44 protein-coding genes and 1 pseudogene (1 of these 45 running past the window's edge) are annotated in these 50,058 nt (G+C 57.2%); 24 read left to right on the top strand and 21 right to left on the bottom strand.

The window, feature by feature from the left end; all coding sequences use genetic code 11:
* A partial coding sequence (locus tag M5B96_RS24915) for an amino acid permease (protein WP_248799640.1) occupies positions 1-551 on the top strand: 551 nt, incomplete at its 5' end.
* A 121-nt stretch (positions 552-672) separates the two neighbouring features.
* Entirely contained in the window at positions 673-840 is a 168-nt protein-coding gene (locus M5B96_RS24910; protein ID WP_248799639.1) for a DUF2897 family protein, read from the top strand.
* Positions 841-857: 17 nt separating this feature from the next.
* Here the strand turns inward: M5B96_RS24910 and M5B96_RS24905 are convergent, their stop codons facing one another.
* A complete protein-coding gene (locus M5B96_RS24905) occupies positions 858-1,709 on the bottom strand; it encodes an urea carboxylase-associated family protein (RefSeq protein ID WP_248799638.1) in 852 nt (283 codons plus the stop codon).
* Positions 1,710-1,724: 15 nt separating this feature from the next.
* Positions 1,725-2,378, bottom strand: a complete 654-nt coding sequence (locus tag M5B96_RS24900) for a GntR family transcriptional regulator (RefSeq protein ID WP_248799637.1) — start codon at positions 2,376-2,378, stop codon at positions 1,725-1,727.
* A 164-nt stretch (positions 2,379-2,542) separates the two neighbouring features.
* Between M5B96_RS24900 and M5B96_RS24895 the strand changes: the two genes are divergently transcribed.
* The gene (locus M5B96_RS24895) at positions 2,543-3,103 is read left to right on the top strand and encodes a TetR/AcrR family transcriptional regulator (protein ID WP_248799636.1); all 561 of its coding nucleotides are present in this window, start codon (positions 2,543-2,545) and stop codon (positions 3,101-3,103) included.
* 65 nt (positions 3,104-3,168) lie between these two features.
* On the opposite strand, the gene M5B96_RS24890 is transcribed toward M5B96_RS24895, so the two are convergent.
* The 5 genes from M5B96_RS24890 to M5B96_RS24870 all read right to left on the bottom strand — a co-directional run bounded on the left by M5B96_RS24890 (position 3,169) and on the right by M5B96_RS24870 (position 8,745).
* Positions 3,169-3,507, bottom strand: coding sequence for a ComEA family DNA-binding protein (locus tag M5B96_RS24890; RefSeq protein WP_248799635.1), 339 nt, complete (start codon positions 3,505-3,507; stop codon positions 3,169-3,171).
* Between the two features lie 113 nt (positions 3,508-3,620).
* The gene (locus M5B96_RS24885) at positions 3,621-5,615 is read right to left on the bottom strand and encodes a polysaccharide biosynthesis protein (protein ID WP_248799648.1); all 1,995 of its coding nucleotides are present in this window, start codon (positions 5,613-5,615) and stop codon (positions 3,621-3,623) included.
* A 78-nt stretch (positions 5,616-5,693) separates the two neighbouring features.
* Positions 5,694-6,713 carry an MraY family glycosyltransferase gene (locus M5B96_RS24880; protein WP_248799634.1) on the bottom strand — a complete coding sequence of 340 codons (1,020 nt, stop codon included), beginning with the start codon at positions 6,711-6,713 and terminating at the stop codon, positions 5,694-5,696.
* 213 nt (positions 6,714-6,926) lie between these two features.
* A complete protein-coding gene (locus tag M5B96_RS24875) occupies positions 6,927-7,805 on the bottom strand; it encodes an NAD-dependent epimerase/dehydratase family protein (protein WP_248799633.1) in 879 nt (292 codons plus the stop codon).
* Positions 7,774-8,745, bottom strand: a complete 972-nt coding sequence (locus tag M5B96_RS24870) for a glycosyltransferase family 2 protein (RefSeq protein ID WP_248799632.1) — start codon at positions 8,743-8,745, stop codon at positions 7,774-7,776. The genes M5B96_RS24875 and M5B96_RS24870 overlap by 32 nt, the downstream gene beginning before the upstream one ends.
* Positions 8,746-9,037: 292 nt before the next feature.
* On the opposite strand from M5B96_RS24870, the gene M5B96_RS24865 reads away from it, so the two are divergent.
* The 15 genes from M5B96_RS24865 (at position 9,038) to M5B96_RS24795 (ending at position 27,125) form a co-directional block, all read left to right on the top strand.
* Entirely contained in the window at positions 9,038-9,856 is an 819-nt protein-coding gene (locus M5B96_RS24865) for an ABC transporter permease (protein WP_248799647.1), read from the top strand.
* Positions 9,846-11,129: an ABC transporter ATP-binding protein gene (locus tag M5B96_RS24860; protein WP_248799631.1), complete on the top strand. Its 1,284-nt coding sequence runs from the start codon at positions 9,846-9,848 to the stop codon at positions 11,127-11,129. Before M5B96_RS24865 ends, M5B96_RS24860 begins: the two co-directional genes overlap by 11 nt.
* 93 nt (positions 11,130-11,222) lie before the next feature.
* Complete coding sequence (locus M5B96_RS24855; protein ID WP_248799630.1) at positions 11,223-11,573, top strand: hypothetical protein; 351 nt, start codon at positions 11,223-11,225, stop codon at positions 11,571-11,573.
* 23 nt (positions 11,574-11,596) lie between these two features.
* Positions 11,597-13,681, top strand: a complete 2,085-nt coding sequence (locus M5B96_RS24850; RefSeq protein WP_248799629.1) for a glycosyltransferase — start codon at positions 11,597-11,599, stop codon at positions 13,679-13,681.
* Positions 13,682-13,732: 51 nt separating this feature from the next.
* On the top strand, positions 13,733-16,150 hold the full coding sequence (locus tag M5B96_RS24845) for an ArnT family glycosyltransferase (protein ID WP_248799628.1): 2,418 nt from the start codon (positions 13,733-13,735) through the stop codon (positions 16,148-16,150).
* A gap of 3 nt (positions 16,151-16,153) precedes the next feature.
* Entirely contained in the window at positions 16,154-17,176 is a 1,023-nt protein-coding gene (locus tag M5B96_RS24840) for a glycosyltransferase family 2 protein (RefSeq protein WP_248799627.1), read from the top strand.
* Entirely contained in the window at positions 17,173-17,964 is a 792-nt protein-coding gene (locus M5B96_RS24835) for a class I SAM-dependent methyltransferase (RefSeq protein ID WP_248799626.1), read from the top strand. Before M5B96_RS24840 ends, M5B96_RS24835 begins: the two co-directional genes overlap by 4 nt.
* On the top strand, positions 17,961-18,368 hold the full coding sequence (locus M5B96_RS24830; protein ID WP_248799625.1) for a GtrA family protein: 408 nt from the start codon (positions 17,961-17,963) through the stop codon (positions 18,366-18,368). Before M5B96_RS24835 ends, M5B96_RS24830 begins: the two co-directional genes overlap by 4 nt.
* Complete coding sequence (locus M5B96_RS24825) at positions 18,365-19,654, top strand: NAD-dependent epimerase/dehydratase family protein (RefSeq protein WP_248799624.1); 1,290 nt, start codon at positions 18,365-18,367, stop codon at positions 19,652-19,654. The genes M5B96_RS24830 and M5B96_RS24825 overlap by 4 nt, the downstream gene beginning before the upstream one ends.
* On the top strand, positions 19,644-21,218 hold the full coding sequence (locus M5B96_RS24820; protein WP_248799623.1) for an FAD-dependent oxidoreductase: 1,575 nt from the start codon (positions 19,644-19,646) through the stop codon (positions 21,216-21,218). Before M5B96_RS24825 ends, M5B96_RS24820 begins: the two co-directional genes overlap by 11 nt.
* A gap of 161 nt (positions 21,219-21,379) precedes the next feature.
* Entirely contained in the window at positions 21,380-22,981 is a 1,602-nt protein-coding gene (locus M5B96_RS24815) for a class I SAM-dependent methyltransferase (protein ID WP_248799622.1), read from the top strand.
* Between the two features lie 2 nt (positions 22,982-22,983).
* Entirely contained in the window at positions 22,984-24,093 is a 1,110-nt protein-coding gene (gene wecB, locus M5B96_RS24810; RefSeq protein ID WP_248799621.1) for a non-hydrolyzing UDP-N-acetylglucosamine 2-epimerase, read from the top strand.
* Positions 24,084-25,223 (top strand): glycosyl transferase, encoded by a 1,140-nt coding sequence (locus tag M5B96_RS24805; RefSeq protein WP_248799620.1) that lies wholly within the window; start codon positions 24,084-24,086, stop codon positions 25,221-25,223. Before wecB ends, M5B96_RS24805 begins: the two co-directional genes overlap by 10 nt.
* 90 nt (positions 25,224-25,313) lie before the next feature.
* Positions 25,314-25,886, top strand: a complete 573-nt coding sequence (cysC, locus tag M5B96_RS24800; RefSeq protein ID WP_412548648.1) for an adenylyl-sulfate kinase — start codon at positions 25,314-25,316, stop codon at positions 25,884-25,886.
* Between the two features lie 123 nt (positions 25,887-26,009).
* Entirely contained in the window at positions 26,010-27,125 is a 1,116-nt protein-coding gene (locus M5B96_RS24795; RefSeq protein ID WP_248799618.1) for a DUF4915 domain-containing protein, read from the top strand.
* Positions 27,126-27,149: 24 nt separating this feature from the next.
* On the opposite strand, the gene M5B96_RS24790 is transcribed toward M5B96_RS24795, so the two are convergent.
* Positions 27,150-28,241, bottom strand: a complete 1,092-nt coding sequence (locus tag M5B96_RS24790; RefSeq protein WP_248799617.1) for a hypothetical protein — start codon at positions 28,239-28,241, stop codon at positions 27,150-27,152.
* On the bottom strand, positions 28,207-29,793 hold the full coding sequence (locus M5B96_RS24785) for an MBOAT family O-acyltransferase (protein ID WP_248799616.1): 1,587 nt from the start codon (positions 29,791-29,793) through the stop codon (positions 28,207-28,209). The genes M5B96_RS24790 and M5B96_RS24785 overlap by 35 nt, the downstream gene beginning before the upstream one ends.
* Before the next feature lie 220 nt (positions 29,794-30,013).
* On the opposite strand from M5B96_RS24785, the gene M5B96_RS24780 reads away from it, so the two are divergent.
* A complete protein-coding gene (locus tag M5B96_RS24780; RefSeq protein ID WP_248799615.1) occupies positions 30,014-31,159 on the top strand; it encodes a hypothetical protein in 1,146 nt (381 codons plus the stop codon).
* Between the two features lie 50 nt (positions 31,160-31,209).
* Here M5B96_RS24780 and ihfB read toward each other — a convergent pair whose 3' ends face one another.
* From ihfB to mtnA, 10 genes and pseudogenes are all read right to left on the bottom strand, one after another.
* Positions 31,210-31,503 (bottom strand): integration host factor subunit beta, encoded by a 294-nt coding sequence (gene ihfB / locus M5B96_RS24775; protein ID WP_248799614.1) that lies wholly within the window; start codon positions 31,501-31,503, stop codon positions 31,210-31,212.
* 122 nt (positions 31,504-31,625) lie between these two features.
* Positions 31,626-31,907 carry a hypothetical protein gene (locus M5B96_RS24770; protein ID WP_248799613.1) on the bottom strand — a complete coding sequence of 94 codons (282 nt, stop codon included), beginning with the start codon at positions 31,905-31,907 and terminating at the stop codon, positions 31,626-31,628.
* Between the two features lie 184 nt (positions 31,908-32,091).
* On the bottom strand, positions 32,092-33,783 hold the full coding sequence (gene rpsA, locus M5B96_RS24765) for a 30S ribosomal protein S1 (RefSeq protein WP_248799612.1): 1,692 nt from the start codon (positions 33,781-33,783) through the stop codon (positions 32,092-32,094).
* Between the two features lie 120 nt (positions 33,784-33,903).
* Positions 33,904-34,593: a (d)CMP kinase gene (gene cmk, locus M5B96_RS24760; RefSeq protein WP_248799611.1), complete on the bottom strand. Its 690-nt coding sequence runs from the start codon at positions 34,591-34,593 to the stop codon at positions 33,904-33,906.
* 20 nt (positions 34,594-34,613) lie between these two features.
* A pseudogene (locus tag M5B96_RS24755) lies at positions 34,614-35,549 on the bottom strand (prephenate dehydrogenase/arogenate dehydrogenase family protein); the annotation flags it as partial.
* Positions 35,542-36,654 carry a histidinol-phosphate transaminase gene (hisC, locus tag M5B96_RS24750; RefSeq protein WP_248799610.1) on the bottom strand — a complete coding sequence of 371 codons (1,113 nt, stop codon included), beginning with the start codon at positions 36,652-36,654 and terminating at the stop codon, positions 35,542-35,544. The gene hisC and the pseudogene M5B96_RS24755, both read right to left, overlap by 8 nt.
* Before the next feature lie 11 nt (positions 36,655-36,665).
* Positions 36,666-37,760, bottom strand: coding sequence for a prephenate dehydratase (gene pheA / locus M5B96_RS24745; protein ID WP_017129662.1), 1,095 nt, complete (start codon positions 37,758-37,760; stop codon positions 36,666-36,668).
* Positions 37,760-38,845, bottom strand: a complete 1,086-nt coding sequence (gene serC, locus M5B96_RS24740) for a 3-phosphoserine/phosphohydroxythreonine transaminase (RefSeq protein WP_248799609.1) — start codon at positions 38,843-38,845, stop codon at positions 37,760-37,762. Before serC ends, pheA begins: the two co-directional genes overlap by 1 nt.
* Before the next feature lie 94 nt (positions 38,846-38,939).
* Complete coding sequence (gene gyrA / locus M5B96_RS24735; RefSeq protein WP_248799608.1) at positions 38,940-41,591, bottom strand: DNA gyrase subunit A; 2,652 nt, start codon at positions 41,589-41,591, stop codon at positions 38,940-38,942.
* Between the two features lie 327 nt (positions 41,592-41,918).
* Complete coding sequence (gene mtnA / locus M5B96_RS24730; RefSeq protein ID WP_248799607.1) at positions 41,919-42,995, bottom strand: S-methyl-5-thioribose-1-phosphate isomerase; 1,077 nt, start codon at positions 42,993-42,995, stop codon at positions 41,919-41,921.
* Positions 42,996-43,104: 109 nt separating this feature from the next.
* Here mtnA and M5B96_RS24725 point away from each other — a divergent pair, with 109 nt between their 5' ends.
* The 5 genes from M5B96_RS24725 to M5B96_RS24705 all read left to right on the top strand — a co-directional run bounded on the left by M5B96_RS24725 (position 43,105) and on the right by M5B96_RS24705 (position 47,884).
* Positions 43,105-44,436 carry a TRZ/ATZ family hydrolase gene (locus M5B96_RS24725; protein ID WP_248799606.1) on the top strand — a complete coding sequence of 444 codons (1,332 nt, stop codon included), beginning with the start codon at positions 43,105-43,107 and terminating at the stop codon, positions 44,434-44,436.
* 88 nt (positions 44,437-44,524) lie between these two features.
* Positions 44,525-45,223, top strand: coding sequence for a bifunctional 2-polyprenyl-6-hydroxyphenol methylase/3-demethylubiquinol 3-O-methyltransferase UbiG (ubiG, locus tag M5B96_RS24720; protein ID WP_248799605.1), 699 nt, complete (start codon positions 44,525-44,527; stop codon positions 45,221-45,223).
* A gap of 3 nt (positions 45,224-45,226) precedes the next feature.
* Positions 45,227-45,898 (top strand): N-acetylmuramic acid 6-phosphate phosphatase MupP, encoded by a 672-nt coding sequence (gene mupP, locus M5B96_RS24715; RefSeq protein WP_248799604.1) that lies wholly within the window; start codon positions 45,227-45,229, stop codon positions 45,896-45,898.
* Between the two features lie 36 nt (positions 45,899-45,934).
* Positions 45,935-46,675 carry a YciK family oxidoreductase gene (locus tag M5B96_RS24710; RefSeq protein ID WP_248799603.1) on the top strand — a complete coding sequence of 247 codons (741 nt, stop codon included), beginning with the start codon at positions 45,935-45,937 and terminating at the stop codon, positions 46,673-46,675.
* A 282-nt stretch (positions 46,676-46,957) separates the two neighbouring features.
* Positions 46,958-47,884: a GGDEF domain-containing protein gene (locus tag M5B96_RS24705; protein WP_248799602.1), complete on the top strand. Its 927-nt coding sequence runs from the start codon at positions 46,958-46,960 to the stop codon at positions 47,882-47,884.
* Between the two features lie 180 nt (positions 47,885-48,064).
* On the opposite strand, the gene M5B96_RS24700 is transcribed toward M5B96_RS24705, so the two are convergent.
* Positions 48,065-48,829 carry an iron-containing redox enzyme family protein gene (locus M5B96_RS24700; protein WP_263859685.1) on the bottom strand — a complete coding sequence of 255 codons (765 nt, stop codon included), beginning with the start codon at positions 48,827-48,829 and terminating at the stop codon, positions 48,065-48,067.
* Positions 48,830-48,908: 79 nt separating this feature from the next.
* Positions 48,909-50,058, bottom strand: the end of a protein-coding gene (locus tag M5B96_RS24695; protein WP_248799600.1) for an EAL domain-containing protein. Its footprint extends 1,310 nt past the window's final position; 1,150 of the gene's 2,460 nt are visible here — the last part of the coding sequence; its start codon lies beyond the right edge, outside the window; it ends in the stop codon at positions 48,909-48,911.

Below are 50,058 nucleotides of genomic sequence, written 5' to 3'. Positions count from 1 at the left end.
GCAACTCCGGCTGGATGCACATGCTGGTGTGGATCGGCCTGTTCGGCCTGGTGGCGAGCTTTCACGGCATCATCCTCGGCTACTCGCGGCAGTTCTTCGCCCTGGCCCGGGCCGGTTACCTGCCCGCCTACCTGGCCAAGCTGTCACGTTTCCAGACCCCGCACCGAGCCATCATTGCCGGCGGCCTGATCGGCATCGCGGCGATCTACAGCGACGGCCTGGTCAACCTGCAAGGCATGAGCCTGACGGCGGCGATGATCACCATGTCGGTGTTCGGCGCCATCGTGATGTACATCATCAGCATGCTGAGCCTGTTCAAACTGCGTAAAACCGAGCCGAACCTGGAACGCAGCTTCCGCGCGCCGGGCTACCCGATCGTCCCGGGGATCGCCCTGGTCCTGGCGGTGGTCTGCCTGATCGCGATGGCCTGGTTCAACACCCTGATCGGCCTGATCTTCCTCGGCTTCATGGCCGCGGGCTTCCTCTACTTCCTGTTGACCGGGCAGCTGCGTGCCGCGGCACCGGCCGATGCAATGCTGACCGGGCTTTAAGGGCTATTCGGATAGATCGGGCTTACAATGGAACCACTGAGAAATCTTCTGACTCAAAGTGGTAAGGGCCAACTTTGCGGATGAAATGCTCATCCGCAAACGGCCCCTCAAGGAGAATCCTATGCCCTGGTATGCCTGGCTGATCATGGTTGTCGCCATCGGTTCGATCGTCGGCGGTCTGATGATGTTGCGCGACACCGCGAACAAAGTGGAACTGACCGACGAACAGCGTCGGCGCGTCCAGCAACGTAATGCCGAGATGGACGCCCAGGACGCGAAGGATCGCTGATCGTCCATTCCCGCCGGTTATTTCTCCCAACCCGCCTTGGCGATATGCAAACCATGCAGGCCTTTATAGGCCGCTCGCTCGGGTGAACTCCAGCCTTCGAGCAATGCCGGCTCCAGCCGATAGACCTCCACTCCCAACGGACGACAGACGCTGAGCGGGTCCTGTGCCTCCGGGCCCCACATCGGCAGCGAGAGGTCACCGCCCGGGCAGGTCGAGAGCGCACACAACAGATCGATCTCGGCGAAAAACTCCAGGTAATCGCCCCGCTGCGCCGGGCAGGCCTTCATGAAATACATGTCGTCGTGATTGAGCCCCGTGCACTGGAAGATATTCAACACGTCGTGGACATCGAACTCGGTCAAGCCGTGGGGCAGGACGGCACGGGTCAGGTTGGAGTGGCAGTGATGGTGGAAATCCTCACCTGTCAGCATCCGATTCACATAGGGATCACAACGTGTTCCCAGGAGATCGTGGAGACGCCCGCCATGCTCGTCGATCCCGTAGCCGGCAAGGCTGTCGTCGGTGATGGTCACCAGTGGCCGAAGGAACGGCAGGTTCGACCAGAGCCGGTCATGGGTGCTGACATGAGCCCCTTGCAACTGGCGGGTGCGCGCCGCCCAGAGGCGCTCGCGCGGATCGTTGGCATTCCAGACGTTGAAGTCGCCGACCTGCGGGCCGACCGGTGTGGTCACCCGGAACACATGGCCGGCCGGCACTTTCCAGGCGCGCCCGGTACGAATCGGTACCTCGAACTGCTCGACCAGCGTACGAGCGGCCTTTTCCTCGCGAATACGCTCATAAAACGCGGTATCCACCTGCAAGGCCGAGCCTTTGCTGACCTGATAGGCGGCGGGATAGTCTTTATACATGCTCAGGTTCCTCGATCAGTGATGGGAAGGACGGCTTGAAAAGTCGAGCAGCATCTGCTCGGAATCGTCGAGGTAGAGGCTCATCGCCTCCCCGGCGGCGTGCTTGTCACCCTCGACGAGCAGGTCGTGGATATAGCGGTCCCGCGCCAGCCAGGGCGCTTGAAAACGCTGCTCGTCGGGGGCCGCGCAAAACACCAGGCGCAACTGCGCGACGATATTGGTAAAGAACTCATCGAACAGCGGACTGCGCATCAAGCCGACGATATGCTGGTGAAACGCCAGGCTATGGGTGCCCAATGCTCGCCAGTCCTCGCGCTCGCGGGCCAACTCGGCAGCCTCGATGGCTTCGAGCATACGGTCGGACTGATATTCACGCAGGGGCTTGCTGAGACTGATCGCCTGCAACTCCAGGGTGCGACGCACGTGGAACAGATCGCGCACCTCATCGACGCCCAGGCGGCGCACCATCACCCCCTTGTTCCGGACATAACGCGCCAGGCCTTCCTGGCCGAGCCGATGGAGCGCCTCGCGAATCGTGTTGCGCGAAGCGTTGTAGGTATTGACCAGATCATTCTCGACCAGTGGCATGCCCGGCAACAGGCGACCGCCGATGATGTCGGCGCGCAACTCCAGGGTAATCTGGTCGGCCAGGGACAGCTGTGTACTCATGATCATCGCCTCTGATTGTTCAACAATCGTAGAGCAATGGGTAATCACTATTCGTGCCATATCCTCACTCAGCCACCCTTCCCGTTCGCGCATCCCCCTGAAAAAACATGACGAATCGCCTATAAGTCACGGTTATGATGGCTTAACGATTTGGAGAGCCCGCCATGCGGTATTCGCAAGACCACAAAGCCCAGACTCACGAACGCATCATCAAGGAGGCCGCCGCACGCTTCCGACGTGATGGTATTGGCGCGACCGGCCTGCAACCACTGATGAAGGCGCTGGGACTGACCCATGGCGGCTTCTACGCACACTTCAAATCCAAGGATGAGCTGGTGGAAAAAGCGCTGCAGGAAGCCGCAGCCGAGCTGGATGTACACTGCGATACGCTGTTCAGCCAGGACAAACCGCTGCAGGCCTTTATCGACAGCTATCTGTCCGAGTGGCACCTGAGCACCCCCGATCACGGCTGCCCACTACCGACAATGTGCCTGGAGCTGGGGCAGCGAGGCGTGCCGAGCCCGACGACGGATAGCGTGATCGAGTCGCGGCTCAAGCAGGTGGAGGATGCACTGGGCTCGGGGCCGGACGCGCAGGACCAGAGCATTGTCATGCTCGCGACGCTGGTGGGGGCGCTGGTGCTGTCCAGAAGCGCCGAGGACGAGACATTGGCGCAGAAGATATTGGCGGTGACGAAGGCGCATCTGAAGGATCAGGCGGAGTAAGCCGCTGCCTTGCGCCTGGAGAAGAGACCGATCACGGGAAAGGCCTCCTCTGCCGATAAGCGTATTCAGTTGATATCAAGCTTGTCGCGATTCTTGTCGAGCAGCGACTTGCCGATGCCTTTTACTTCGAGCAACTCGTCCACCGAGGAGAAAGGCCCGTTCGCTTCACGATAGGCCACGATGGCCTGGGCTTTTGCCTCACCTATACCCGAGAGCTGGTGCTGGATGGCCTGGGCATCGGCGGTGTTGAGGTTGAGCTTGCCAGGATTGGTCGTTGCCGCCGCCGGGCTTGACGCGAGAGCCACAGGGTCAGCCTTGGCGGTCGCGGCCGGTGCCGCATTGACCACGCCAGCGATACCCAGCAGCAGAGTGAAAGCGAGGGACGAGAGAAAGCTTGTACGCATAAGTGACACTCCATGACATCGTGAGAGGAAAGCAGCTTTTCCGAAGCTGCTTTCCAAACCTAGATGATGGGCCTCTCCTGTCAAAAATCACGTCATTACCAAGTGTGTAGCGATCAGGGGTCCATACGACGCTGCTGGTAAATCCAGTCGACGATCTCACCATCAGGAGCGTAACCGCTTACGGTATCGCGCAGCACTTGCCGAACGCGCACGTAATCATCGCTTTCAACGGCAGCCATCAATTCATACAACCTGGACTTGAGCGCATCCCATGAAAGCATATCTTCACGGGCACTCATGATCATCGGATGCCGGGTCGCTTCGACGTTGTCACCGATCAGCAGTTCTTCGTAAAGCTTTTCACCCGGTCGCAACCCGGTGAACTCGATCGCGATATCGCCATGCGGGCTCTTGTCCGTGCGCACACTCAAGCCGGAGAGATGAATCATCTTTTCCGCCAGCTCGACAATCCTGACGGGCTCGCCCATATCCAGGACAAAGACATCACCGCCCTGCCCCATCGAGCCGGCCTGGATGACCAGTTGGGCCGCCTCCGGAATAGTCATGAAGTAACGCGTGATCTTCGGGTGGGTAACGGTCAGCGGCCCGCCCATTTTTATCTGCTTGTGGAACAGGGGAATGACAGAACCCGAGGAGCCGAGCACATTGCCAAAGCGGACCATGGTGAAGCGGGTCTTGTTCACACGCGATACATTGGCCTGATCGCCAAACAACACAGGAGCCAGCTCGCGACTGAGCGCCTGGAGCGTCATCTCCGCCAGGCGCTTGGTACTGCCCATCACGTTGGTTGGACGTACGGCCTTGTCGGTGGAAATCAGCACAAAATTGGCGACCCCCGCCTGCAAGGCGGCCTGTGCGGTGTTCAAGGTACCGATCACATTGTTCAGTACGCCCTCGGCGATATTGTGCTCAACCATCGGAACGTGCTTGTAGGCCGCTGCATGGTAGACCGTCTCGACATGCCAGGTTTTCATGACCGACAGGAGTTTGTCCTGATTGCGCACGGAGCCCAGGATCGGCAGCAAACGCACCGACAATGACTCGCGAGCCACACGCTGCTCAAGTTCTGAAAGAATACTGTAGAGATTGAACTCGCTGTGCTCGTAAAGCAGCAGCGCGGTGGGGCGAAGCGCCAGAATCTGCCGACACAACTCGGAACCGATTGAACCGCCAGCCCCTGTCACCAGCACCGAGCGCCCCTTGATGCAGCGCTCAAGCAACTCCTCTTGCGCCGGGACAGCATCGCGCCCGAGCAAATCGGCGATGTCAACTTCCTGGATATCGTCGACCTTGACCCGCCCACTGGCCAGATCCATGAAACCCGGCACACTGCGTACATGCAGTGGATAACCTTCCAACAGCGCCAGTATCTCACGGCGCCGACCACGGGAAGACGACGGGATCGCCAGAAGTATCTCCTGCGCCCCCGTGGCATCGATCATCTGCTGGATATGCTTGGGTTTGTAGACTTGCAAGCCAGCAATATTGCGCTCGGCAATACCGCTGTCGTCATCGATAAAGGCCACAGGCCGCATGGCACGGCCCATGCGCAACGCGGCAACCAGTTGATTCCCCGCCGCGCCGGCGCCGTAAATGGCAACCTTGGGCAGACCATCATCCCGATTGCTGAACGGCATATGCTGCGCGGCACCAAACCAGTCACCCAGGAAGTACTGGCGCATTGCAAGCCGTAGCCCGCCCACCATGACCAGGCTCAACCACCAATAGTTGAAGATGATCGAACGCGGAACAACCACCTGATGGTTGCTGTAGACATAGACGACCAGACCCAGGATCAGCGCCGAAAGGCTCACCGCCTTGACAATGGTGATCAGCGCATCGTTACCGAAATAACGCATCACCGCCCGATAAAGGCCGAACCGAATGAAAAGAGGAATCGCGACCACCGGGGCAGCAATAAATAGCCAGCGGTGCTGGGTAAATGGATTGATCAGGTCGCCCACCCCCAAACGCACGACAAACGCCATCCACAGAGCTGCCCAGACCATGATGATATCGGTGAGCACCTGCAGAACGCGCTTCTTTCGACGCGGAAGACCTACCAAATAGGCTCGTATCTTATCCATAACCCCTCTATAGCTTACCTGCAAAATATCGTCATCCCGGAACGACAATCATCCAACCCTGTACCAGGCCACGACAGATTAACCAACCTTCTCCAACTCACCCGCATGAAATCTGACCGCGATAAACACCAAAGGAGCGTAAGCCAACAGAATACCGGTGAGACCGTCCAACACAGACAAGCCGACACACAAGCCGATGGGCAGCAACCACACGAGATTGATCACGAGCACCGCCAGGGTCACCGGCAAGTGGCGCCCAACCTGACGCGAGGCAAATTGATAGGCGTGACTACGATGCGCCTCATACACCTTGTCCCCACGGAGCAACCGGCGTCCCAGTGTAAACGTCGCATCAACGATAAAGACGCCCAGCAAGATCAACCAGACCCACAGCAAATGAGGCGCACGCCAAGCGGCGTGGAGAGAAAGCCCTCCCAGCATGATGCCTAGAAAACCGCTGCCTGCATCGCCCATGAAAATGCGTGCCGGCGGAAAATTCCAATAAAGAAAACCGGCCACGGCCATGGCCAGACACAGCGGAGCCCAAACCAGGCCCGCGTACCCGCCCAGTACATAGACAAGACAAGCACCAAGGCACACAAAAATAGCCTCGACACTGGCAATCCCATCAATTCCGTCCATGAAATTATAGAGATTAAGCATCCACACCAGGTAAAAGGCGGCGAGGATGTGCCCCAGCCAGCCCAAATCGAGCTCTGCTCCGAACAGACTGAAGGCTGGCGCGCCGCCCAAACAAAGCAGGATCCAAAAAGACGCGGAAAAGTGAGCCAGTAGACGCCAACGAGCGGCTATATGCCCATGATCATCGAGGAACCCCACTATCGCGACAACGCTACCGGCGGCAAAAAGCGCCCAAAATACCGGCCTTGGCAGCATGCCCAGCCAGGTTAGAACCGGCAGCGCGATCAGGAAACCGAGCACTATCGCCACACCACCACCACGGGGCGTTGCAACCGAATGTGAACTACGCCCATTGGGAACATCCATCAAACTGCGAGCCAACGCATATCGACGTAACGCGCCGGTCAGCAATAATGAGGAGACCAGTACGAACGTGCACAGCAGCAAAATCATCATCTAGTTCAAAATTCCTGGAACATTGGCCACAAACAAGCCAAGGCAAAGAGCGAAGCCCGCGAATTCAATCCAACATTCTACGCAACATCGCAATAGCTCGTCAGGCTCTGCCTGCAGGCAAAAGGCATTGGCGGCTGGCAGTCGCTGTCGCGTCGCCCACAGCCAGGCGATGCCAGCCCTGCCGTAAGCCGCTGGCCGTCGAGATACCGAGCGTCAAGGCAAGTCTGTATCGCTCAATTCAAAAGGGCGGGGCGAGAAACCGAATTGACATTGAGCCACCGAGTGTTCAAACACCAGATCCTCAATCATTCGTGAAGCCATGCCAGCGGATAGATGCCGATAACGAGGCAGGTAACGCGCCATTGATATGGCCAGGCTCAGAAAAACCACCGGGATACTGACAACACGTACAGGCAACCGCTGCGCCTCGAATATACGGATCACCATAGCCCGATACGAAAGCACCTCGCCCCCGGACAGGTTGTAGCCTCCCGCCACGACAGTCGGCGCGATCAAGGCCCGCAAGCAAACCTGGGCCAGATCATCGACATGCATCGGCTGACGCAACCCAGTACCACTGCCCGCCAGCGGGAAAAAGCCGAATCGATGGATGAAACGGGCTATTTCAGAGACATTTTTATCCCGCCCCAGGCCATAGATCATGGTGGGTCGCAGCACGACCCATTCGACCCCATGATCCCGGGCCCAGCGCTCAAGCAGCGATTCGCTCGCTGCCAGGCGATCAGCCAGCGCCCGCTCGGCAAGGTCCGGCGACTCGCACTTGGTATATCGACTGGTTGAGGAGAGGGCAACGATACGCCTGACCTTGCTTCGGGCAAGACGCTCCAGATACTCGGGAAGAGCCCAGATCGGCGCCAGGGAGACTACGACATCAAACTTCAGGTGCGGCCAATCGTCAACGTGCCGCCACGACACCAGGGAAGGGACAAGTCGTGACCGCTTACGCGTAAAAGAGGTCACCTCACAAGCGGACTGCAGCAACAATGGAATCAGCCGCTCCCCGAGAAAACTCGTGCCCCCCAAGATTGCGACATGCACCTCATGCACCTTTTTTCTGTTCAAAAAAGGCAAGCATGTCCCTGACCCAATGGCGAGCAACAACCAAACTGAAGCGTATCCAGACGCCAATCACCACACTCCCCCACAAAACCCCGGGATATTGTTGGCGGAAGAACTTTTGATAAAACCGCAACATTCCACGGTGTTTGTGCCACTCCACGAAATAGGGGCGACTACGGCTACATGCGCCAAACTGATGGCTGACCCTGGCGCTCGGCACATACAAGACATCCCACCCCGCCTGCCGAAAACGCATGCACCAATCCAGATCCTCGCAGTGGAGAAAGTACCCCTCGTCCCACAACCCGACCACCTCGATGGCCTCACGCCGGACAAGCATGCAAGCGCCGGAAATAGCTTCCACGACCACAGGCTCACGCGGCAAAGGTTGTTCGTGCAACAAGAAGTCGGAGAATGAAGTAGGCAGGAACTTCGACAGCCGGGAGAGCCCGAATGCCCGTAAAAAAGCCCTCTTGGGGGTCGGAAAAACTCGTCGGCCACCCGGCTGTTCCGTACCGTCGGGATTACAGAGGAAGCCCCCGACCATCCCCGAGCGCGGATAACCCACCAATGCCTGAATCATGCCCTGCAGCGCATCGGCAGCCAGCACGCAATCCGGGTTGAGAAACAACACATAAGGGGTCGATGTATGCTGGGCGCCGATATTGCAAGCGGCAGAAAACCCGAGATTGGACGAATTGCGCACGAGGTGCAGCTCTCCCCCCTGAACCTGCATCAGGGTGTCCAGGCTGTCGTCCCTTGAAGCGTTGTCCACCACAATAACGCGGGAAGCGCCAGCGCCCCATGCGGACAAGACACTTTCAGACAGAAGTTTGCCTGCATTGTAGTTAACAATAACAACATCGCAAATATTTTCCAAAGGCGCAGGCGGCGCCTCGAAAGAACCCGGCGCAAATGAAGCCCGTTCACTGCAGATCGATATAGAGTTCAAAACAGTTCAAGTCCGTAAATCACAAGGTAACAACGCTGATACCTAGCCGTTACCTACTGCTATAATCGTCGGCACGACGGTCAATGCGGATGCTTCCCTACAAGCACAGTAAAATATATAGTACCCATGCGCTTCAGGAATAGCTAATAATCGGCTCACGAATTAAACCGTAGCACATAGCGCCATCGAAATGACGCCACAAGAATGCCACCACATAAAAATAAACACCCTGTACTTACCAATAAACACGTCATGCATGAGTAGATGCCTGATCACGCGAGATTTCAGCTTGATACCGTCGTTCAACTCATCCCCTCGCGCAATGCTGAACAGCATTTTGAACAACAAAAGCCTGATCCGCGCACTCATCCTCCGGGAGATCACAGGCCGTTATAAAGGTTCAATACTTGGCCTTTTCTGGTCTTTCGTCACGCCGCTATTCATGTTACTGGTCTATACCTTTTTTTTTAGTGTGGTCTTCAAAGCCCGCTGGTCGGGAGGCAGCGACTCGAAAAGCGAGTTTGCGCTGGTGCTGTTTGCCGGGCTGCTGCTTTTTAACCTGTTCGCCGAGTGCGTAAACCGTGCACCCGGCCTGATATTGAGCAACCCCAATTACGTCAAGAAAATTGTCTTCCCCCTGGAAATCCTCCCGATCGTCTCGCTCGGCGCCGCACTATTTCACACCGCCATCAGCCTCCTGGCCTGGCTGCTTTTCTATGTCGTGCTGTTTGGCATTCCCCCCGTGACAGCCCTTTCACTACCGCTGATCATTCTTCCATTGAGCTGGCTGATACTTGGGCTTAGTTGGTTCCTCGCGGCCCTGAGCATATACCTGCGTGATATCAGTCAGTTGATCGGCATCCTGACCACCGCGCTGTTGTTCATGTCACCTGTTTTCTATCCCTTGTCAGCACTCCCTGATAGTTATCATATTTTTCTCAAATCCAACCCCCTGACCTTTCCGGTGGAAATGGCCCGCAACGCTCTATTCTGGGGGGCGTGGCCACACTGGGGAGGTCTGGCAATCTATTACGTCATCACTTTCCTGGTGGCCTGGCTGGGTTTTGCCTGGTTTCAAAAAACACGCAAGGGCTTCGCCGATGTCATCTGAAATGGCGATCAGTGTTGAAAACCTGTCAAAGCACTATCATCTCTACGAAAAACCCCTTCACCGTTTGCTCCAAATGTTTGCCGGTCGGCGCAAGCAGTATTTCAAAACCATCCCTGTTCTGAATGATATTAGCCTTCAAATAAAGAAGGGCGAAACCGTCGGCATCATCGGGCGCAATGGCAGCGGCAAATCCACCTTGCTACAAATGATTTGCGGCACCCTCAACCCCAGCAGCGGCAGTATCAAAACTCATGGCCGTATCGCTGCACTGCTGGAGCTGGGGGCCGGTTTCAATCCCGAATTCACGGGACGTGAAAATATTTATCTCAACGGCATCATGCTGGGTTTGAGTGTTGAAGAGATCGACGAAAAATATGCTGCCATAGAAGCTTTCGCCGAAATTGGCGACTACATCGAACGACCGGTAAAAATGTATTCCAGTGGCATGTATGTCCGCCTGGCGTTTGCCATCCAGGCCAATATTGACCCCGAAATCCTTGTCGTCGATGAGGCCCTGGCCGTTGGAGACGCCTTTTTCGTCCATCGATGCATGGACCGCCTGCATCAGTTGCAAGAGCATGGAACCTCCATCCTGTTGGTGACCCATGACAGCATGCTGGTCAAACGCTTTTGCAACCGCGCCATCTGGCTGGAGCAGGGACGGATTCGCGCTATCGGGGCCTCCAGCCCGGTAGTGGATGAGTATTTGACCTCACTGTTCCAGATTCAAAAACCCGTAGAACCAACCGGCGCAGAACCGGCGCACACAGCACCTGATGTGGCCATGGAAGAACATATCCCCAATGTTGGCCGACGCCTGGGCGACCAGAAATGCCAGGTCGTCGGTGCGCGGCTTTACGACAAGCACAGAAACCCCATCGATAAAGTCCAAGGCGGCTCGGATGTCATCCTGAGATTCACGGTGGCCAACGTAAGCCTCACACCCGAGAATCAGCTGGTCTTCGGCTACATCGTCCGGAACATTCGCGGCGAGGAAATCGCTTCGACCAATACCCGTCTGGAGCATATGGTGTCGATGTCTTTTACCTCCATACACGAACGGATAACAGTGGAAGCCTGTATCCACATCCCGCTGCTTTATCCAGGTGATTACTCCCTCAGCGTCGGCGCTTCCTATGCGTCAGGCAGCGGAGCTTCACTGACGGTTGCGGACCGTATAGTCAATGCCATCGTCTTCAACGTAAGCTGCCACAAAGAAATATGCACGCCGACCTATTTCGATACGACCTTCAGCATCGACCGGGTACCCTAGCTTCCCCTCCCTGCCCGACCAGAAAGCACACATAAAAAGAAAGCACCAAGCCGTCGATCCGATCGACCGTTTCGCCCACTGGGAAATGAACGCATGGAACAGATTGATCGCCTTCTCGAACGCATGGACAAGTTGACTTGCGCAGTGGAGCGTAAATCGGACGAAAGCGCGCAATTGCTCAAGGACATCGAAAGCAGGGATCTGGCCATTGACCAGCTACGCATCGAGAAAAAACGGCTCGAGGATCGCCTGTCAATCCAGGCATCCGAGTTGGGACAGCTGACTGGGCACATAGAGCACAGCCAGCAACAGGTGCAAGCGGCATCGCAGAAACTCAAGAAAACCGAGAAGCGGCTTCAGGAGCAAAAGACTGAAACCAGGCCCTGTCAAAGCAAGTCGCCTGCCTGCACCACCAGCTGGCGTCAAAACAAACCGAACTACTGAGTCTCTCAGACTGGGCAATCACCATGGACCGTGCACCACTGCGTCACTGGGTATACAAGCTCCTGTTTAATTCCGCTCGTTTTGTATACATCCACCTACCAGTTGCACACAGCAAGAAGAGTAAATTAGCCCATCGGGTCCGTCGTTGGCTGAAAGGCAATGCCGCGTCAATGACTCAAAACCAACCGCTTGCAACGCTGATGACGATACCAGCGAAGAGCCCCGGAGCGGCATCTTGCGAACAGCAAACCAGCGCCTTTATCTTTGGCGTCATTGACTGGCATTTTCGTATCCAGCGCCCCCAGAACCTGGCCAAGGAGCTGGCCCGCACCGGCCAGGTGACGTTCTACATTTCCAATCAGTTCATTGATAACGACAACCCCGGCTTCGAAGTTGAACCACTTGAGGGCGTGAGTGGACTCTTCCAGATCAAATTGAATGTATCCGGGGCGCCGGCCATCTATCACGCACCACCCACCCGCGCCGCGATAAAACAACTGCGCCTGAGCCTGGCAGAGTTGATGCAATGGGCAAACGTCGGGAGGGTGCACTGTCTTGTCCAGCACGCCTATTGGTTTCCGCTGGCAAGATGCGTTCCGAACTCCACCCTGATCTATGACTGCATGGACCATCACGAGGGTTTTGGCAACGTCGCCCAAGAGTTGCTGGACCTGGAAAAAGCGCTGATGCGCCGGGCGGACCTGCTGGTTGCCACATCGACCTGGATTGAACAGCATGGCAAACGTGAAAACCACAATGTCAGCGTGATACGCAATGCCGCGGAATACAGTGTGTTCTGTCAAGCACCACAGCAAGTCTATGGGGATCCCCAACACAGAAAAATCATCGGTTACTACGGAGCGATCGCGGAGTGGTTCGATCTGCAGCTGGTCAAACAGCTTGCCCAGGCCTTTCCCCAACACCTGATACTGCTCATTGGCAACGATACGGTCAATGCAAAAAAATATTTCAAGGACTGCCCGAACATTGTCATGCATGGCGAAGTTCCCTACACGTCCCTGCCGTATTATCTCCATGCGATGGATGTGTGCCTGCTGCCGTTCAAGGTCATTCCCCTGACCCTGGCGACCAACCCGGTGAAAGTCTATGAGTACCTGAGCGCCGGCAAGCCCGTGGTATCGGTCAAGCTACCTGAACTGGATCAGTTCGCTAACCTGGTCAACACGGCTGAAAACCCGACGGCGTTTATCGTCGCCGTTCGAGACGTTCTGGAACAGCTCCCCGAAACTTACTCGGCGCGTTTGGCTCGCCAGCAGTTTGCACAAACCCAGACCTGGGAACACCGAGCCGTCGCCCTGCGCCAGGCGATCGACAGCTTGCCTGCGCCAAGAGTCAGCGTCGTGGTACTGACCTATAACAACCTGGAGTTGACCAGGGCCTGCCTCAACAGCCTGGTAAACGAAAGCGACTATGCAAACCTTGAGATCATTGTCGTTGACAACAACTCCAGCGATGACACACCGGCCTTTTTGAGCGAATGGGCCAAGACCGACCCTGACCGCATCATCATTCTCAATCAAGACAACAAAGGCTTCGCCGCCGGCAACAACCAGGGATTGGCAGCCGCCAACGGCGACTACCTGGTCATACTGAACAATGACACGATTGTCACGGCCGGCTGGATCAAGGGCCTGATGCGTCACCTGATAGACAATGACGACATTGGCATTATCGGCCCCGTCACCAACAATATCGGCAATGAAGCGCGCATCACCACGCGCTATACCCATTTGGACGAAATGCACGCCGAGTCCACGCGCATCACCCGCAAACACATGGGGCAGTGGTTCGAAATCAATACACTGGCCTTTTTCTGCGTGATGCTGCCACGCTCGAGCTATGAGCAAATCGGCGGCTTATGTGAAGACTATGGATTGGGCTTTTTTGAAGACGATGACTACTGCCGTCGTATTCAGCATCAAGGTCTGCGCGCCGCCTGTGCCGAAGATGTATTTGTTCATCATCACTTGTCCGCCTCCTTCAATAAACTCGGCGCAGAAAAAAAACAGGCACTTTTTGAAAAAAACAAAGCCATTTATGAGCGCAAGTGGGGAGCCTGGACTCCCCATCGATATCGTGATGCATGAAAACAGGCATCCCTCAGCCCTTCTGAATCTGCTGTTTATAAGAGAGACCCCATGTTGTTTAGAACCCCCATCCAGCTTACGCTAATAACGGTTTTCGTATTAGCCAGCGTAGTCGTCGGCTGGTACGGTTTGTCAACCCTCAGCTACCCGGCAGTGGACAACAGCATACGCTTCGTATTGTTATTTGCCTTGAGTACAGCGGCGCTTTCGGCGCTATCCCGGGTGTCGCCGCTTATAGTGGCTGCTGGCGTGATCGCGGTCATCACCTTGGCTTGCGGCCAAGCCTGGCCCATGATGGTGGTTTTCCTCTTCGGCCTGTCTTCAAGCGTATTAGGTCATAAGATTCTGGGGCGCTGGAAAAACAATACATGGTCGGTACGGCTACTGCTCGGCGGCGGGATACTGGGCACCATCACCGGGCTGGCGGCGCACTTCCCCGTCAACTACCCCTGGTCATATACGGCGTTATTATCACTACCCTTTCTAATAAACAGCCGACACGCAAAAGAGCTTATCCTGCAGCTCAAAAATGAAGTGGTAAATTATCGGCCCCACTCAATTCCGGCCAATGCCCTGGATATCGCCGCCTGTAGCCTGGCGGGCCTGTATGTCATTACTGCCTTTATGCCGGAAATTGGCTATGACGCGCTGACCATGCACCTGTTTATCCCCGCTCATCTGGCACTGCAACACCAGTGGGGCTTCGACACGGAAACTTATGTATGGGCCCTATGGCCCATGCTCGGTGATTGGATATATAGCCTTGTGTACATGTTGGCCGGCGAAACGGCTGCCCGCCTGATCAACACCAGTTTCATACTGCTGGTCGCCTGGCAAATCCGTGAATTGGTAATATGGGCAGGCGGCGGCACTAATCAATCCCGCTGGGCTGTACTTATTTTTTTATCGACACCGGTCGTATTTGCCGAGAACAGCAGTTTATTTATTGAGTCGGTCTGGACCGCGTTCATCATGGCGGGGACGCTATCGCTATTGAACGTCTCTAGCAGTACGCGTGATGAGCGAGACAGATTTATCCAGCTGATACTGACCGGCGCCCTGCTGGGCTTTGCCCTTGCCGCAAAAGCCGTTACGTTCAGCGTACTGCCGATCCTCATGCTGGTGCTTTTAATACAATACAGAGCCTGGGTAAAGTCAGGCGTGCGCCCTTATCTGCTCATAGGGCTTTTCTGTTTTCTACTGGTGGGTAGCATACCCTATGCCTTCTCCTGGTACTCAACTGGCAACCCGGTCTTTCCTTTCTTTAATACGCTATTCCACTCCCCGCTATGGCCCAATAGCGACTTTCAGGCACCGACGGCTTTTGAAAAAGGGGTTTCATGGGACACGCTCTACACCATGACATTTTCTTCCAACCGCTTCATCGAAGGAAAAGTCGGAGCGGCAGGATTTCAGTGGATACTCCTCCCTGCCGCCGCGATGATCTTGCTGTGCCACAATCATAAAAAGGCATTGGTTATTTTACTGACCGCCATCGGCGCACTGGTCGCGACCTACCATGCCACCGCTTATTTACGTTATGTACTGCCGTCTTTTGCCATGATCAGCGCAGCACTCGCGCTGTCCTTCTCGGGAGCATCGTGGCTGGCAAAAGCCTCGGGGGCCACGGTTGGTGGCATGCTACTCATTCTCAACATATGGTTTATCCAGTCATCGACTTATTACGGACAACTGATCCCTTCAGCGATACTCAGCAGCGAAGGACGAGACAGCTATTTAACCAACGTTAGACCGACCCGTAAAATTATTGAAATAGTGAACACACTCAATAGCGCACGGCACCCTGTGGCGATCTTTGCCAACCCCTATAGCGCCGGCCTGAAGGGTGACGCCCTATATACATCATGGTACAACTTGAAATGGACTGTAGAATACAATGCGGCCAGCACTGAAAGCGCATTGGTCGACGCCTTGCTGAAAAGAAATATCGACTGGTTGATTATAGAACCTTCGCTGCTTAAAGCCGACAAACTACATTCGCTGCTCAACATTTCACAGCCCATAGCCAAAGTAGGGGATGTGGAACTGAGAAAACTCAGCGATGCCTACCGGTATACTCAGGAAACGTTAAAAAACAGTGATTTTTCAAGCCTGGATGGATGGAACCTAACTCTCCCCTCAATTTATGACCCTATCGAAAAAACCTTCACTGTAGATGTAAAAAACCCCGCCACCCAAGCTGTAGCCATAGAGGCCGGACGCAGTTATAAAACCATCGTTTCCAGCCGCTGTTCGACACGGCCTGCAAAAGGGCGAATTCAAGTCAACTGGATTAACGCCAAAGGCAATTTCATCACAACAAACATAGAAGTCTATGATTGCAGCAACGATTGGGTAATCCATGAAATGATCGTGACCGCACCAAAAGATGCAACAACCGCGATCATTTACGCTTCCGGCCACACGGAAACGCCGCTGGCGTTCAAGTCCGTCTCATTTAGAAAGTAGACAATGACCCCGACGAACCCAAAAATAGATTTTTTCAGTGACGAAGAACGTGTGGCGGTCGTTATTCCTTGCTTCAAGGTGGTCGCTCATATACTGGAGGTCATTCAGGGCATAGGCCCCGATATATGGCGTATCTATGTCGTGGATGATGCCTGTCCGGAGGGGTCCGGCGCCCATGTGAAAATGCACGCCTGCGATCCCCGTGTCCACGTCTTGACTCATGACGCCAACAAAGGTGTTGGCGGCGCGGTAATGACCGGCTATGCAGCGGCCATTAGCGATGGCGCAAGTATCATTGTAAAGGTCGACGGCGACGGCCAGATGGACCCATGTTTGATCCCACTATTCATTGACCCGATCCTGGCGGGAGAGGCCGACTATACAAAAGGCAATCGGTTCTTCGATCTGGAACAAGTACAATCCATGCCCAAGATGCGCCTCTTTGGTAATGCGGTACTTTCCTTGATAGCCAAACTGTCCACCGGCTATTGGGACCTGTTCGACCCCACCAACGGCTACACCGCCATTCATCGTGACGTGGCCAAGCTATTACCCCTCGACAGAATCAGCCAGCGTTATTTTTTTGAAACAGACATTCTTTTCCGTTTGAACACGTTGCGCGCCGTGGCGATTGATATACCCATGGAAGCAAAGTATGGGGCTGAGGTCAGCAATCTTAAAATATCCGAGATCATCGGAGAATTCCTGTTCAAACATGCGCGAAATTTCGCAAAGCGAATTTTTTATAACTATTACCTGCGAAATATGTCGTTGGCATCAATAGAACTTCCGGTGGGTATCCTCTTGCTATCGTTTGGTATCCTGTTCGGCGGAAATCACTGGCTACAATCGCTGTCCAATGGCCTTCCGACATCGGCGGGCACGGTCATGCTGAGCGCCCTTCCGGTACTCACCGGTATACAATTGATCATGGCGTTCCTCGGTTACGATATTGCGGCGGTGCCGAGCCGACCGAGGCACCTCAAGCGGCGTAGAGCACAATCGACGGACGGCCAGAACAAGTGAGCATTATCAGAAATTTTCTGACCGATCCCACCTTGAAAAAGCTGGATGTCGATGCTGCTGAGCGCCTGGATCTGCATCAAAAAGTGTTGCAGCAGAAACCCATGCTGCGAGAAGTATTTAGCGACTTCCATCACAGCTGCAAACGGCTGGCAGAACGCTACCTTTACCCTGAGGGACTGGAAATCGAAATCGGTGCGGGGATTGCCCCCATGCGAGAGTCCTACCCGGGGGTTCTGGCAACAGATATCGTTTTTTCGCCCTATTTGGATAGAGTGCTAAATGCAGAAGCGATGGACATCGAAGACCACTGCATCCGGGTCTTTTATGGACAAAATTGCTTTCATCACTTCCCCCATCCCGATCTTTTCTTCGCCGAACTCAATCGTACGCTCAAGCCGGGTGGCGGCGCCATTTTGATCGAGCCATTCTACGGCCCATGTTCCAGATTTCTTTATAAAAGGCTTTTCAAATCTGAAGGCTTCGATCCGCATTATAACTCTTGGGAAACGCCAGCCAGCGGTCCCATGAACGGTGCGAATCAGGCACTTAGCTATATTGTTTTCGTACGAGACAGGGAAGAGTTCGAGCGCAAGAATCCTGGACTTGAGATTGCGCACATGGAGGTATGTAATAACTATATTCGCTACCTGACATCCGGCGGCCTGAACTTCAGGCAATTACTCCCCGATGCGCTGACGCCTGCACTTAAACTCATTGAAAAGCTACTTTACCCAGCACGCCATCTTTTCGCGCTACACCACATCATCGTCATCAGGAAAAAACCTTGACCTTTCTCCGCTATATCATCATCCAGGTTTTTGCCTACGCGCTGGACATGGGGGCCTTTATTTTTCTGGCCTTTATATTCAAGGATAAACTGGTACTCATGAATATCGCTGGAAAGGTGATTGCCGGCATTTTTGCTTTTTTTCTACACCGCCACTTCACCTTCGAATCGACACAAGGTAGTAAAAAAACTCAAGCGCTGCGCTACTTCTCCCTACTGGCCATCAATATCCCATTCTCATCAGCTATATTTACAATTGGCTTGCATTTCCTCAATCATCCAACGCTGGTCAAATTCATCTCGGACATCCTTTGCGTGATGTTGACCTACTGGATAAGCAAGCTATTTGTCTTTCACCTTGGAGCGGCTGATCGCTCCAGCCCCAACAGGACTGGAGAGTCATGAGCGTGAAGCTTCTGATTACCGGGGCAACAGGCTATATCGGCCGGGAACTGGTGGCCCAGGCAAGGCGTGAGGGAAGCCAGATCATCTGCGCTACACGAGCACCATGCCCACCCGAATACACGTGGTTTGCATATGACCTGCACCGCCCTGCACCCGATGTCCCAGCCGATGTCGGCGCAGTCATCCACCTGGCGGCGGACACCTCGAAGAGTACCGATTCGTCCCTTGAGTACGAAATAGAAGCGGCCAGAAGTCTGCTCGAAAAGACGCTCAAGGCAAATGCGAAATTTATCTTCATCTCAAGCCAGACGGCAAGTCCGACAGCCCCCAGCGCCTATGGCCAGATAAAATGGCATATCGAACAAGAAGTATTGAAGTGCGCGGGGATCGTCATCAGGCCGGGGCAGGTTTATGGCGGCCCCGAACGAGGATTATTCGGTATGTTGGTGACCGTGGTCAGACGCGTACCGGTCATCCCGGTGTTCTTGCCAACGGCCTGGGTACAACCGATTCACATCGAAGACTTGACCAGCGCCATACTGAATATTGTCAACCGAGATGATATCCAGGGAGAAATCATCAGCCTGGGAGCAATACAGCCGATACCGTTTACGCGTTTTCTCAAGTCGATTGCCGCTGACAGACTCAACAGGTTTCGCCTGCCCCTACCCCTGCCGAGCGGCCCCATCAAGCTACTGGGATGGTTACTCGGCCGCTCCCTGAGCGAGAGATTCGGGCTTGTACGAGTACTCTCGCTGATCAAGCTCCCCCCTCTGCAGTGTGAAGAGTCATTGCGACGAATCCATCTTGTGCTCCGTCCCTTGGCACAAGGCATGTATCGTGGGGGTCAGAATAAACGCAGGCATCTACTTCGAGAGGGGGCGACTCTCTTGAACTACCTGCTCAAGACGGCCCCGAAGCCCAGCCTGGTGCGACGTTATGTCTATGCATTAGAACGCGCAGGCAAGCGTGAAAGCCTGTTTTGTTCAAGCTTGATAGCACGTTGGCCGATACTGCTGGGCCTGCTGGACAACCCTGCCAGCCTTCGACACCCACAAAACCAGGAACTTGCGCTGCGCCTGCAATTTGCAATCCAGATTGCCGAGGCCAGCCCACAAGGCGCGCGAGTGTTTTTAGATCCCCAGCAACAGGGTGGCGCCCTGAGGGCACTGTCCGCACTGGCAATAACGGCTTTCAAGGAGCTCGTCTGGCGCTTGTTCGCGATACTCTGTAAACCCTTTGCCCGTCAACTATTTATGGGAAGCGAGAGCAGGCGTGAAACATAAATTCGACGTCATTATCGTAGGCAGCGGCCCAGCGGGAACCTCGGCCGCCTACCCACTCGTCCAATCCGGGTTGAGAGTGCTCATGGTGGACGCCCAGTGTGCAGCTGACTCACCCGCGGCCCCGGATAGCCCATATATTCTCAATAGAGAAAGCAATGAGCAGCAGTGGAAATGGATGATTGGCGAACGTTTTCATGCGCTTGAAAAACTGGAGGCTGTTTCACCCAAGCTGAGAACACCAACCCACGCCTATGTATTCGAAAACTACGACACGGCCAACCTTATCCGCTCAGAGGATTTCATCGTAGTCGGTTCACTGGCCACCGGCGGCCTGAGCAACGCGTGGGGATGCGGAGTTGCACGTCTTTCTGCCAGCGAGTTCTCCGGTCTGCCCATTCCATACGAAGAAATGGAAAAATCCTATGAAACGGTCTCTCGGCGGATGGGCATCAGTGGTAATGCCGACGATGATCTTTCTGATTACTTTGGCCTTGACGAGTGGTCACAGCCAGCCCTGCCCTTGGACAAACTCCATCAACGGCTCTATCAGAACTACAGCAAGCTCCAGGCACGCCTGCCAAAGTCAGGCTTTCGTCTTGGCCGCTCAAGGGTGGCCGTTTTAAGCAAGGACCTGGATGGGCGAAAAGCCTGCGACTCACTGGGCAACTGTCTGTGGGGCTGTCACAACCAATCCCTCTACAGCGCCTCCCAGGAACTTGCAAAGCTCAAGCAATACCCTGGTTTTCAACACATACAGGGAATGCTTGTGCATGATTTCTTCAAAAGTGACGATTTATGGACAGTCACGGATAAACACACCACCCAAGAATTTTCGGGGCGACGCTTGCTACTGGCGGCAGGCACACTGGCGTCTACGCGGTTAACGCTCAAGCGGCTTGGACACACATCACCTCTACCGCTGCTCTCCTCCCCCACTGCAGCCTTTCTCCTTTGGCTGCCCAAAATGCTCGGAACGCCCAGAGTCTCGACATTTGGCCTGGGTCAACTATCGTTCGCGCTCGATCTTGTACCCGGTGTCACTGCTTTTGGCTCGACATTCAGCACGACAGGCCTTCCCGTCTCCGAGTTTGCCAGCCGACTGCCCATGAGCAAACGCTACAGCATTGAACTGTTGAAAAATCTGCTCAGCTCTTGCCTCGTAGGCAACCTGTTCTTGCCCGGCCAGCTATCTGAAAATACGGTAGCGCTGGGGGACAATGGTGCCTTATTGGTCAAGGGAAAAGAGCGAGAAGAGACCGCTACAATCATGAAAATAGCCCAGAAAAAGCTACGCAAATATTATTTTAAAATGGGCGCCCTGTTGATGCCAATGAGTTTCAGCATTGGAAAACCCGGAGCCGATATCCACTATGCAGGAACATTCCCGATGCACTCCACACCTCAAGTGGGGCAAACAGATATATTAGGGGAAGTGGCCGGCCTTCCCGGAGTGCACTTGATAGATGGTTCTTGCCTACCCAAAATCACAGAAAAATCACACACACTGACCATTATGGCTAACGCCGATCGAATTGGGCGAAAGCTGGCTTTAGAACAGTACTAAATTGATGTAAAGCTCTATTAGAGCTTTAGCGCAGAAACGCTGGACAAATCACACCAGCATGACGAAAGCAGCGAAGATGCCGTCAACATAAAGGACGACGAATGCTAAACAGGATAATACGCGTTATTCACCGCGGGCTAAGAAGACAATCGTCACTCCCTATGGTTCGTCAAAAAACCGAAGCGCTTTCAACGCCTGATTTTTTCCTGCTTGATGAACAGAGCCGGTTCGCTGCTTATTCAATCGGCAACAAAATCAATCCTCCGCGGTGGAGGTACCCGAGCCACCTGAGAGAAGCCAGGTATTCAGTGGTCCTGACAGCTGGGGAACGCCTTGAAACCGAGCAGATTTGCCTCTTCCCGGATTCCAGAATTTACATCCGCCTTGCCCCCGCGCTCCCTGAAATCAGTACGGACGGACTGACCTGCACGATTAGTTTCCTGGATGGTCAAAATAACGTCAAATTCACCGTCGGCATGTTTGAACTATTGCCCGGCAATACGCCAGCGACCTGGCGTGTCATGGAGTTGGACATCGCCTGGTTAGCCGATAAAGCGGGTAAATTCATTATTGAGTGCGGCCCCGGCTCGGCGGGCGATCCGACAGCCGATTGGCTGGCAGTAGCCGATCTTTGTATCGCCAGAGCAACAGACTTGAAGGTACTGCTGGCAAGGACGCACCAGGCGATACGTATAAAGAACGAAATCGCCCATTTCAGTGCAGCCTATCGCAACGATTTTTATGCAAAAGTTCAAGACCAGCAAAGCCTGGCTGCACAAGGCATTAAACGAAGTGTTCGTCATCTGCGGCCGACCGCCATTCAGCAAAACTACACAGCTGAAATCAACATTCCAGACTTGGAGCCCAACGCCGGCGAAGACACATATCGTTATGCCATGAGGCTCTTGGGCAGTGCTATCAAAGATACCCCGCCCGATTATAAGAAGCGGCTTCAACAAATGGTCAACACTCGGGGAAAAGTAAAAGTTCTTTCTATTTGCAGCGGAGCGGCACGCATCGAAGCAGGCTTCGCCGCCGCTGTCCCTAGCGGGGTCGAGTGGTCACTACTGGACATCAACGAAGACTTGTTACACATGGCCAGCAAACAGTTCCCGGCGCAGACGTCCCTGGACCTGATAGTCGCCGACGCCAACAATCTTGGTATCACTGGTGAGAAATGGGACGTCATCATCTGTGTCTCCGCCCTGCATCACCTGGTAGAACTGGAAAAGGTCATGCACTTCATTTCCGGCAGCCTGGATACTGATGGCGAATTCTGGAGCATTGGCGAAGCTGTCGGGCGCAACGGGAATCGCCTGTGGCCGGACGCCGCCATCGCGGCTAACGCCATGTTTTCCTCTCTTCCCCCGCGTTACCGGCTGAACTCCGGTAGCCAGCTGACCGACGACGCCATCCCGGACAATGACCACTCAGTCGGCTGCTTCGAGGGTATACGGAGTGAAGAAATCCTCTCTCTGCTCGATTGCTGGCTTATGCCAATACAGGTCTATCGTCGAAACTGCTTCCTCTGGCGAATGATTGATCTGGCCTACAGCAACAACTTCAACATCGACGCTCCCGCGGATCGGCAACTCATCGCGGAGATGGTCAGGGCCGAGGTCCAACACTATCGGCAGGGCGGGCGCGGCGCAGAGCTTTTTGGTATTTATGGATGTCGCCATGACAGAGGCCCCGGCCCAATACCTCGGAGCGTACCGAACGCGCACCAGCCACTCGCCACGCAGATAACAGGATCGATATAGGAATGACCCAGAAGGTGCTCTGCATTATCGGTACACGTCCTGAGGCCATTAAAATGGCTCCAGTCATCAAAGCATTGCAAGCGGAAGCCAGCATCAACTGCCGAATCCTCGCCACCGCCCAGCATCGCCACCTGCTGGACCAGGTCCTCGACTTTTTTGAGATTACCCCGGATCTGGATCTGGACATCATGTGTCCCAACCAGTCCTTGGCGACATTGACCGCACGCCTGCTGGAAGGGCTCGATGAGGTACTGCTTGCCGAAAAGCCAGATGTCGTACTGGTCCAAGGCGATACCACGACGGTCATGGGCGCCGCGCTGGCCTGCTTCTACCAACGCATTCCATTTGGACATATTGAGGCCGGATTGCGCACCGCCGACATGTACAACCCGTTCCCCGAGGAAGCGAACCGGGTCATAGTCGGCAAACTGGCAAGCTGGCATTTTGCTCCTACTCCAGGCGCCATGGATAACCTGTCAAACGAAGGCGTTGCCACGACAGCGATCACCATGACTGGAAATACCGTCATCGACGCCCTATTGATGGCAGCAGCCAAGCCGCTTGCCCTTGATATGGACCTGGATGAGAGCAGGCGCCTGGTACTGGTGACCTGCCACCGTCGCGAAAACTTCGGCAAGCCCTTCCGCTCGATATGCCAGGCACTCAAGACGATCGCTGAAAGAAACGCCGATGTTCAAATACTCTACCCTGTGCACCCCAACCCCAACGTCAAGGATGTCGCTCACGAAATACTGGGCCGGACGCCCAACATTATTCTTTGCGAGCCCCTGGACTATGCACAGTTCGTCGCGGCGATGAAACGCGCCTATTTGATCATCAGTGACTCCGGTGGAGTCCAGGAGGAAGCTCCGGCCCTCGGCAAACCGGTACTGGTACTACGGGAGGAAACCGAGCGCCCCGAAGCCGTCGAGCTCGGGGTGGTAAAACTGGTCGGTGCCGATCAGGACAACATCATCGTTCAGGCTCAGCTATTGCTTGACGATCCCGCGGCCTATAAAGCCATGGCGCGGGGCGTTTCTCCTTATGGGGATGGCTTGGCCGCCGGGCGCATCGTCGAGGTTTTGGTACGGCATTTTCAAACATGCGCATGATCTATCTTTCCCCTGTCCCCTGGGCCAGTTTCAGCCAGCGCTCGCATCATTTCGTAGCGTGGTATCACGAGCAAACACAGGCGCAAGTGCTGTGGATCGACCCCTATCCGACGAGACTGCCAAGACATTCCGACTTCAGGCGCAGCCCCACTGTTCCAAACCAAAAAGAGGCGGTGTCACCCCATTGGCTAAAGGTCGTCAAGCCCAAGGTCTTGCCCATCGAGCCTATTCCGGGTTCCGGACTGCTTCAAACGCTGCTCTGGCGTAAGGTCATCAAGAAAGCCATGACCTTCGCCGCGGAAGACTCCTGCATGATTTGCGTCGGAAAACCTTCGGCACTAGCGCTGCAACTACTTGAGTGCTTGCCCGAAAGCTATGCGGTTTACGATGCCATGGATGATTTCCCGGCCTTTTATCAAGGACTGTCTCGGCGCTCAATGGCCGCTCGCGAGCGATTGCTTGTTGAACGGGTATCGAAAATCCTGGTTTCCTCCACCGCCATCGGTAAAACACTGGGCGCCTTGGCCGACAAGGTGGAATTGGCACTGAATGCGTGTGACATACAGGGTCTGGCCCCCATCGAATCGCTGGTGCTAGATAGCAAACAACAATTACTGGGTTATGTGGGAACGATTGGCAGCTGGTTCGACTGGGACTTGACCATCGCACTGGCACACGCCAACCCTGAAAACCGGATTCAACTGATTGGCCCCATATTTACCCCCCCTCCTGGTCCACTACCAGGAAATATCGAATTATTACCTGAATGCCCCCATGCCGAGGCCATTGCCGCCATGGCGACGTTCTCGGTTGGCCTGATCCCATTCAAGATCAGTCGTCTGACAGACTCCGTCGATCCGATCAAATACTACGAGTACCGCTCGCTTGGCCTACCGGTGATCTCCACCCATTTCGGTGAAATGGCATTGCGCAATAAAGAGACGGCCGTATGGTTGATCGATGAAAATAGCGACTTGCGCCAGACGAGCCTGCTGGCCCTGGACTATCGCTGCGACGTTTCAAGAATCCAGGCGTTTCGCCAGGAAAATCTGTGGGCCACGCGTTTTTCATCAACCCGCCTGCTCGCCGATGCCCGTGCGGGAAGCCGCCTGTCTCAGGTGGCTGACTGATTGCAGTATCTTGCTACCTGGCCGATATAAAACCTCATAACGTATTCAACGGACCGCCCCTTTATGACCGAAGCCCAATCCCCACTTGTGATGTGGCACGCCAGTCAGGTGACAGCGGAAGACCGTCAGCAGTTGCTGGGGCAGAAGCCGATCACCCTCTGGCTGACCGGCTTGAGCGCCTCCGGGAAATCGACCCTGGCCTTTGCGTTGGAACGGCGTCTACTGGACAGGGGGCAACTGTCTTTCGTACTGGATGGCGATAATGTTCGCCATGGGCTGAATAGCAATTTAGGTTTCAGTGCCGAGGACCGCGCGGAAAATATCCGCCGCGTAGCAGAAGTGGCAAAATTGATGAATGATGCGGGACTGATTGTCATCGCAGCCTTTATTTCCCCTTTCACCCAGGATCGTGCACTGGCGCGGACGATCATCGGAGCCGAGCACTTCCGCGAAGTCCACGTCAGTACCTCATTGGGGGTCTGCGAATCCCGCGACCCGAAAGGTATGTACAACAAGGCCAGATCGGGCAGCCTGCTGAATTTCACTGGAGTTTCGTCACCTTATGAAGCCCCCGAGCAACCTCACCTGAGCATCGACACCCAAAACATGGCCCTGGAGGTCGGCGTGGATCAACTGCTTGCGTTGATCGACAGCTCGTATTAATCAGCTCTACCGTTATCTGAACAAGGACGTGCATGTAAACAGCGTTGTTCGCGATCACTTTAGAAATCCAGAAGTGCTCGATGACTGCATTTTCGTCACTTTTGCTTGCAGGTACCGAAACGCATGCCCTATTTATTTGATAATCTCCTGGTTTCCTCGCCCAACGGAGGTGGGCTTTTATTTATTCATCGGGACCAGGCATTCCATCTGGACATGATCAACACCACGGGTATCAGCCTGAACGGCAGTACTCTATTAAGAGGCTTACAGCCCCAGGGGCTGGTGTTGTATAAAGACCAGCGCGTTGAACAATACGATGTCCCTCACATTCATGATATTCATGACGTACTGCTCGCAGAACCCTATCTGTATACCGTCGGCACGACCGGCAATGAAATTTTGCAACTGGATGAACATGCAGAAGAGGTTCGTCGTTGGACGTTCGCCGGGGGGCAGGATGCGAAACACCTCAACTGCCTGACCCTGTGGAATCAACGTCTGGTCTTTAGTGCCTTTGGTGATTTCACAGGGCCCCGTCAATACAAGGACAATACCGACCAAGCAGGTTTTGTTCAGGACCTGCACAGCGGCGAACGCCTTATCAACGGTCTCTCACAACCGCATAGCCTGTGCGCCGTAGGCGAGCACTTGTTACTGGCCAACTCCGAAAATAAAGAGTTACATGAGTATGACAGCAGCGGCTTACTCTTGCGAAGTAAGCTCCTGCAGGGTTATACCCGGGGCATTTGCGTGCAAAATGGCAAGATTTATATCGGACTGAGCCGCTCACGCAACATTGACGGTAATGCTTTGTCAAGTGCTCGCCTGGTTGTACTGGACAGTCAATCCTGGCAAGAGCTGGGCTGTATTGACTTACCCGTGCCGGAAGTTTATTCGATTCTAGGAATCGAAGACCCCGATATCATCCCTGGCTTGTTGGCAAGTATCAGCCAACATGCATCGTCCCGGTACCAACACTCGATCAACGAGCGCGACATTAAACTTCAGGCGCTCGCAGAATATAGCGCACAACAGAAACAACTCATTGCCTCGCTTGAGCAACAACTTCGCGAACAATTGGCGAGCCCCCTGGGGCTGTTGGCAGAACGGGATGCGGCGCTGACGGCAGTGAACCAGCGGTATGATGAAGTCCGCCATCAATACGGACAACTTCTAAGCAGCAACTCCTGGCTTCTGACACAGCCGTTCAGAAATATCCGGCGCTGGTTGAGGTTGTAGAAAAACCTCTTCAAGGCCCCTGAGTCAAGGGCAGCCCTTTTCTGACGAAGTGCTCGTCGTACAAAACAGCTGCTCGAACAAGAGTTTGCTCAAGCGAGCATTACCCTTGATCCCGACATGGTCGTGGTCGGCGATTTCATCATCCGCAAAGCCGAGCTCATTCATATACAAGGTTCGAGCCCCCGTCTCACGCTCGATAATGCCATGCGGGATTCGCAGGTGCTCCAGGGGGGCCGCCTCAACAACGAAAATCGGTGTCTTGTTTTCCGCCCTGACCCTATCGGCCAAACCATTCAAAAAGCGCAGCACCGTGGGTTGCAAATCCGCTTCTTGCTGATCACGCCAAGTGACTTGCGCTTGTCTCGGCGGATAGTTATCAGGAATGATCAATCCATCACCATTGCGGAAGACCGCGACCCAACGCCGACTGTAGCGCAACAGCATAAGTCCCCGCGCATCCTCACAAAGCCCCAGGCCTCGGGCAGCCTGAAGTTCGCTTAGCGGTGAACGCCTGTTATTTTCATTGCAGGGGTCATAATGTACATCGGGAAACGTCTCGCTGAAAAACGCATTGATCGGTAACGGCTCAAGCCACTCAATAAGGGATAATCCCCGCAAACAGGTCGGTGCTTGTTTTGCATAGAATGCCATGTCGGTCAAGGTCCATCGCAACGGACAACCCACCGCGCCGAGTAGAATCTCGGCAGGAATACTGATCACCACGGTTTTTTCAGCGGCTTTGGCTGCCTGTCCCACCATAAACGGAAAGTCCCAGGGCAGAATACCTGGCGCCCCCAGGTTAAATACGCGATGCCCGTTTTGCCTGAAGTACTCGGTATTGAAGTGATTCTGTACCCTGGAGGAGCCTACCAACACCACTTCTGGCGTCGACTCCTGAGTATCCAGCAATAACCCCTTCCAGACCTTACTCTCCTGCCAAAAACCCCGCTGAATAAGCAGTTTGGCAAATTCCACACTGAACAGATTAGCCAAAATCGCCAAAAGAGCCGCTATCGCAATGAGCCATAGAACCGAACGTCGAAAGCGGATGTAAAGAGGTGTCGCCAAAGGAGTAATCACTTCAGTAATGATAATAGTTGAATGGGCTTGGCGCATTGGACAGTACGCGCAACAACGTCAATGCCAACAAACAGGAGAGTATGAGCAGCCAGCCAATGCCCGGTGTGACCAAGGGTAAACCCGCTATCCGCACGCCCGATAGCTTGGGGATCGTGCCTTGGCGAAGCAAATTTGTCGAATCGAGCATGGGCCGATAACGCCCCAATAGCTGCATGGAGTTGGGCGCAAACAAGCAGATCGCCCAGGCCAGGCAGATCAGGCCCAACGCCTCAATGGTTCCCGGCAGCGCCGATAGGCTGTCGGGCAGACTCATCCCGAGAAGGACCGCGCCGCCATTCAACCAGGTGGGGTGAAAGCTTGAGGGCAGGACAATTTCCTGGGCACTACCGCCAAAACCGAACAGGGCGACCAGTACCTGCCATGCCCCCTCGAGTGTCCGCGTCTGAAAAATACAGCCCAGGCAGATCAACAACAGTTGGGTCTGCCCCCAACTCAATAACCGCCGCCCTGCCGGCAGGTTGCGCGGCGGTGGGGTACGGAATATCAGGCGACGGGCATGCTGGTAAGTCACGATGGCACCGTGCAATGCCCCCCAGAGCAGGTAGTTGAATGTAGCACCGTGCCAGAAACCAGCAACGATCATCGTCAGCGGCAAGGCTGCCAGATGCCGCCAGATCACCAGTCGCTTTCCCGCCAAAGGCCGAAATACATGCTCGCGGATGAACTGCGTCACCGTGATATTCCAGCGATTCCAGAATTCATCCATGCTCACCGCCTTCAGCGGCGAATAGAAATTCAAAGGAAGGCGAATGCCGACGATCAACGCCAATCCACACGCCATATCGGAATAACCGGAAAAGTCGAAATAGAAATTCAGGAAACCCGCCAGTGCAGCGATCCATGCGTTGAGCATATCCAATGCCTGCCCGCTGTCTGCAAGGCCAAAAAGACGGTGCGAATAGGCTCCCAAAGGATCGGCCAACAAAACTTTTTTGCTTAAACCAATAATAAACAGACTACTTCCCGCAAACACATTGGCTGAACGCAACGCAAAGGTACGAGGCCAATTGAGCTGTTTAATCATGTCCCGGTGACGAACCAGAGGGCCAGCGACAAGGTGCGGGAAGAAACAAATGACAAAGGTGTAATCCACCGCCTTGGCCTTGCTCCCCGTGCGATACAGCGACACCAGGTAGGCTATTTGCTGAAAGGTAAAAAAAGAAATCCCCAGTGGCAGTGGGCGCTCGGCAGGAACCGGCAGACTCTGCCATTCAAGGCTCAGCAAGCTCATCGCGTTCGAACCGATCTTGAACCAGATCAGCCACAGCAGATTCGCACAGATACCAATGCCCAGCAGCACGGCTCGCTGGCGACCTTGCAGCTTTGACAGGCCTTCCCCTATCACCCAGTTCGCACAAAGGGAAATTAGCAGCACAGGTATATCGGCCGGGTTCCACAATGCATAAAATCCCAAGGACGCAAAAATCAGGAAATACTTGGGAGGCTGAGTGCCAAATCGGTGAAGCACGAGGGTGATGACAAGTACAACAGAGGCAAGCAGCATAAACGGCAGGCTGTTAAACAACATATACAGTCTCTAAAATCGGGGGGTTGACGCCAATAAACCGAGCACCGGCCACTGTTACTTCGTCGATCTTTTCCAGAATAAAAGCAGGATGCCACTATCGCCTATTTGCCATATCGAATCCATGGAATAGACTGCTTCACATTGTCTGATACGTAAATTTCTTGCATGGAAGCGAAGCATAGGCCTTATTTATAAAAATACGCCGCCCGGGGATTTTTAGATGGTTGGTACCGAGAATGTCGTTCGTGAAGGCGCGAGCCCTCACGATTTTTTCAGTTATTTACGCAAGCACGTGCTACCCATCCGCCCCTCCCAGTACGACCTGTCCAATACCTGCAACCTGGTGTGCGAGGGCTGCCTGTTCTTCGCCGGCTCCGACCACGAAGGCCATGTTCCGGTCACCGACCTTGAGCAAATCGATCGTTTTTTTGCAAAGGAGGCGGCGCGGGGCATCAACTATGCGGAGGTGGCCGGCGCTGAGCCTTCGTTGGTGGAAAGCAAGCTGGTGGTAATGGCTCGCCACATCCCACGCGGGGTCATTTACACCAATGGCACCAAAAAGCTGACGCAGGAACTGAATTACCGGTTGCAGATCTCGTTGTGGGGGCTTCCCGAGGAAAGTGCCAAGCTGCGCGGCGCAGATATTTTTGCCAAACAGGTGCGTAATTACGGCAACGATCCCAGGGCTATTTTCGTCTTTACCATCACCCGGCAAAACCTGAGCAATATTCCGGAAATAGCCAGGCTCTGTGCCGACAAAGGCTTACGCCTGAGCTTCAATCATTACAGCCCGACAACCGACTACCTGAACCGTCTGCACGAGGCTCAACCAGACCGCACAGACTATTTTCGCTTCAGCCAGGGCGACGACAACCTGCTACTCGGCCCCGATGAGCTGGCGCGCTCACAGGCATTGATTTCAGAGGCAATGGAGAATTACCCCCATGCCATCCTCTACAACCATGACTTCAACCAATGGGTGCATAACCCGGACGGGTTGTACGATATCGATCCGGGCACAGGTAACGCCACCAACTGCGCGGCCCGTGTCACGCCCCACTATCGGCACTTTCATGTGGACCTGCAGGACGCCGGAGAGGTCAAATGCTGCACGCCCAACATCGATTGCCGCGCTTGCCGGCTCTATGCACAGTCCCTGGGAAGCGCGTTGCAAAGACAGACCGGACGAGCACGCAAAGGTGCCGACTTCGAGGCTTGGATGCAGCTATGGCGGCTCTGGCATCTGCTGTTCTGGGGAGAACTGCCGGCCGAATTTGCTCAGGATGATAGGACGAAGAGTCGTTTTTTGTCCGTGCGGACGCTGGACAGCACTTTTGAGCAACAACAAAAATCGATAATCGGCTGACAGCAAACAGCCAGTTGATCGGATCGCGGTAGGACTGGTCCCCTTGTGACTCAGCCCTCATCCTCATCCTCATTCACCCGATCCCTCAGTTCCTTCCCCGGCTTGAAATGCGGTACGAACTTCCCGTCGAGACTCACCGACTGCCCGGTCTTGGGGTTTCGCCCAACTCGCGGAGCGCGATAATGCAGCGAAAAACTGCCAAACCCGCGGATCTCGATGCGGTCGCCGGTCGCCAGGCACTGGGACATTTGCTCAAGCATGGTCTTGATGGCCAGCTCCACATCCTTGGATGAAAGCAGCCCCTGATGGGTGACAATTCGTTCGATCAGCTCCGACTTCGTCATATTTTTCCCTTCTTTTTCAAGCAGCTAGGAAAGCACTTCGAAGGTTTTAGCATGAGCGGAGGGTTTTGAACAGCCCATCTATTGACTTATCTGCACGTAGAAGAAACGAGGAACAGGATTGCCTAATTACAAATCACCAGCATGGTGCGAGTGACAGCGCCGGCCGGATTCCAGCCGAAAAGATATCCACCCTCCTCGTCCTTGGCATCACTGGACCTGGTGACGACCTTATAGCCCTGAGCCTTGCACTCGCGGGCCGCCCGCTTGTAGCACTTGTCCCAATCCGACCCAAGCCCCGAGCAGTCGATCTCGATACCACTCACACCATGTCGGGCATGAGTCCTGGACTGCGTGACACACCCCGCAAGCAGCAGCAACGCGAGGACAACCGTTAACTTGCTCATTCCCTTCCTTACTGAAGCGCCCCCTGAACCACCCATGGAGCACAAACCAAGCGTTCCTGACGACAATCGTTTTATACCGATAGATGAGACTGTTGCACCTCGAATTCGTTTCAGATTTTGAACAGCAAATCGCAGGCACAAAAAAGGGCGACCGAAGTCACCCTTTTTCATGGTCTTACAGAACTTAGTTCTGTTTTTCCATCTGTGCACGCAGCAGAGCACCGAGAGTGGTGTCGACTGGAGCATCCGAAGCAGCTGGCTTGTCGCGCAGGCTCTGGATGGCTTCTTTTTCGTCTTCAACGTCTTTCGACTTGATCGACAGCTGGATCACGCGGCTCTTGCGGTCAACGCTGATGATCTTGGCTTCGACTTCTTCGCCTTCTTTCAGAACGTTACGTGCGTCTTCAACGCGGTCACGGCTGATTTCGGAGGCTTTCAGAGTCGCTTCGATATCGGTACCCAGAACGATGATGGCGCCTTTGGCGTCAACTTCTTTCACGATACCTTTAACGATAGCGCCTTTGTCGTTCTCTTGAACGTACTCGGAGAACGGATCGCTTTCCAGTTGCTTGATACCCAGGGAGATGCGCTCGCGCTCTGGGTCAACCGACAGGATAACGGTGTCCAGCTCGTCGCCCTTCTTGAAACGACGTACGGCTTCTTCGCCCACTTCGTTCCAGGAGATGTCGGACAGGTGAACCAGACCGTCGATGCCGCCGTCCAGACCAATGAAGATACCGAAATCGGTGATCGACTTGATGGTGCCGGAGATCTTGTCGCCCTTGTTGAACTGGCCAGAGAAGTCTTCCCATGGGTTCGACTTGCACTGCTTGATGCCCAGGGAGATACGACGACGCTCTTCGTCGATGTCCAGAACCATGACTTCCACTTCGTCGCCGACTTGTACGACTTTCGAAGGGTGGATGTTCTTGTTGGTCCAGTCCATTTCGGAAACGTGTACCAGGCCTTCAACGCCTTCTTCCAGCTCAGCGAAGCAGCCGTAGTCGGTCAGGTTGGTAACACGAGCGGTGACGCGAGTGCTTTCTGGGTAACGGGCTTTGATAGCAACCCATGGATCTTCGCCCAGTTGCTTGAGGCCCAGGGAAACACGATTGCGCTCGCGATCGTACTTCAGAACCTTGACATCGATCTCGTCGCCAACGTTGACGATTTCCGATGGGTGCTTGATACGCTTCCAAGCCATGTCGGTGATGTGCAGCAGGCCATCGACGCCACCCAGATCGACGAATGCGCCGTAATCGGTGAGGTTCTTGACGATACCTTTGACTTGCTGACCTTCCTGCAGGGATTCCAGCAGAGCTTCACGCTCGGCGGAGTTCTCGGCTTCCAGGACGCTGCGACGGGAAACGACAACGTTGTTGCGCTTCTGGTCGAGCTTGATGACCTTGAACTCGAGCTCTTTGCCTTCCAGGTGCGTGGTGTCGCGCACTGGACGGACGTCAACCAGGGAACCTGGCAGGAACGCACGGATGCCGTTAACGTCGACAGTGAAGCCGCCTTTAACCTTACCGTTGATAACGCCCTTGACCACTTCCTCGGCTGCGAAGGCTGCTTCCAGAACGATCCAGCATTCAGCGCGCTTGGCTTTTTCACGGGACAGCTTGGTTTCACCAAAGCCGTCTTCAACCGAATCCAGCGCCACGTGAACTTCGTCACCGACGTTGATGTTCAGCTCGCCAGCATCGTTGTAGAACTGTTCCAGCGGGATCAGGGCTTCAGACTTCAGACCGGCGTGGACAGTGACCCAACGAGCTTGGTAATCGATATCAACGATAACACCGGTGATGATCGAACCAGCCTGAAGATTAAGGGTCTTCAAGCTCTCTTCAAAGAGTTCCGCAAAGCTTTCGCTCATTTTAATTCCTGTTGATAAGGGCGAAGAATACGCCCATCTGCCACACCCCAGACGATGTGGGTTACGTTCATATGAAAGAGGCCATGCAGGACTATGACTGGTCCCCCGCACACCTCTTGGTCACCCGGCGATATCGCGAATGGCGATCTCGCTCATGATGCGTTCCAGCACCTGCTCGATGGACAATTCCGTGGAATCCAGCTGTATGGCGTCAGCCGCCGGCTTGAGCGGGGCTACCGCTCGCTGGGTGTCACGCTCATCACGTGCACGTATCTCATCTAGCAGACTCGACAGACTAACATCATCGCCCTTGGCCTTCAACTGCAAGTACCGACGACGCGCTCGCTCCTCGGGGCTTGCGGTCAGGAAAATCTTCAGTGGCGCATCGGGAAACACCACCGTGCCCATGTCCCGGCCATCGGCCACCAGCCCCGGAGGCTCCTGGAATGCCCGCTGGCGCTGCAACAAAGCCTCGCGCACCGCCGGCAACGCCGCCACCTGGGAAGCCCAGGCACCGACCTGCTCATTGCGGATATCCTCGGTCACGTCATCGCCTTCGAGAATGATCCGCGCCGCGCGATCGCTGGTTGCACCGAGGAACTGCACGTCCAGGTGGGCGGCCAGGGCCTTGAGCAGTTCCTCGTTGGTCAGGTCGACCCCATGGTTGCGCGCGGCGAACGCCAGCAACCGATACAGGGCGCCGGAATCCAGCAGGCACCAGTTCAGGCGCTTGGCCAGGATTCCGGCGACCGTGCCCTTGCCCGAACCGCTCGGCCCGTCAATGGTGATAACTGGAGCTTGAATATTCACGACCGTGCCTCTTTGTGATCATCATTGGCGTTCAGGGTGCCCTTGCGGGCCCGGCGGGCCAGGATTCTGCCGAAATGCTCGCGCGCCGCTTGCGCACGCTGGAATACTTCCAGCAACTGAGGTCCATCCCCGGCATCGACGGCATCGCGCAGGACATCCAGGTCACCGCGAAAGCTGTCCAGCGCACGCAGCACGGCATCCCGATTGGCCAGGAAGATATCGTGCCACATCACCGGATCACTGCCAGCGATCCGTGTGAAATCGCGGAATCCGCCCGCCGCGTAGCGGAAAATCTCCAGGTTCTCGTTGCGCTTGGCCAACGAGTCCACCAGGCCGAAGGCCAGCAGGTGCGGCAAATGACTGGTCGCCGCCAGCACTTCGTCGTGGCGTTCGACCTGCATGTGCTCGACATCCGCGCCCAAGGCCCGCCAAAGCGCGTCAACCGTCGCCAGCGCCGAGGGATCGGTCTCGGCCAAGGGCGTCAGGATCACCTTGTGTCGCCGGAACAGACTGCTATTGGAGGCCTGAACGCCGCTCTGCTCGGACCCGGCGATCGGGTGCCCCGGGACAAAACGCGGCGGCATGCCACCAAAGGCCCGAACGGCGGCACGCACGACATTGCCCTTGGCGCTGCCGACATCCGTGAGGATCGCCTGGCCCAGGTCCATGCCAGCCAGCAAGCCGAGCATTTTTTCCATGGCCAGGATCGGCACCGCCAGTTGAATCACATCGGCGCCCTGGCAAGCCGTCGCCAGGTCGGCCTCACAGCGATCGACCACGCCCAGCTCGACCGCGAGCTCACGCGATTGCGGATCGAGATCGACACCCACCACTTCCCGGCACAGGCCGCTTTCCCGCAGCCCCTTGGCAAAGGACCCGCCGATCAACCCCAGGCCGACCACCACAAGGCGGCCGATCATAGGCCTCACAGATTGCATCGACATGACATCAACCACGGGCCAGGACCTTGGCCAGCGCCTCCAGCAAACGACTGTTCTCACTGGCCAGGCCAATGCTGACCCGCAAGTGCTTCGGCAGGCCGTAGCCGGCCACCGGACGCACGATCACCCCTTCACGCAACAGCCCCTGATACACCGGCCCCGCCTCACGACCGACATCGACCGCGATGAAGTTGGCCTTCGAGGGGATCCAGTCCAGCCCCAACTGGCGAAAACCTTCTTCCAGTTGCTGCATGCCAGCTTCGTTCAAGCGCCGGCTGCGGGCGACATACTCGACATCGTCGAGGGCCGCACGGGCCGCGACCAGTGCCAGGCTGTTGACATTGAACGGCTGGCGAACGCGATTGAGGATATCCGCCACGGCCGGCGACGACAGCGCATAACCGACGCGCAAGGCCGCCAGGCCGTAAGCCTTGGAGAAGGTCCGCGAAACCAGCAGGTTCGGGTAGCTCGCCAGGTAGTCCAGTCCATCCGGCAGATCGGCGCCTTCGGCGTACTCGATATAGGCCTCGTCCAGCACCACCAGGACATCCTGCGGCACCGCGGCGAGGAACGCTTCCAGCGCCCGCGGGCCGAACCAGGTGCCGGTCGGGTTGTTCGGGTTGGCGATAAACACCACCCGGGTGTTTGCGTCGATGGCCGCGAGCATCGCCGTCAGGTCATGCCCCCAGTCCTTGGCCGGGGCCACACGGGCCTCGGCGTTCACCGCCTGGGTCACAATGGGGTAGATCGCGAAGGCGTGCGCGCTGAACACCGCGTTCAGCCCCGGCGCCAGGTAGGCACGGGCGACCAGTTCGAGAATATCGTTGGAGCCGTTGCCCAGGGTCACCTGGCTGGCCTGCACCCGGCACAGCTCGGACAGACGCTGCTTGAGCTCGAAACCATTGCCATCCGGATAGCGGGTCAGATCCGCCAGCGCCTCGTGAATCGCCGCCAGGGCCTTGGGACTGGCCCCCAGGGGATTCTCGTTGCTCGCCAGCTTGATGATCCGTGCCGGATCGATATCCAGCTCACGGGCCAGTTCGTCCACGGGCTTGCCCGGAACGTAAGGCGACAGTTGTTGCACGCCCGGCTGCGCCAGGGCGAGGAAGTTACCGCTCATGATCAACGCCCTTACAGAACCGCTTTCGGGTAGGAGCCCAGCACCTTGAGGGCCACCGCTTCCTGACTGATTTTCTCCAGCACACCCTTGACCAGCGGATCACGGTGATGGCCGACGAAGTCGATAAAGAACACGTACGTCCATTTACCACTGCGCGAAGGTCGGGTTTCGATACGCGTCAGGTCAATCCCGTTGTCGTGGAACGGCACCAGCAGCTCGTGGAGCGCGCCCGGCTTGTTGCTCATGGAAACAATGATCGAGGTCTTGTCGTCGCCGGTGGGCGGCACTTCCTGGCTGCCAATCATCAGGAACCGCGTGGAGTTGTCCGGACGGTCCTCGATTTTCTCCGCCAGGCGGGTCAAGCCATACAGGCCGGCGGCCATATCGCCGGCAATCGCCGCCGAGTTCCACTCGCCCTTGACCCGCTTAGCCGCTTCGGCGTTGCTGGAGACCGCCACGCGCTCGACGTTCGGGTAGTGGGCGTCCAGCCACTTGCGGCACTGGGCCAGGGACTGGGCGTGGGAATAGATACGGCTGATACTGTCGGTCTTGGTGTTTTCACCCACCAGCAGGTGGTGGTGAATCCGCAGTTCGACCTCACCGCAAATCACCATGTCGTGCTCGAGGAAACTGTCGAGCGTGTGGTTGACCGCACCCTCGGTGGAGTTTTCCACCGGTACCACGCCGAAATTCACCGCGCCCGCCGCCACTTCACGGAAGACCTCGTCGATCGCCGCCATCGGCTTGCTGATCACCGCGTGACCGAAATGCTTCATCGCCGCGGCTTGGGTAAAGGTGCCTTCAGGGCCGAGGTAAGCCACTTTCAGCGGCTGCTCGAGGGCCAGGCAGGAAGACATGATCTCACGGAACAGCCGTGCCATCTCTTCATTGCCCAGCGGCCCCTGGTTACGCTCCATGACCCGCTTGAGCACCTGAGCTTCACGCTCGGGACGATAGAACACCGGCACTTCGCCTTCGGCCAGCGAGGCCATTTTTACCCGCGCGACTTCCTGGGCGCAGCGAGCACGCTCACTGATCAGCTCGAGGACTTTTTCATCGAGGCTATCGATACGCAGGCGCAGTGCCTTGAGTTCTTGCTCGGACATTAGCCGTGTTCCTTCTCGAACGCCGCCATGTATGCCACCAGCGCATTCACCGCGTGGATGTCGACAGCGTTGTAAATGGAGGCGCGCATGCCACCCACCGAACGGTGGCCCTTGAGGTTCAACAGACCGCGCTCTTCGGCGCCGACCAGGAATGGCTTGTCCAGGCGGTCGTCGGCCAGGCGGAACGGCACGTTCATCCAGGAGCGGTTGCTCTTGTTGATCGGGTTGCTGTACAGGCCGCTGGCGTCGATGAAATCATACAACGTGCGCTGCTTGATTTCGTTGAGCTTGCCGATGGCTTCGACGCCACCCTGCTCCTTGAGCCACTCGAAGACCAGGCCCGAGAGGTACCAGGCCAGGGTCGGCGGAGTGTTGTACATGGAGCCGTTGTCGGCCGCGACCTTGTAGTCGAGCATGGTCGGGCAGATCGAACGCGCGCGCCCCAGCAGGTCTTCGCGAACAATGTTGACGACGATGCCGCTCGGACCGATGTTCTTCTGCGCACCGGCGTAGATCATGCCATAGCGGGAAATGTCCACAGGACGCGAGAGGATGTCCGAGGACATGTCCGTTACCAGCGGCACGTCGCCGGTTTCCGGAATCCAGTCGAATTCCAGGCCGCCGATGGTTTCGTTGGACACATAGTGAACATAGGCCGCGTCTTTCGACAGCTTCCATTCGTTCTGGCCGGGAATGGCGAAATAGTCGTAAGGCTTGGCGCTGGCGGCGACATTGACGTTGCCGAAACGCGAGGCTTCCTCGATGGCTTTCTTCGACCAGATACCGGTCTCGATGTAGTCGGCCTTGCCGCTTTCGGGCAGCAGGTTCAACGCGACCTGGGCAAATTGCTGGCTGGCGCCGCCCTGCAGGAACAGCACCTTGTAGTTCGAGGGAATATCCAGCAGGTCACGCAGGTCCTGCTCGGCCTTGGTGGCGATGGACACGAACTCATCGCTGCGGTGGCTCATTTCCATGACCGACAGGCCCTTGCCGTGCCAGTCGAGCAGCTCGGACTGGGCACGCAACAGGACAGCTTCAGGCAGCGCAGCAGGACCCGCGCAGAAGTTATAGGCTCGTTTGCTCACATCCACTCTCGCTATGCTTTTGAATACACACCGGCCTGCGCCCTACTCCAGGCCGGCTACGCCTACGGTAGAGAGTAGAGCAGACAGGCGCTTGTTAGTCCTGCGGTTGCGCGTCGTCGGTCGCCGCATCCTGCGACTGGTCGTCGGCCACGTCGTCGATCAGCGCTTCGCCGTCGAACTCGACACCGTCTTCCAGCTCTTCGCCTTCGACTTCCGATGGTTCCTGGACACGTTCCAGGCCCACCAGCGTTTCATCACTGGCCAGCTTGATCAGCGTCACGCCCTGGGTATTACGCCCCAGGCTGGAGACTTCATCGACACGGGTGCGCACCAGCGTACCCTGGTCGGAAATCAGCATGATCTCCTCACCGTCAAGCACCTGCACCGCACCGACCAGGCGACCGTTACGCTCGTTGCTGACCATGGCGATCACGCCCTGGCCGCCACGCTTGTACTCGGGGAACTCGCTGATCGCGGTGCGCTTGCCGAAGCCGCGCTCGGAGGCCGTGAGGATCTGGCTGCCTTCTTCCGGAATAATCATGGAAATCAGCTTCTGGCCTTCGTTCAGGCGCATACCCCGTACACCGCGCGCCGTACGGCCCATGGCCCGCACGTCGGACTCCTTGAAGCGGGTGACCTTGCCGGCGTCGGAGAACAGCATGACCTCACGCTCGCCATCGGTGATCGCGGCGCTGATCAGCACATCGCCCTCGTCCAGCTCCAGGGCGATCAGGCCAACGCTGCGCTGGCGACTGAAGGCTTCCAGCGGAGTCTTCTTCACGGTACCGTCGGCGGTCGCCATGAAGATGAAGTGACCTTCGGTGTATTCCTCCACCGGCAGCATGGTGGTGATGTACTCACCATCATCCAGCGGCAGCAGGTTCACCAGCGGACGACCACGGGCGGCGCGGGAAGCTTCGGGAATTTCATAGGTCTTGAGCCAGTACACCTTGCCCTTGCTGGAGAACAGCAGCAACGTGGTGTGGCTGTTGGCAACCAGCAGGTGGGCAATGTAGTCCTCATCCTTGACGCCGGTCGCCGACTTGCCTTTACCACCGCGGCGCTGGGCCTGGTAGGCCGCCAACGGCTGGGTCTTGGCGTAGCCGCCGTGGGAAATGGTCACCACGCGCTCTTCTTCCGGGATCATGTCGCCCAGGGTCAGGTCGAGACGGGCATCGAGGATCTCGGTACGCCGCACGTCGCCGTACTCGGCACGAATCACTTCCAGCTCTTCGCGGATCACTTCCATCAGGCGCGTGGCGCTGTTGAGGATGCGGATCAGCTCGCCGATCTGGTTGAGGATCTCCTGATACTCGGCCAGCAGCTTCTCGTGTTCCAGGCCGGTCAGGCGGTGCAGACGCAACTCCAGAATGGCTTGCGCCTGTTCCGGCGACAGAAAGTACTTGCCGTCACGCAGGCCGTATTGCGGGTCCAGGGTCTCCGGACGGCACGAGTCGGCACCGGCACGCTCGACCATCGCCACCACCGCCGACGATTCCCAAGGCATGCTGATCAGCGCTTCCTTGGCTTCCGACGGCGTCGGCGAGGCCTTGATCAGGGCAATCACCGGGTCGATGTTCGACAGCGCAACCGCCTGGCCTTCAAGGATATGACCGCGCTCGCGGGCCTTGCGCAGTTCGAACACGGTACGCCGGGTCACCACTTCGCGGCGGTGACGGACGAAGGCTTCCAGCAGGTCCTTGAGGTTGAGGATCCGCGGACGACCGTCGATCAGCGCGACGATGTTGATACCGAACACGCTCTGCAACTGGGTCTGGGCGTAGAGGTTGTTGAGAATCACCTCTGGCACTTCGCCACGGCGCAACTCGATGACCACGCGCATACCGTCCTTGTCGGACTCGTCGCGCAGTTCGGTGATGCCTTCGAGCTTCTTCTCTTTCACCAGCTCGGCGATCTTCTCGATCAGCCGGGCCTTGTTCAACTGGTACGGCAGCTCGGTAATGACGATCTGCTGGCGACCGCCGACCTTGTCGATGTCCTCGATGGTCGAACGGGCGCGCATGTAGATGCGCCCACGACCGGTGCGATAGGCCTCGATGATGCCGGCACGGCCGTTGATGATCGCGGCGGTCGGGAAGTCCGGCCCCGGGATGTACTGCATCAGGTCATCGACGCTCAGCTCGGGATTGTCGATGAGGGCCAGGCAACCGTCGATGACTTCACCGAGGTTGTGCGGCGGGATGTTGGTCGCCATGCCCACGGCGATACCGCTGGAGCCGTTGACCAGCAGGTTGGGGATACGGGTCGGCATGACCGCCGGGATCTGTTCGGTGCCGTCATAGTTCGGCACCCAGTCCACGGTTTCCTTATGCAGGTCGGCCAGCAGCTCGTGCGCCAGCTTGGTCATGCGCACTTCGGTGTATCGCATGGCCGCGGCGTTGTCGCCGTCCACGGAACCGAAGTTACCCTGGCCGTCGACCAGCAGGTAGCGCAGGGAGAATGGCTGCGCCATCCGAACAATGGTGTCATAGACCGCGGTGTCACCGTGCGGGTGATACTTACCGATCACGTCACCGACCACACGGGCAGATTTCTTGTACGGCTTGTTCCAGTCGTTACCCAGTTCGCTCATTGCGAACAGCACACGCCGGTGCACGGGCTTCAAGCCATCGCGCGCATCAGGCAGTGCCCGCCCGACAATCACGCTCATCGCGTAGTCGAGGTAGGACTGTTTCAGCTCGTCTTCGATATTGACCGGGAGGATTTCTTTGGCCAGTTCGCCCATGAGAAGCCTGATTCCTTTTTCTGGTGAAACTTCGTCACATCCATATGGGACGAACGAAGCTCGCCGCCGCGGGCCTGATGCCCTGCAACGACTTACGACAAATCAACGAGTTATGCCTTGGATCTGCGCAGTGAAGGCAGCCGGTTCGGGCTACCCTGGAAACCGTCGGATGTTATCACAATCGCCGCCACGCACCTACCCCGGTATAGGCAAGGAAGTAGACGGGCGGCCGCCGTAACCGACCGAGAGCGCGCCGAGAGGGGCCCAGAGGCAAGACGACCGTCCCCAGGGCGCGCAAAATACTCCCTGGCCTGGGACAAAAGCCGGTCAATGCAGGCGTTTGCGGCACATCAACTGCGCCATCTTCGCGGCATCCGGACGCTCGACGATGCCTTTTTCGGTCACGATGACATCGATCAAGTCCGCCGGCGTCACGTCGAAGACCGGATTGAAGGCCTCGACCTCGGCTCCGACCCGGTGCCCGCCGACACTCAACAGCTCGCTGCCGTCGCGCTCTTCGATCGGGATATCGTCGCCGCTGGCCAGTTCCATGTCGATGGTCGAGCTCGGGGCCACCACCATGAACCGCACGCCATGGTGCATCGCACAGACCGCCAGCTGATAGGTTCCGATCTTGTTGGCCACATCACCATTGGCCGTGATGCGGTCAGCCCCGACGATCACCCAGGTCACGCCCTTGGTCTTCATGATGTGCGCGGCGGCCGAGTCGGCATTCAAGGTCACCGGAATACCTTCGTTGGCCAGCTCCCAGGCCGTCAGGCGCGAGCCTTGCAGCCAGGGCCGGGTTTCATCGGCATAGACCTGCTCGACCATGCCCTCCAGAAAAGCCCCACGAATCACCCCCAGGGCCGTACCGAAGCCGCCGGTGGCCAGGGCGCCGGTATTGCAGTGGGTCAGGATCGCCTGGGCATTGCCCTGATGCTTGCGGATCAGGTCGACCCCCAGTTGCGCCATGGTCAGGTTGGCCTCGCGATCGCTGTCATGGATCGCCACCGCCTCGGCCTCCAGGGCCGCCAGCGGAGCGACACCGTCCTTGACCCGCTCCAGACGCTCGCGCATCCGGTCCAGGGCCCAGAACAGATTGACCGCGGTCGGCCGTGAGTTCGCCAGCAGGGCAAAGTCAGCTTCCATCGCCGCCAACCAGTCGCCACCCTCGGCGATTCGCGCCCGCGCCGCCAACACCACGCCATAGGCGGCGCTGATACCGATAGCCGGCGCACCGCGCACCACCATCGAGCGAATCGCCTCCGCGACCCCGGCGGCACTGTCGTAGGCCAACCAGGTTTCCTCGAACGGCAGAATGCGCTGATCGAGCAGATACAAGGCACCATCACGCCAATCGATGGCCTTCACTTTTTCCGCAGCCAATAGCCGATTGCGCATGATTCACCCCACACTCCGGAACAAAAGCCACCGATTATAGCGATCCCCCGGTGAGGACGCTCGGGTATACTTCGCCATTATTTCAGATAAAGCCCGGAAGCCGTCCACGATGCCGAATACCGCCGCCCCGCTCGATCTTCTCCTGCTGCCGACCTGGCTGGTCCCTGTCGAACCCGCCGGCGTGGTACTCAAGGAGCATGGCCTGGGCATTCGCGACGGACGTATCGCTTTTATCGGCACCCGGGCCGAGGCCTTGAAACTCGGCGCCAGGGAAATCCGCGAATTGCCGGAGACCCTGCTCGCCCCGGGCCTCGTCAATGCCCATGGGCATGCCGCCATGACACTATTTCGCGGCCTGGCCGACGACCTGCCGCTGATGACCTGGCTGGAACAGCATATCTGGCCCGCCGAGGCCAAATGGGTCGACGAGGCCTTCGTCCGCGACGGCACCGACCTGGCCATCGCCGAGCAGCTCAAGGGTGGCATCACCTGTTTCTCGGACATGTATTTTTTCCCTAAAATCGCCAGCGAACGCGTGCACAACAGCGGCATTCGCGCGCAGATCGCCATTCCGATCCTCGATTTCCCGATCCCCGGCGCCGCCAGCGCCAATGAGTCACTGCGCCAGGCCGTCGAGCTGTTCGGCGACCTCAAGCACCATCCGCGGATCAAGATCGCCTTCGGCCCCCATGCCCCCTACACCGTCGGCGACGAAAACCTGGAAAAAGTCCGGGTCATTGCCGAAGAACTCGATGCCGCGATCCACATGCACGTGCATGAAACCGCCTTTGAAGTGCAGCAATCGCAGGAGCAACGCGGTGAGCGCCCGCTGGCGCGCCTCGGCCGCCTCGGTTTGCTCGGCCCACGCTTCCAGGCCGTTCACATGACCCAGGTCAGCGATGACGACCTGGCACTGCTGGTAGAAAGCAACACCAGCGTGATCCACTGCCCGGAATCGAACCTGAAACTGGCCAGCGGCTTCTGCCCGGTGGAGCGTCTGTGGCAAGCCGGCGTGAACGTGGCCGTAGGCACCGACGGCGCGGCGAGCAACAACGACCTCGACCTGCTCGGCGAAACCCGCACCGCCGCGCTGCTGGCCAAGGCCGTCGCCGGTTCCGCCACGGCCCTGGACGCACATCGCGCACTGCGCATGGCGACCCTCAATGGCGCCCGGGCCCTGGGGCTGGAGCAGGAAATCGGTTCGCTGGAAGTCGGCAAGGCCGCGGATATGGTCGCCTTCGACCTGTCGGGCCTGGCCCAGCAGCCGATCTACGACCCGGTGTCGCAACTGATCTACGCCAGCGGTCGTGGCTGCGTGCAACATGTCTGGGTCGGCGGCAAGCCGCTGCTCGAAGACCGCCGCCTGACTCGCCTGGACGAACAGCAGTTAGGCACCACGGCCCGGGCTTGGGGCCAGCGCATCGGCGCCCAGAAGCATTGATTGACGCGCCATAGAGCGCATGAATTGAAGATGACGCAACGCCCGGCGGGCGGCATCAACCTGATTTCCAAGCTTTAGAGGATAGTCCATGAGCAACGTCGACCACGCTGAAATCGCCAAGTTCGAAGCCCTCGCCCATCGCTGGTGGGACCGTGAAAGCGAGTTCAAGCCGCTTCACGACATCAATCCGCTGCGGGTCAACTGGATCGACGAGCGGGTCAAGCTGGCCGGCAAGAAGGTCCTCGACGTCGGTTGCGGCGGTGGCATCCTCAGCGAGGCCATGGCCCAGCGCGGTGCCACCGTCATGGGCATCGACATGGGCGAAGCGCCCCTGGCCGTGGCCCAGCTGCATCAGCTGGAATCCGGGGTCAGCGTCGAGTACCGGCAGATCACCGCCGAAGCCCTGGCCGAGGAAATGCCCGAGCAGTTCGACGTGGTCACCTGCCTGGAAATGCTCGAACACGTCCCTGATCCGTCTTCGGTGATCCGCGCCTGCTTTCGCATGGTCAAGCCCGGCGGCCAGGTCTTCTTCTCCACCATCAACCGCAACCCCAAGGCCTATCTGTTCGCCATCGTCGGCGCGGAATACATCATGGGCCTGCTGCCACGCGGCACCCACGACTTCAAGAAATTCATCCGCCCCTCCGAGCTGGGTGCCTGGAGCCGCGAGGCGGGCCTGGCGGTCAAGGACATCATCGGCCTGACCTACACCCCCCTGACCAAGCACTACAAGCTGGCGGCGGACGTCGACGTCAACTACATGATCCAGACCCTGCGCGAGGAGTAAGCAATGCGCTTGAGAGCGGTTCTCTTCGACATGGATGGCACCCTGCTCGACACCGCGCCGGACTTTATCGCCATCTGCCAGGCCATGCTCGCCGAACGCGGCCTGCCGGCGATTGCCGACCGGTCGATTCGCGACGAAATCTCCGGCGGTGCCCGTGCCATGGTCGCCGTGACCTTCATGATGGACCCCGAGTCGCCGGGCTTCGAGATGTTGCGCCAGGAGTTTCTCGAGCGCTACCTCAAGGCTTGCGCGGTCCATAGCCGCCTGTTCGACGGCATGGCCGAGTTGCTCGCCGATATCGAGAAGGCCAATCTGCTCTGGGGCGTGGTCACCAACAAACCGCTGCGTTTCGCCGAACCGATCATGCAACAGCTGGGGCTGGCAGAACGCTCGGCGCTGCTGATCTGCCCGGACCATGTGACGAACAGCAAGCCCCACCCGGAGCCGCTGATCCTCGCGTGCAAGATGCTCGACCTCGACCCGGCCAGCGTCTTGTTCGTCGGCGATGACCTGCGCGATATCGAGTCCGGGCGCGACGCTGGCACCCGCACCGCGGCGGTACGCTACGGTTACATCCACCCGGACGACAACCCCGATCACTGGGGCGCCGATGTGGTGGTCGATCATCCGCTGGAGCTGCGCAGGGTATTGGATAACGCACTGTGCAGCTGTTGAGCCCCGAGCTGTTTTTACATTTGTAGAGGTTTAACCATGTTCGATTATTCCGCCCGCCCCGACCTGCTCAAGGACCGCGTCATCCTGGTCACCGGGGCCGGCCGCGGCATCGGTGCCGCCGCCGCCAAGACCTATGCCGCCCATGGCGCCACCGTGCTGTTGCTGGGCAAGACCGAGGCCAACCTGAGCCAGGTCTATGACGAAATCGAAGCCGCCGGCCACCCGCAGCCGGCCGTGATCCCCTTCAACCTGGAAACCGCCCTGCCGCACCAGTACGACGAACTGGCGGCCATGATCGAAACCGAATTCGGCCACCTCGACGGCCTGCTGCACAACGCCTCGATCATCGGCCCGCGCACCCCACTGGAACAACTGTCCGGTGAAAACTTCATGCGCGTCATGCACATCAACGTCAACGCCATGTTCATGCTGACCAGCACCTTGCTGCCCCTGCTCAAGCTGTCCCAGGACGCTTCGGTGATCTTCACCTCCAGCAGTGTCGGGCGCAAAGGCCGCGCCTACTGGGGCGCCTATGGTGTATCCAAGTTCGCCACCGAAGGCCTGATGCAGACCCTGGCCGACGAGCTCGATAACGTGGCCCCGGTGCGGGCCAACAGCATCAACCCCGGCGCCACCCGCACCAGCATGCGCGCCCAGGCCTATCCCGGCGAGAACCCGGAAAACAACCCGACACCGCAGCAAATCATGCCGGTCTACCTGTACCTGATGGGGCCCGACAGCAGCGGCGTCAATGGCCAGGCCTTCGACGCACAATAACCCCCCGCGTCATTCCGCCCCCTCTGCGCAAGTGCCGGAATACCGGCACAACGCGACTAAATTGCAAAACGCCATCATCCGAAGTCAAACAACTGCCGCCCCTGTCGGCCAGCGAAACTCGTCCCGAAAAAACCAACACCCTGAATCCAAACGACTTTTATCCGGTTGAACCGATTGGCACGACTTTCGCTCTAACTTCTTCAACCACGCAGCGCGAGAACGGCCCCAAGCCGTCCTCACCCACCCTGTAAGACCGTATTCTGTGCTTAGGGGCTTGCCACCATGAAAACACCGACCCAGACCAACGCAATTGACTTTGATCGCGCCAGATTGCAACGCCTGGGTTTCGACCAGCTCCCACCCGCCCAGCAACGCCCCATCAGCCTGGCTCAACTGCGCCAGCAACTGGCCCTGCAGTTACAGGTCAGCCTGGAGCCGGAGCGTATCCTGGATATTTTCTTTCGTGAGATCCAGCGCGTGGTGCCCCTGGACGCCTTGAGCTACCTGCATCCGGGCAGCGACTTGCGCCTGGAATTCGGCCAGCGCGGTCATCACTCGATCAGCTACAGCCTCAGCCACGAAGGCGAGCATCTGGGCGAGCTGATATTTCGCCGTAGCCGCCGCTTCGACGAACAGGAACTGGGCAATCTGGAATCGCTGCTGGCAAGCCTGTTGTACCCGATGCGCAACGCCCTGCTCTATCGCGCTGCCACACGCTGCGCACTACGCGACCCGCTAACCGGGACCGGCAACCGCATCGCCATGGAACAGGCCCTGCAACGGGAATTCGAGTTGGCACGCCGCCATGGCCAGCCGATCTCGGTGTTGATGCTGGATATTGACCACTTCAAACAGATCAACGACAACCACGGGCACTGCACCGGTGACCAGGTACTGAAGACCGTCGCAGCCTCGATCAAGGAGCAACTGCGCAATGTCGACCGGGTATTCCGTTATGGCGGCGAGGAGTTCCTGATCCTGCTGTGCAATACCCATCGCGAGGCGGCGGCCATGGTCGGTGAACGCCTGCGTTATGCGGCGCAAGCCCAGGACTACGACTGCGATGGCCAGTTGATCAACCTGACGGTAAGCCTGGGTTGCGCCACGCTGTTGCCGGGCGAGTCCACGGAAAGCCTGCTGCGCCGCGCGGACAATGCCCTCTATGTGGCCAAGCGCGAAGGTCGCAACCGCCTGGCCATGGCCGGCTGAAATCCACGATGCAAGACACCAACCGGCTTATGGCCGATGGCGCCCGGATAGACGCGGCAGGACTCAGGGGCCTCATCGTCGGCAAGCCGGCGCCCACAATAATGGGGTTTCGCCGCCGGAGTATCGCCGCGACCAGCCTCTGTGGGAGCCGGCTTGCCAGCTCCCGCACCAGGGTACAGGTCAACCCTCGGCGAGGGCAGCCTGGCGTTCGCGGGCGAACGGAGCCTTTTCCGTGTGCTCCAGTTGCATGCAACGTTCGAGGAACAGGTACATGTAGTCGTAGCTTTTGCAGATGGCCTGCCGCAGCTCGACCTGCAACGCCTTACCGGGATTGTTGCCGGCCAGGGTGCAGATGATTTCCAACGCCTCCCACGGATGGGCATCGTCATACTGGGCGTGCATCTTCAACCATTTCATCGCGCGCTTGCGGTCTTCCTCCGGAAAGGCCGCGGCATAGACCCCCGTCGAACAGACCAGCGCCGACCACTCGCCCGTGGCCCCTTCGATCGCGTAGTTGGTCGCGGCAATCGCCACGATCAGCGGGTCGGCCGAACTGGTATGCCAGCACCAATGACTCAACGCGTGCAACTCGGGCGGCACCAACTGCGCCTGCAGGTCCTCGAGGCTCACCCCGTGAGCCCGACTCCAATGCAACCAATAGTCGGCGTGGTTCAGTTCCACGCGGATATTGCGCATCAGCCAACGCCGCGCCATGTCCTCGCCGGGATGGCGGGCAAAACGGGTCTTGGTGAGATTCTGTGCCATGTATAACGCAAACTGTTCAACCACCGGCCAGCCGCCAATCAGATAGTGGCGCATGGTTTTTGCGCTCAGCCTGTTGTCGCGCATCCGCTGGTAAAGTTCGTGTTCAACAACCCGGCGCTTGCTCTCGCTACAGTCCTGAATGAGCTGCTGCGCCCATGCGGGGTAGCTGGAGGCCTCCATAAGCGGGCCGGTTCTGCTGAATGTGTCGATCACTGTCGGGCTCCTTCTGAGTGGTGATTTAAGCAGATCAGCAAAGGTTTCAGCGGAATGTACCAGGCGTCTTGAACAGGAGAGGCCGAGGTCGCGCGGGCCGACACAACAGGCTGTCACAGGTAAACAACTGCGGGCGCTCGATGATGTAGCCCTGAGCATAGTCGACACCAATCTCGAGCAGCGCCTGCTCGATCTGCGGTGTTTCAACAAATTCAGCAATCGTTCGCTTCCCCATGACATGGCCGATGTGATTGATCACCTCGACCATGGCGCGGTTAATCGGGTCGTCCAGCATATCCTTTACGAAACTTCCATCGATCTTCAGGAAGTCTACAGGCAAATGTTTGAGATAGGCGAATGAAGACATTCCCGCGCAAAAATCGTCGAGGGAGAACCGGCAGCCCAAGTTCTTGAGTTCATTGATAAATCGGATGGCGCTACCAAGATTGGAAATGGCGCTGGTTTCGGTTATTTCGAAACAAATCATATCCGGCGGAATGCCGTGTAGTCTGAACTGCTCATGCAGGAAGCCGAGGAAGCCCTCGTCGCCAATGGTGGTACCCGACAGATTGATCGCGCACATGGCCATCTCCCCCTCGCGCTGCTGGGCAATGCATTCGGCGATGACCTTGAAGACATTCTGCACCACCCAGCGATCGAGCTGGGTCATCAGGCCATAACGTTCGGCGGCAGGGATAAAGCTGTCGGGCAGGATCATCCGCCCGGCTTCGTCATGCAAACGCAGGAGAATTTCCACATGGCCAGCGCTGTGATCGGTGTGGCCGAGCGCGGCGATTTCCTGGGAGTACAGGCAGAATCGATTCTCCTCCAGGGCCATGTGCAAACGCTGGACCCAAGCCATCTCGCCAAAGCGCAGGGACAACTCCGAATCGTCGGCGTGATAGACCTGGACCCGGTTGCGACCCTTTTCCTTGGCCATGTAGCAGGCCATGTCCGCTGCCCGTAGCGAGGCCTCCAGGGTGGCCGGCGCCTGGGCGATGTGCACCAGGCCGATACTGACCGTGGTCACGAACGGCCGCCCCTTCCAGACAAAATGCAGGTTCTGTACGGTCTGTCGCAGGCCTTCGGCGATTTTCTCCGCCGACTCCGACGGGCAGTTCTCCAGCAATATGCCGAACTCGTCACCGCCCAGCCGGGCCAGGGTATCGCCCTCGCGCAACCCGGACTGCAGCAAG

This window comes from Pseudomonas sp. MWU13-2105, from assembly GCF_023242315.1.
GTDB lineage: Bacteria > Pseudomonadota > Gammaproteobacteria > Pseudomonadales > Pseudomonadaceae > Aquipseudomonas.
Note: the sequence above shows the minus strand (reverse complement) of the source record. Positions and strands in the feature narration are given on the sequence as shown.

Coding starts and splice junctions, on each gene's coding strand:
- M5B96_RS24910 (WP_248799639.1), top strand. CDS start 673: ATGCCCTGGTATGCCTGGCTGATCATGGTTGTCGCCATCGGTTCGATC.
- M5B96_RS24905 (WP_248799638.1), bottom strand. CDS start 1,709: ATGTATAAAGACTATCCCGCCGCCTATCAGGTCAGCAAAGGCTCGGCC.
- M5B96_RS24900 (WP_248799637.1), bottom strand. CDS start 2,378: ATGAGTACACAGCTGTCCCTGGCCGACCAGATTACCCTGGAGTTGCGC.
- M5B96_RS24895 (WP_248799636.1), top strand. CDS start 2,543: ATGCGGTATTCGCAAGACCACAAAGCCCAGACTCACGAACGCATCATC.
- M5B96_RS24890 (WP_248799635.1), bottom strand. CDS start 3,507: ATGCGTACAAGCTTTCTCTCGTCCCTCGCTTTCACTCTGCTGCTGGGT.
- M5B96_RS24885 (WP_248799648.1), bottom strand. CDS start 5,615: ATGGATAAGATACGAGCCTATTTGGTAGGTCTTCCGCGTCGAAAGAAG.
- M5B96_RS24880 (WP_248799634.1), bottom strand. CDS start 6,713: ATGATGATTTTGCTGCTGTGCACGTTCGTACTGGTCTCCTCATTATTG.
- M5B96_RS24860 (WP_248799631.1), top strand. CDS start 9,846: ATGTCATCTGAAATGGCGATCAGTGTTGAAAACCTGTCAAAGCACTAT.
- M5B96_RS24855 (WP_248799630.1), top strand. CDS start 11,223: ATGGAACAGATTGATCGCCTTCTCGAACGCATGGACAAGTTGACTTGC.
- M5B96_RS24850 (WP_248799629.1), top strand. CDS start 11,597: ATGGACCGTGCACCACTGCGTCACTGGGTATACAAGCTCCTGTTTAAT.
- M5B96_RS24845 (WP_248799628.1), top strand. CDS start 13,733: ATGTTGTTTAGAACCCCCATCCAGCTTACGCTAATAACGGTTTTCGTA.
- M5B96_RS24840 (WP_248799627.1), top strand. CDS start 16,154: ATGACCCCGACGAACCCAAAAATAGATTTTTTCAGTGACGAAGAACGT.
- M5B96_RS24825 (WP_248799624.1), top strand. CDS start 18,365: ATGAGCGTGAAGCTTCTGATTACCGGGGCAACAGGCTATATCGGCCGG.
- M5B96_RS24815 (WP_248799622.1), top strand. CDS start 21,380: ATGGTTCGTCAAAAAACCGAAGCGCTTTCAACGCCTGATTTTTTCCTG.
- wecB (WP_248799621.1), top strand. CDS start 22,984: ATGACCCAGAAGGTGCTCTGCATTATCGGTACACGTCCTGAGGCCATT.
- M5B96_RS24805 (WP_248799620.1), top strand. CDS start 24,084: ATGCGCATGATCTATCTTTCCCCTGTCCCCTGGGCCAGTTTCAGCCAG.
- cysC (WP_412548648.1), top strand. CDS start 25,314: ATGTGGCACGCCAGTCAGGTGACAGCGGAAGACCGTCAGCAGTTGCTG.
- M5B96_RS24795 (WP_248799618.1), top strand. CDS start 26,010: ATGCCCTATTTATTTGATAATCTCCTGGTTTCCTCGCCCAACGGAGGT.
- M5B96_RS24790 (WP_248799617.1), bottom strand. CDS start 28,241: ATGCGCCAAGCCCATTCAACTATTATCATTACTGAAGTGATTACTCCT.
- M5B96_RS24785 (WP_248799616.1), bottom strand. CDS start 29,793: ATGTTGTTTAACAGCCTGCCGTTTATGCTGCTTGCCTCTGTTGTACTT.
- M5B96_RS24780 (WP_248799615.1), top strand. CDS start 30,014: ATGGTTGGTACCGAGAATGTCGTTCGTGAAGGCGCGAGCCCTCACGAT.
- ihfB (WP_248799614.1), bottom strand. CDS start 31,503: ATGACGAAGTCGGAGCTGATCGAACGAATTGTCACCCATCAGGGGCTG.
- M5B96_RS24770 (WP_248799613.1), bottom strand. CDS start 31,907: ATGAGCAAGTTAACGGTTGTCCTCGCGTTGCTGCTGCTTGCGGGGTGT.
- rpsA (WP_248799612.1), bottom strand. CDS start 33,783: ATGAGCGAAAGCTTTGCGGAACTCTTTGAAGAGAGCTTGAAGACCCTT.
- hisC (WP_248799610.1), bottom strand. CDS start 36,654: ATGAGCGGTAACTTCCTCGCCCTGGCGCAGCCGGGCGTGCAACAACTG.
- pheA (WP_017129662.1), bottom strand. CDS start 37,760: ATGTCCGAGCAAGAACTCAAGGCACTGCGCCTGCGTATCGATAGCCTC.
- gyrA (WP_248799608.1), bottom strand. CDS start 41,591: ATGGGCGAACTGGCCAAAGAAATCCTCCCGGTCAATATCGAAGACGAG.
- mtnA (WP_248799607.1), bottom strand. CDS start 42,995: ATGCGCAATCGGCTATTGGCTGCGGAAAAAGTGAAGGCCATCGATTGG.
- M5B96_RS24725 (WP_248799606.1), top strand. CDS start 43,105: ATGCCGAATACCGCCGCCCCGCTCGATCTTCTCCTGCTGCCGACCTGG.
- ubiG (WP_248799605.1), top strand. CDS start 44,525: ATGAGCAACGTCGACCACGCTGAAATCGCCAAGTTCGAAGCCCTCGCC.
- mupP (WP_248799604.1), top strand. CDS start 45,227: ATGCGCTTGAGAGCGGTTCTCTTCGACATGGATGGCACCCTGCTCGAC.
- M5B96_RS24710 (WP_248799603.1), top strand. CDS start 45,935: ATGTTCGATTATTCCGCCCGCCCCGACCTGCTCAAGGACCGCGTCATC.
- M5B96_RS24705 (WP_248799602.1), top strand. CDS start 46,958: ATGAAAACACCGACCCAGACCAACGCAATTGACTTTGATCGCGCCAGA.
- M5B96_RS24700 (WP_263859685.1), bottom strand. CDS start 48,829: ATGGAGGCCTCCAGCTACCCCGCATGGGCGCAGCAGCTCATTCAGGAC.